The following is a 56,995-nucleotide window of genomic DNA, read 5'->3' as shown; positions in this document are numbered from 1 at the left end:
GTCGACGCCAGCAGCAGCGAGTGACCGTCGTTGTGCTGCAGGCCTTCTCCGGTCAGCGTGGTGCGGCCGGCGGTGGCGCCCAGTACGAAACCACGGGCCAGCTGGTCGGCCGCGGCCCACAGGCCGTCGCCGGTGCGCTGGAAACCGAACATCGAATAGAAGATGTACAGCGGGATCATCGGCTCGCCGTGTGTGGCGTACGAGGTGCCGACCGCGGTGAACGATGCGGTGGAACCGGCCTCGTTGATGCCCTCGTGCAGGATCTGCCCGGCGGTGCTCTCCTTGTAGGCGAGCATGAGTTCGGCGTCCACCGAGGTGTACAGCTGACCCAGCCGGTTGTAGATCTTCAGCGACGGGAACCAGGAGTCCATGCCGAAGGTACGGGCCTCGTCGGGGATGATCGGGACCAGGCGCTTGCCGATCTCCTTGTCCCGCAACAGTTCCTTGAGCAAGCGCACGAAAGCCATCGTGGTGGCGACGTTCTGCTTGCCCGAACCCTTGCGCACCGAGCGGTAGGGCTCGTCACCCGGTAGCTGCAGCGGGACGGCCTGGGTCCGGCGCTGCGGGACGAAACCACCGAGGCTGCGGCGGCGGTCCAGCAGGTACTGGATCTCGGGCGTGTCCATGCCGGGGTGGTAGTACGGCGGCAGATACGGATTCGCCTCGAGCTGCGCGTCGGTCACCGGGATGCGCTGGACGTCGCGGAAGGCCTTGAGGTCCTCCAGCGTCATCTTCTTCATCTGGTGGGTGGCGTTGCGCGCCTCGAAGTGCTTGCCGAGGCCGTAACCCTTGATCGTCTTGGCCAGGATCACCGTCGGCTGGCCCTGGTGGGCCATGGCGGCCGCGTAGGCGGCGTAGATCTTGCGGTAGTCGTGGCCGCCGCGCTTGAGGTTCCAGATCTGTTGGTCCGACAGGCCTTTCACCAGTTCCTTGGTCCGCGGGTCGCGGCCGAAGAAGTGCTCACGCACGTACGCGCCGTCGTTGGCCTTGTAGGTCTGGTAGTCGCCGTCGGGAGTGCTGTTCATCAGGTTCACCAGCGCGCCGTCGCGGTCGGCGCCGAGCAGGTTGTCCCACTCACGGCCCCAGATGACCTTGATGACGTTCCAGCCGGCGCCCCGGAAGAAGGACTCCAGCTCCTGGATGATCTTGCCGTTGCCGCGCACCGGGCCGTCGAGCCGCTGCAGGTTGCAGTTGATCACGAAGGTCAGGTTGTCCAAGGCCTCGTTGGCGGCGACCTGGATCAGGCCGCGCGATTCCGGCTCGTCCATCTCGCCGTCGCCCAGGAACGCCCACACGTGCTGGTCGGAGGTGTCCTTGATGCCACGGTCGTGCAGGTAGTGGTTGAACCGCGCCTGATAGATCGCGTTCATCGGGCCCAGACCCATGGACACGGTCGGGAATTCCCAGAAGTTCGGCATCAGCCGCGGGTGCGGATACGACGACAGGCCGTGGCCCAGGCCGCCGTGGCTGTACTCCTGCCGGAAGCCGTCGAGCTGGTCGGTGGACAGCCGGCCCTCGAGGTAGGCCCGGGCGTAGATGCCGGGGGAGGCGTGGCCCTGGATGAAGATCTGGTCGCCGCCGCCGGAGTGGTCCTTGCCGCGGAAGAAGTGGTTGAAACCCACCTCGTAGAGCGCCGCGGACGACGCGTAGGTCGAAATGTGTCCGCCCACACCGATTCCCGGACGCTGCGCGCGGTGCACCATGACCGCGGCGTTCCAGCGGATCCAGGCGCGGAAGCGGCGCTCGACCTCTTCGTCGCCGGGGAACCACGGCTCGTTCTCGGTGGGGATCGTGTTGACGTAGTCGGTGGAGGTCAGCGACGGGATCGCCACGTGGCGTTCCCCGGCGCGTTCCAGCAGGCGCAGCATCAGGTATCGGGCGCGGCCGGGGCCTTCCCGCTCGACCATCTCGTCGAAGGACTCCAGCCATTCACTGGTCTCCTCCGGGTCGATGTCCGGGAGATAGGAGGCCACCCCCTCACGGATGACGCGGACTCGCCCGCCGGCCGGCCGCGTCTGGTCCGGAACTGTGCCGCCGGCGCCGTTGGTGGTGGAACTCGATGTCGGGTGCATCAGGTCGGTCAAAATCAATGCTCCTCGTGCAGGGGGTGGACAAGCGGTGGCTCTAACAACCCCGGTCGGTCCCGCAGGTGAGGGGGCCGTCCGTCGCTCCCGGGTTCGGGACGCAACTCTCATCCTGTCCCATCTCGCATCCCAGGTCACCCTCGGAGTCGGCAACTCGGCAGTATCATCCGGAGCCCGGCTTCGGGCCCGGGTTCCGGCGTTCGTCAGCCATGGTGCGTCCCAGGTCACCATCGCTGTCGGCAATCCAGTACCGTGCGCTTGGCAGACCACGGCGCCGCAAGGCCCCGCCGTCGGGTCCGGCGCCGAGAACCAACGGTCGATCGTGTCGAAGTCGGAGGGGACAATGGGAGTACTGCGGAGCTCGCGCTGGGCGGGCCCGGCCTGTGCGGGACTGGCCGTGACCGTCGGTCTCGTCGTCGCGGGTTGCGCGCACTCGGTGGCGGGGACGGCGACCGTCGACCCCGCAGTGGCTGCCGCTTACCGGTCGGAGGCCGCCTCGTCGTCCGCGGCGGCGTCGTCGTCGAAAGCGGCCGCGGCAGCGGACAAGGCGGTGGCGGACAACTGCGATCCGTTCCGCGGCACCACCGGTCCGGCGGTGACCAAATTCAACGACTTCGTGTCCGCGCACGACAACAACGCACCCGACCAAGACGACAAGCGCGACGCCGCCGTCCAGACCCTGCAGGACGCCGCACGCACCGTCGAGACCCGCTACACCGATTCGGGTGCCGCGCTCACGCCGGACCTGCACCAGAAACTCGTGGACTATGTGAACGCCGCCCGCGCGCTCGCCGACGAATCCGGGAAGATGAATCACACCGCGCCGGTCGGGCCGCTGAACGACGCCAGTCAGCGAGTCAACGACGCGCTCAACGCAGTCCGCGCCGCCTGCCCACCCAAGTAGCCCAGGAACGGCCAGCCGCGACATTTCGGTAGATATTTGGGCGGATCGGCTTGCGCTGGAGCGCATAACCATGTTCGCTTGCACTACCTGTTGTCGGAGTTGAGGAGGACACCACCGTGGGCGCCGCGGCGGACGCGCAGAACATCGCAGAGAAGCTTGGCATCACGCACGGCATGGCTGTACAGGAGCTGGGCTGGGACGACGACACCGACGACGACCTGCGGGCAGTGATCGAGGAGGCCATCGGCTCCGAGATGCTCGACGAAGACACCGACGAGGTGGTCGACGTCGTGGTGCTGTGGTGGCGAGACGGCGACGGCGACTTGGTCGACGAGCTGATGGATGTCATCACCCCGCTAGCCGACGACGGCTTCGTGTGGGTGCTGACGCCGAAGACCGGGCAGCCGGGCCACGTGGACCCGAGCGAGATCGCCGAATCGGCGACTCCGGCCGGTCTCACGCAAACCTCCGCGGTCAATCTCGGTGGCTGGAGCGGCAGCAGGCTGGTTCAGCCGAAGACTCCGTCCAAGCAGCGCTGAGCGGGCACCCACCCGCCGGACAGAGCTGACAGCCGGCCCGGCTAGGGTTTCGGCGAGGGCCGGCATGCTCGGCCGCCATCGATTCCAGGAGGACCGCGCATGCCGCTCGACGTGGGTACAGTCGCGCCTGATTTCACGCTGAAGGACCAGAACAACCAGGAGGTCCGGCTCTCGGACTACCTGGGCCGCAAGAACGTTCTGCTGGTGTTCTATCCGCTCGCCTTCACCGGCATCTGCCAGGGTGAGCTGCACCGTGTCCGGGATTCCCTGGACCGGTTCCAGAACGACAACTCGGAGATTCTCGCGATCTCGGTCGGTCCGCCGCCCACCCACAAGATCTGGGCCGCCGAACACGGCTACACCTTCCCGCTGCTGTCCGACTTCTGGCCGCACGGCGCCGTCGCCCAGAACTACGGTGTCTTCAACGACCACAGCGGCATCCCCAACCGCGGCACCTTCGTCGTGGACAAGACCGGAATCATCCGCTTCGCCGAAATGAACGGCCCCGGCGAGCCCCGTGACCAGGCAGCTTGGGAGAAAGCCCTCGCTGCGTTAGATTCGTAACCCGTCGCCGCACAGCGACACCCGTCAGGTAGCCGCTCACCCGGCACCGACACCCGGACGTATAGCTCAGCGGTAGAGCTCTGGTTTTACACACCAGCGGTCGGGGGTTCGATCCCCTCTGCGTCCACAAGCTCTCGTTGCGCGAACACCCGGCCAAGCGGCCGCGCCGGCTCCAAGTCACTGTCCATGCACAGACGTCGGGCGCCGGTGTGTACTCGGTGGGTAGGATGAAGGTGTCGGGGGCTTTTCGTACGAGATCACCCGTGGTCTGGTCGTCGCCCGGCGAATGAAACAGGGGCCGCTACGCGGCCCCGGTCAGGAGCGTCGTGATGACGCGACAACACGAGCCGATCCGCCAGGAACGATCTTCACGCCTCGCCGGCCCGCGTGACACTCTCGATGACACCCAGAGCGAGGCCGCGTTGCGCCGCTGGGACGACGAGGGCGGACATCTCGAGGAGCTGAACCCGGCAAAGGCGTCATGCGCGGGATCCCCGGCCCGAGCGGGGGCTTGACATGACACAGAACCCGCCGCAGTACAGAGGCGCTGCCGCCGCCGACCGCGGTCTGGGCCGATTCCAGGCCGGCGCCGACGGTGGGCAACCATTCGACACGCCGACAAGAACACCGCGACTGCTGCTGCGCGAGGGTGACGAGGAATCCGGCGGCGTCGACGGTGCTTGGTGGCCCAGAACCGACAATCTCACCAGCGAACTGCACGACTTGGTCACCGTCCTCGCCCCGCGACTGGGTGCGACCACCCGGGTCAGCTTCGACTGGAATGCGCTGAGCCGGTCTCAACGCCGCATCGACGCTCCCGACGGGATCGAGGTCACCGGATCGCTTCCGGATCAGCCACCCCGGGTGATGTATGTCTTCGGCCCACATGATCGGCCGCTTCGATTGCTGGTGATCAGCCCCGCCATGACTGCAGACGTCGCCCACTCGCAGATGCGCACAGCCGTAGGCACCGGCGTCGACCAGCCGCAATGATGAACTATCCCACGGGCAGCGGCATGGCCGGCTATCGCCCTTTGCCCCTGCCTACCGCAATCCGATGGTGAGATTCTCGATCGCGACCACCTACTGTGTCGCCGCGGCACCGACAGCGGATGGAGCAGTCGTCGGCGCGGGTGTCAGGATCGCGCAGCGGGCGATGGGTTCCGCCCGAGCTGGCACAGGCCCTACTGATCTCCTGACGATTCCGGCCCAGTAGCGGTGACGCTGGAGTTCACTACGACATCGACACCCGCCGCACCACCGCGAGATGAGATCGCCATTCCCCGAACCGGGATCAACGCTGCCGGGTCAGTGAGTACAAGCTGCGGCGCCGCTTCACGGCTGCGGTTCGTCGCACCGCACGGCAGCCACAGGTCCCCCGCCCGCTGATCAACGGGCGGGGGTCATGCATCGATCAGATGAACGCTCTGTCATGCCACCGTGCGAGCGATCCACAGTCACTCGGACAGCGCGGGGCTGCCGCGCGGCGTCTGCCGCTATCGCACCCTGCTCGCCACGCGGGTGCCGACCGGTCGGACCCGGATCTGTGGCCCGACCGCCGTCAGGGTGTTCGCGTTGTGGAGCGTTAGGCCCCCACCGGCCGTGCAGGTCAATCCCGTTTTCGGGGCAAGCGTTGCTGACACCGGCCCCCGAGGACCTCGCGGACATCTGGCCTGGGGCGCGCCGAGCTTCTCCGGCATCTGACGAACGTCGTTCCACCCCAACTCGACTCGATCGACACCACAGCTACTCGTCGTAGGTGTGGGCCTCGAAGGTCCATGGTTCGCCCGGGTTCGAGCGGAAGGCTTGGGTGCCCGGGGGCATCGAGGCCAGCGTGGTGAAGGTTTCGTCTGCTGCCAGTAGGTGTTCTACGCAGGCGATTCCGGCGTTGCCGTTGGGGTCGTTCACGCCGTCCGCGACGGTCCAGTCGCCGTCGGCCCAGTGGGTGACGACCCGGACCGGCTCGGTACCGGCCATGATGGTCCGCTGGACGATCATTCCCAGGTGCTGGGGGAACACGCCCTCCGGATACGGCCAGGGGATGCCGCGTTGTACTTCGTGACCGCGCACGCTGGCCGGTCCGTACAGGTGGGCGTTGACGGTCGGATCGTTTGCGAGGACGAAGTCCACAACGGACCAGAAGTCCTGCAGCCGTGGATGGGTCAGGGCGGCTTCGCGCGACAAGAGTGTTCCGTGCATCGGGCCGCCGGAACCGTCGAGGCAGGCCTGGACCAATGTCGCGCCGGGCTCGGCGCTGTTCGTGGTCGGGCCGACCCGGCAGCCGAAGGTCACATGATCATCGAACTGGCTCTGGCCCCAGGTGCCGAGGATGACGTCGATCCAGGTTTCGTGCGGCTGGCCGATGTGGTGGTAGCTGTTCGCGTAATAGGCCGCATGGGTGCTGCCGTCCCGGCTGACGAAATTCCACGTCCAGTTGACCGGAACATCACAGCACTTGCAGTTATAGGTCCTGATCTGCCGTTCGGCCGGATCCATTGTCAAACTCACCGGGCTGACGCTACGCGGCGGGTCGGACATTCCGTGCCCTCCGGGCATGTGATTGTTGCTCGCGTGAATTATCCACGCCGCCAGGCGGTTCGATGGACAGGCCCAGACCCGAATCGGGTGGCCGACTTCTGACCCGGGTGTGTTCGGTTGCGCTGAAATAGAATTCGCCGGACCGTGCCGCGCGCCGACTTGATTCGGCCTGCTCTCGCCGAGGTCATGATCGCCATGACAGCTCTGCAACGCCGTGCCCGGCTAACCGGCCGACGAACTGCTCGTCCTGTTTCAGTTTTGACCCGCATTCGGTCGGGGCGCAGGTCATGTCGGCGGCGTGATCCACGGGAATGCCGGGGCGGCGGGGGAGGATGGCTGCGGTGCTGGACCGCGAATTGTGCCGATGTCGTCGGGAAGATTGCTGAGGAAGGTGGAGGACCGCAGTGCACAATTACCCCGGGACGGATGGTTTCCTCGGTACGCGCGCGTCGTGGGCGATGGACACCATGGTGCTCGTGATGGCGGTCGTCCTGGCCGTGCTCGCGTGGAGTGTGTATCAGGTCCGGGTGAAGCGGAAGTTCGGGCTGCACAAGCGGACTCAGGTCGCGCTCGCGGTCGGGTTGCTGATTTCGGTCGGACTGTTCGAAGTGGATGTGCGGTTCAACGGGTGGGAGGAGCGGGCCTCGGGGGTGGCCGGTGGGCGTCCGTCCGGGCTGGTGTGGACGGCGCTCGGGATTCAATTGGTGTTCGCGGTGTTCGCGGTCGTGCTGTGGCCGGTGGTTATCGTTCGCGCTGCCCGCGAGCTGGGGTCGCCGCCACTCCCGGGCGCGCACAGTGTGTGGCATCGGCGGTGGGCGCCGTTGGCCGCGATCGGCATGGCGCTGGCCGGCGCGACCAGCTGGGTGTTCTACTGGCTGGCCTTCGCCGCCTGAATCGGGTGGTGTGGGAGGGTGTTCAGTCCTTGCGGCCGGTGAGGGCGAGACTGGTGCCCAGGCCGATCATGATCAGGCCGCCGGTGCCGCCTACCGCGGCGAGGCGGCGGGGGGAGCGGGCCAGCCAGGTGCGGGCGGCGCCGGCGGCCAAAGCCCAGACGGAGTCGAAGATCAGGCCGAAGACCGGGATGCAGGCGCCGAGGAGCATCATCTGTTCGGGGATCCAGCCGGCTTCCAGGGTGACGAATTGGGGGAGCAGCGCGGCCAGGAAGACGATGGTTTTGGGGTTGGCGAAGCCGACCACCAGGCCGTCGCGGAGGGCGGCGACGGTGCGGTGGGTGGTGGGTGTCGTTTCGGCGGTGAGGGTGTCGGCGAGGTGTTGCCGGTGGCGGACGGCTCGGATGCCCAGATAGACGAGGTAGAGCGCGCCCAGGAGTTTGACGGCGGTGAATACGGTTGCCGAGGTGGTGACTATCGCTGCGAGGCCGAAGGCTACGGCGACGACCTGGAGGTAGACGCCGATCGCGTTGCCTACGACGGTGAGCAAGGCGGCTCGGCGGCCGACCGTGATCGCGCGGCTGACGGTGAACAGCACACTGGGGCCCGGGATGACGACCAGCAGCAATGCCAGGGCCGCGAAGCCGAACAGATGGGCAGAGGTCACCATGTGCCGACCATAACGTCGAGGCGTTCGACCGGGCGAGGGTTTTTCGTAGCGGCGGCCGATGGCGCGTCTGTGCGCCGGACTTCGGGAACGCGCGGTGACATGAGCTTGGTCGGACCGTCGTGATGGACTGACCCGATGCGGCTGAATCAGGTGACGATCGGCAGTACCGATCTCGAGCGGTCCGAGGGTTTCTACACGCTGTTGGGTTTGCGGTTGATCGTGCGGGACCGGCACTATCTGCGGTTCGAATGTCCGGACGGGGACAGTACGTTCTCGGTGGAGCTGGTCGAGGCCGTGGCCGCGAACGGGCAGGTCACCGTCTACTTCGAGACCGAGGCGCTCGACCACGAATGCCGGCGGCTCACGGCGGCCGGACTGGTGTTCGACCAGGAGCCGACGGATATGCCGTGGTTGTGGCGGGAGGCGCGGTTGCGGGATCCGGACGGGCACCCGTTGTGCCTGTTCCGGGCCGGGGAGAATCGGCGGAATCCGCCGTGGCGGGTGGGCACGGGCGGAGAGTGACCAGCGGGATTCGCCCACTGGACACAGGTGCGGGGTTTGGGCGATCAGGTCCGGCCCGGAATGGAACCTGTTACAGTCCGCAGACGGGAAGGGGAGTTCCGAATGTCGGTGGATCGTAAATTATGTTGTAGTGCAACGGTTTTGAATCGGATGCTGCGGGTGGTGGTGCCGATCGGGGTGCTGCTGGCGGCGACGGGGGCGGCGGCGTCACCCGCGGCGGCCACACCGAATACCGTCGATCCGTTCTATGCCCCGCCCGCGGACTACGCGGACGCGACGCCGGGCTCGATCCTGCGGATCCGGCCGATCCAGGCCAGCTACATGCAGTTGATTCCCATGCCGGTGCAGGCCTGGCAGTTGCTGTACCGGACGACCGGTGCCGACGGGCAGCCATACGCCGCGGTGACGACCGTGCTGCGCCCGGCGCACGCGACGCAGCCCACGGCGATCCTGTCGTTCCAGAACATGACCGACGCGATCGCGCCGCAGTGCATGCCGTCGCAGGATCTGCAGCAGGGCGCCGTGCCGTGGTTCGATCCGTCGAAGCCGGGACCGATCCAGCTCTCGACCATGGCCAACGAGACGCCGATGATCGCGGCCGCGCTGGCCCGGGGCTGGGCGGTGTCGGTGCCGGACACCGGCGGCATCGACAACCACTTCGAGAGCCCACACGAGCCGGGATACGTTGTGCTGGACGGTATTCGGGCGGCGGAGAACTTCGCCCCGGCCGGCCTGCCCGGGCCGGGCACGCGCGCCGTGCTGTGGGGCTATTCGGGCGGTGCGATCACCTCGGCCTGGGCCGCACAGGAGCAGCCGCACTACGCACCGGAACTGAACCTCGCGGGCGCGGCGCTCGGTGGTCCGGTCGGCGACATGGGGACCGGCATCCGCGCGGCCAACGGCACGCCCGTGGGCGGCGCGCTCGTGCCGGTCGCCATGATGGGGATGATGCAGGACTCCCCGGAGTTCACCGCGGCCCTGGACCGGTATCTCACCCCCGAGGGCCGGCAGCGGATCGCCGCCGCGACGAACAACTGCGCACCGCAGAACCTGTTGTCCAACATGGGTTTCGACGCGGGCCAGTTCCTCACCGCACCCCTGGACGATGTCTTGGCCGACCCGGTGATCAGCGCCGCCCTACGCGAACGAAACCTCGGCGGAGCGGCGCCGACCGTCCCGCTCTACGTCTACAACGCGATCGACGACGAAGGCAGCGCGATCACCGGCGTCGACCGGATGGTTTCGGCCTACTGCGACGCCGGCACCGCGGTGACCTACCGCCGGGAACAGACGGACTACCCGGTCTCCGGGCACACCGGCGAATGGTTCGCGGGCGCACCGGCGGCCCTGGCCTGGTTGCAGCAGCGGGCCGAGAACCCGGTCGAGCAGACCGGCTGCGATATCCGGTCCGTGCCCGCCACCATCGTCGACCCGGCAGCTCTGGACAGCCTCGCCACGGGCATCATCGGCGGACCGATTCGGGTCATGCTCGGCTACTGAACGCCGGGGTCCGGCCTGGGCGCACAACCTTCTGTCCGAAACCGCAAGAATTGCCGGCGCCGGGCGAACATTGTGCGTTCGGGCCGGATCACAGCGCGTCATACACCGCCCGAACCAGGTCGTAGGCCCGGCGGTCACCGGAGAGCCAGTCCCGGCGCAGGTTCGGGACGAAGGCGATCGCGACGCGGTGAGTGAGGTCGCCCAAGCCGAGGGCGCCGCCGGCGCCGGGGTGGCCGAAGGCGGTCGGCCGGGCGGCGGCGGGCAGCACGAAGTTCTGGGCGGGCAGCATGTAGCCGAGGCCGAACGCGCTCTCCTGCACCAGGACCGCGTCCGGGCCGCGGACCTGTTCGCGGACGGCTTCGCGCAGGATCGACGGCGGCAGCAGCGTGCCGGCCACGAGGTCGCGGTAGAAGCGGGCGAGGCCGCGGGCCGTGGTGACCAGGCCGGAGGCGGGCCAGCCGCCGGCCAGCACCTCGGGTTTGTTCGCGGACGCCATGGGATTGGTGGAACCGCGCATCAGCAGGGAGTCGGGATCCTGGTAGGCCTGAGCGAGTCGTAGGACGGCCGCGTCGGTGGCGGTCGAATCGGTCCAGGCGCGCTCGGCGGCGGGCGGGAAGCCGACGCGCGCGGCCCGGGCGATCACCTCGGGAGGCGCGCCGATCCACAGGTCGTCACCGAAACGGCGGCGGACGAACTCGCCGACCGTCGAATCGGTCCGGCGACGGACGAATTCGCCGACCAGCCAGCCGAAAGTCAGTGCGTGGTAACCGTGTTCGGTGCCCGGCTGCCACAGTGGCCGCTGCCGGGCCAGCAGCGCGGCCATGGCGGCGGGGTCGGCGGCCTGCTCTACGGTCGCGGGCTGTTCGAGGACGGGAAGTCCGGCGCTGTGGGTGAGCAGGTCGGCGAGGACGGTCGCCCCCTTGCCGGCGGCGCCGTACTCCGGCCACCAGTTCGTCACCGGGGCTTCCCAGTCCACGCCGGTTTCGTGCGCGACCGCCAGGGCCGCGGTGGCGGTGACGGCTTTGGTGCAGGAGAACGTGATCGCGGGGGTGTCGTGCACCCACGGGCGCCCGGTGCGGGCATCGGCGGCTCCGCCCCACAGATCGACCACGGCCCGGCCGTCGACGAAAACCGCCACGGCGGCGCCGACGTTCTGCCCGTTGGCGAAGTCCGCTTCGAAGACCTCGCGGACCGCCCGGAAAGCTCGGTCTACCTGGCCATGTACCCGCCCACTCATGGGAAAATTAGAACATGTTCTAGTCGCGGTCGCCAGTGCGTTTCCGATCAGAATCTGACGAATTCGGCCCAGTGACTGACCTGATCGGCCTTCGCTCTCGGCCACGGCCGCCGTCGAGAGTTCACTTTCAGCAGGTCGCGGACGCGGCCCGAATCCGCTGGAAGGACAAGACAAATGACCGAGTATGTGACGCTCGAACACGGACGGCTCGCCTGCGATGTCGTCGGCGACGGGCCGCTGGTGATCCTGTCGCACGGCATGGGCACCCTGCGCCAGGACTTCCGCCACCTGGTCGGGCCCCTGGCCGCGTCCGGCTACCGGGTGGTGAATGTGGACATGCGCGGGCACGGCGAATCGAGCCTGGACTGGCCCTCGTTGACCGGAAAGGCCGCGATCAGCCGCACCGATGTGGCACAGGACCTGCTGGGTGTGATCCGGCACTTCGGTGGCCCGGCGGTGATCGTCGGGCATTCGCTGTCCGGCGGCGCGGCGACCGTCGCCGCCGCCCAGGCCCCGGAAGCGGTAGCCGCGATCGTCGAGATCGACCCCTTCACCCGCACCCAGAGCCTCGACGTCGCCGCCCTGTTCACCGTTCGCCGGTATCGCCGCGGCATGGTCCGGCTCGCCTGCACGTCGATGCTGAACTCGTCGCGGTGGTGGCAGCGGTATCTGGACGTCGCCTATCCGACGAAGCCGGACGACCACGACAGCTACCTCGCCGGACTCGACCGCGTCCTGCGTCAGCCGGGTCGCTGGGCGGAGTTCATGAAGACCGGCAAGACCACACCCGCGGACGCGCACGCCCAGTTGCCGAATGTGGGATGTCCGGTACTGGTGATCATGGGTTCGGCCGACCCGGACTGGTCCGATCCCGCGGCCGAGGCCGACGCGATCGTGGCCGGGCTGCCGGCGGGGCTGGGCCGGGTCGTCGAGATCGAGAACGGGGGGCACTATCCGCACGCCCAGTTCCCGGATCGGGTTGCCGCCGCGATCCTTCCGTTCCTCGAGCGGCACGTGGTCCAAGCGCGGGCCGGGCACACCGCCTGATGGGTGAACCCGAGGTCCGTCACGGTCGACCGCTGATCGTGACGGACGGGTGCCGCGAATGCCATGATGGCGGAGTGTCCGAACCGCGTACCGTCGTCTTCGTCGCGTACCAGGGGATGCAGCTGGTCGAATTGGCCGGGCCGATGGACGTTTTCGGGTTCGTGAACGCACTCACCGGGCAGCCGGTGTACCGGCTCTTGACGGCTTCGCCGCAGGGCCGCTCGATCACGGTCGACGGGGGACTGACCATCGCGGTGCCACATTCGCTGCACGAGCTGGCCGTCTCGGCCGACGAGATCGACACTCTGGTGGTCGTCGGCGGCTGGATCTCGGGCCCGGTGTCCGCGGAGGTGGTTCGTGAGCTGCCGGCGCTGGCCCGCAAGTCCCGGCGGGTGACCTCGGTCTGCTCCGGTGCCCTGTTGCTCGCGGCCGCCGGTCTGCTCGACGGGTACCGCGCCACCACCCACTGGGGCACGACCGATCGGCTGGCGGCGACCTATCCGCGTGTCACCGTCGAACCGGACCGTATCTACGTGCGTGATCGCAACCGCTGGACCGCGGCCGGTGTGTCGGCCGGCATCGATCTCGCGCTGGCCCTGGTCGAGGACGATCACGGACGGGAGCTGGCCCAGGAGATCGCCCGGGCGTTCGTCGTCTTCACCCGCCGATCGGGTGGTCAGGCCCAATTCAGTGCCCAGATGCGCGCTCAGCCCGCCCGCACTCCCGCCATCCGCGCGGTCCAGCAGTGGCTGCCGGACCACCTCGACGGCGACCTGTCGGTGTCGGCGCTCGCCGAGCGGGCGGGTCTGAGCGAGCGCCACTTCGCGCGCGCGTTCCGCGCGGAAACCGGTACCACGCCGGCCGCGTTCGTCGAGGACCTGCGCGTCGAAGCGGCGCGCCGCCTACTGGAATCGACCGAACTCACGGTCACCGCCATCGCCCGGGCGGTGGGCTACCGGCACGGCGAAACCCTGCATCGCGTCTTCGCGCGCCGGCTGGTCACCACTCCGGAACGCTATCGGCAGCATTTCGCGGTCGGTACCGCGAACGCGCGCGGTACCGGCTGAGACCGAGGTTCTTTCAGAAGGTGAACTGGTCGCCGTACGCCGTGGTCTGCACCAGTCCGGACGGGGTACTGACCGTGGCGGTGGTGAACGGGACCGCCGACACCGGCGAAACACATTGCGCGACATTCAGTGCGGCGTTCCTGAAGTTGATGTGATACGGGAACTGGGTCTTGTCGTCCAGGGTGGCGGTCGCCGTGTTGACCGTGGTGACCTGGCCGGGTCCCAGGGTGGCCGTCAAAACCTCCGTGATGCCCAGGGTTCCGCCGACGGTGGGGCCGATGCTGAAGGTGGGTGTGTTGAAGGATTCGCTGGGCGGGCTGACGGAGGCGCTGGGCGGGACCGTCCCACTCGGCGGGGAGACCGAAACGCTCGGCGGGGTGAAGGAGATGCTCGGCGAGTTGACCGCCCCGTTGACAGCGCCGGCAACGCCCTGGTTGGGCTCGAGCCCGACGGTGACGCCACCGGCCACGCTGATTCCGCAGCCGAGGATGAACCCGGCGACGGCCTGACCGGAGGTGATCGGATCACCGTCCACGTTCACCGAGAAGGCGCCGGTCAGCTGTGCGGCGTGCGAGAAGGTCATGAAGTAGGTCGGCGTCCGGTCGCCGGGCCCGTCCACCCTGATGTCGTCTACCGAGGTGCTCAGATGAACACCGGAACCCTCCACGTCGGTGCCGGGTGGCTGAGCGTGGCTCGGTTCGGAACCAGAGGTCCACAGGCCGAGGACGGCGACACCTGCCGCGACCGTAACGGCCGCCCCGAGAGTGAACGAACGTCGCATGCCTGAAGCCTTTCGATTCGAGACGATCGGCAACTCGATGTGGAACAAGCCCGTACGGGTACAGCTTGGCATGCATAAACGGTCAAACCGGCCAGGTGGCGTCGCCGGCGGACGGCGTGTCCACCGGCGACGCGCCGCCGTGCCCGGGCGGCCGGATCCGTAGCGGCGCATTGGTGTGCGCGAAAGGCGTTGACCAGCTGAGATATTGGATTCGGGTGCCGGGTCGCTGGTCGGCGGTGCGGTCCGGCGAGGGTGAAAAGATCTTTTCCGGCGTCTTCGCGTCCACGCCGCCCGCGCCGGCGCCACTCGCCCGGTAGCCGCCGAAGCGCTCAGTGCCACATTCCTCGTGCAGGTCGGCCCGGCTACGATCCATGCGGCGCGCGCCTACGAAGCCATCCAGTTCGCCACGGCACTCGAAGCCGGCGAAGCCTCCGCCTGACCACACCCGAAAAGGACATCGCATGTGCTACGCCGTTCCCTGTCAGACCTGTTCGAAGACCACCTGGGCCGGTTGCGGCCAGCACATCGACGAAGTGAAGGCCGGCATACCCGCCGACCGCTGGTGCGCCGGGCACCCCACCGCGGGGCAGTCCACCGCGGGCGGGACCGGGATGCTCGGACGCCTGTTCGGCCGGGGCTGAACAGCCTGCCCCGGGTGCCGGGCACCGGTCGACGTGCCGGACTGCCGCCTCCCTGACGCGGTCCGATTGCCGACCTCGGGCGGAAAATATCGTCCGGTCCGATCAGTCCGGCCGGACGCGGGCGAGCAGCATTGTGGCGGGACCGAATCCGGCTCGCTGGTAGAACGACAGTGACGGTTCGGTCGGCGAGAGCACGATCCGGGCGCAACCCGATTCGTCGGCGTAGGCGACGAGTGCGGTCAGCAGCGCGGTGCCGATACCGCGATTGCGGTAGTCGGCGAGTACGAACGCGTTACCCAGATAGCCCCAGCGCGAAGCGGGCCGGCCGGGTTGCGGCATCCGCTCGAACAGGGTGAGGTTCACCATGCCGACGGCCTGGTCGCCGACCTCGGCCAGAAATATCGTCCGGCGCGACGACTCGGTGCCCAACCACCGATCGAACCGTTCGTCGAAGTCGTCGTCGGTGACCGGGCCGCCCGAATTCTCCTCTGTCCATCGCCGGCGCAGCAGCCGCAGCGTCGCCAGGTCGTCCGCGTCGGCGACCCGGACCGTCGACTCGGCGGGGAGGTTCGTGCCGCATGCGGCGGACACCGGCTCGTAGGTGCCCGGGCCGGCGGTGGTTCGTTCGGGGCGCATCCCGCCACTGTGCCGGTGGCAGGCCGGCGGGGCAACGGCACCGGGAGACTCAGCCGGCTCGCCGCCGGGAGTCCGCGTACCGGCGGCGCACCACCTGTTCGAGCAGGACCACCAGCACCTCCTTGACCGAATCACGCTGTCGGGCATCACATTCCAGCAGAAAGATCCCGGGGTCCAGGTCGAGTGCCTCGCGGACCTCGTCCAGGTCGAAGTGGTCGGCGGCGTCGAAGCGGTTGACCGCCACCACGAACGGGGTATCGCGCTGCTCGAAGTAGTCCAGCACCGGATAGCAGTCTTCCACCCGGCCCGTGTCGAGCAGGATCACTCCGCCGAGCGCGCCGTCGAGCAGGTCGTCCCAGAGGAAGTCGAACCGCGCTTGGCCGGGCGTGCCGAACAGGTACAGCAGCAGCGTGGGATCCAGGGTGATCCGGCCGAAGTCGAGCGCCACCGTCGTGGTGGTCTTGTCCGACCGCACGCCGGGGTCGTCGATGCCGACCGACACCTCGGTCATGGCGGCTTCGGTGGACAGTGGCTCGATCTCGGAGATCGAGCCGATGAACGTGGTCTTGCCGACGCCGAATCCGCCGCTGACCACGATCTTGACCGAGGAGGTTCGCAGATCTGTCACTGCCGCAGCGATTCTCGCAGTTCGGTGATCAGCGTCGGGGTCAGTAGCGCGCCGGCCCGGTCGGCCAGCACCGCCATCTGGTAGCCGATCAGGCCCACATCGCTGTCCCCGTCGGCGATCACGCCGACGCAGCTGCCGTCGGCGATGGCCGACACCAGCAGGAAGCCGCGCCGCATCTCGATCATGATCAGTTTGAGGCCGTCGAAATCGTAACTGCGCGAAGCGCTTCGGGACAGGCTGGCCAGACCGGACACCATGGCGGCGAGGCGGTCGCCGCCGTTCCGGTCCAGGCCGTCCGACATCGCCATCAGCAGGCCGTCGGAGGAGACCGCTACGGCATCGCGCACCCCGTCGGTGGTGCGGACGAAGTCGGCGAGCAACCAGTTGAAGGTGTGCGGATCGGTCTCGGGCAGTTGGATGGTCACCGGATGTCCTCCTGTGGGGTGGTCGGCGAAACGGAATCGCTGTCGATCCCGCGCTGATGGCCGGAACGGAAGCTCGACAACATGCCCCCGACCTGCTCGGGGGAGCGGTCCGGGCGCGACGGGGCCGGTGCGCGGGCCGGGCCGGCGGCCACGGCGGCGACCGGATCACGGGGTTTGCGCGCCCGTTTGACCAGGCCGTTGCGGGTGCGCTCGGGCTCGGTTCGGTGCGCCGGCGCACCGCCGGATGCCGAGACGCTCAGCTCCGAGACAGCCTGGGCCGCTGGGCCGAGCACGGCCGTGGCGGTGCCGCCTTGTACCGGGACAGTGCCCGACCGGGCGCCGATAGCACGCGGGCGCAACAGGTCCCGGGTCCGTCCGGCCGGCAGCGTCGGAAAGGGATCGCGGGGGAACGACGGGAGCTCGGCCGACGCGATGGGTTCGCTCGCCGGAACATTCTCCACCACAACGGAATTCGTGGGTGCGGGCGCCGGCTCCGGGGCGCGGGATATCGCGGCCCGGGGAGCTGCCGCCAGCGACTTCGGCACCACCGCGGCGGGATCCGCGAGCAGCTCGGCGGGCAGCAGGACCCGGGCCACCACACCGCTCAGCGGCGACCCGGCCAGCTCGACCTGGATCCCGAGGCGGCGGGCCAGCCGCCCGACCACGTAGTGGCCCAGGAAGCGGGTCGGGACGACGAGGAAGTCCGTCGTACCGCGCAACCGGGCATTGGCGGTGGCGAGCTGATCCGGGGACAGGCCGACACCATGGTCGACGACGGCCAGCAGATACTGCGCGCCGACCCGGCGGCCGAAGATCTCGACCTCGAGATCCGGTGGGGAGAAAGCCAATCCGTTCTCGATCAACTCGGCCAGCAGATGCGCCAGTTCGCCCACCACGGCGCCGGTGACCGGGACGTCGTCCACCCGGCGCAGCGCCACCCGCCGGTAGTCGTCCACCTCGGACAGGGCCGCCCGGACGACATCGGTCACCAGGACCGGCTCCGACCAGCGGCGCGGGCTCTTCTCGCCGACCAGCACCAGCAGGCTTTCGGCGTTGCGGCGCATGCGGGTCGCGAGATGGTCGAGGTCGAACATGCGCGACAGCGCCCGCGGATCGAGTTCGTCCTGCTCGAATTCGCTGATCAGCGACAGCTGGCGGCGCACCAGATTCTGGTTGCGGCGCCCCAGGTTGGCGAGGGACTCGACGGTGTTGCGGCGCAGCCGGGCCTGCTGGGACGCGAGCTCGAACGCGGTGTGCTGCACCCGGTCCAGCGCCCGCGCCACCGACTCGATCTCGACGGTGGCACCCGCCGGTGTACGGACCGGGGCCGGTGGGTCGGGTTCGGTGTCGTCGGCCGCCGCCCACGCGGCGATGACGGCCGGAAGCCGTTGCGCGGCCACATCCTCGGCTTCGCCCGCCAGCAGCGCCAGCGGCCGGGCGATGGATCGGGCGGTGACCAGCACCAATGCCAGTTCGCCGCCGAGCGCGAGCAGTGCGACCGCCAGATAGCCCGCGAGCTGCAGTTCGGCCCGCTGCAGCAGATCTCGGGCCCGGGTACGGATCTCGGTCCCGACCTGCTGTTGCAGGGCGCGCTGGTCGTCGACCAGCGCGGTCATCTCCGCCCACCAGGCGGCGGGGTCCACCTCGTGATCCAGCCGGCCCGCCGCCGAGTCCGTCACCAGCTGCTCGGCTTCGCCCGCGCGAGTGGCGTTCTCGGTGCCGAGGACCCGGTTCATCGCGTCGCGTTGCCGGGGTGTCGCCTCGAGTCCGAAGGTGTCCAGGGCGGCCAGCCGGTGGGCGCGGATGGCGAGGAACTCGGTGTACTCACCGGGCGTCAGCGCGCCGCGGCCGAAGATGCCGTTGAGGAAGCCGCGTTCCTGGGCGGTGGCCTCCTTCGCGTCACCGAGCGCGAACAGGGCGCGCAGCCCGTGCTGGAGGCTGGGGTCGGACGTGCTGTCCTGCCCGGGACGAACCCGGTTCAGCGCGTCGATCATCGAGGTGTAGTCCCCGAAGACCTGATCCTGCGGTGCTCGCCCGCCGTCGACCAGGATACGCAGGCTGCCCAGGGTACTCAGCCGGCCCGCGGCGGCTCGGACCTGCTCGGCACCCGGCACCTCGGCCCCGCCCAGGGCCGTGTCCAGCAGGTTCGCCGCGTGATCGACCGCGCCGCGCTGGGCGTTCACGTTGGGCCGCAGGGCGGGCCGGCCGCTGAGCAGGCCGTTGGTCAGTCCACGTTCGGACTGCAGTTCGTGCACGAGATCGGCGGTCTCCAGGGCGAGCGCCACCGCGCCGACGGTGTTCGAGGCATCCCGGTAGCGGCCGATCTCCCCGCTGACGATCACCGCGAGCAGGGCCAGGACGAGGACGACCGAGAGGGCCAGGATGCGGGCGAGGCGGCCGCGCACGGTTCGTGCTCGCCAGCGCGTGGCTCGGATCGGCACTCGAATTTCTCCTCGCGACTCGTTCCGGTATCCCGGTCGGCTTCGGACGAGAGCAACGTCGCACACATTCGAATACCGCGCAACTTCGGTGCGAAAATAGTATGAGCCGCACAGTAAATGCGATCGGGCGGTGAGCATTCGTCAGCGACGGGCTGCGTCCGGTGGAAATGAGAATCGTGTTCCGGTGCGTGCGGGGTGGATTCGAATCCGCTGGTGGAGACCGGGTCTGGGCCCGAGAGTTCCGCTCGCGGAGCCGGATCGCAGAACTGTGCTCGGCTCGGTGAGTTCGACCACATTCGGCGGAACAAGTATTCGACTGTGGCGCGGTGGTGAATTCTTGTCGCAGCGGCCGACTTCGGGCGGTTCGACGGTCTCGGCAGAATTTGTTCACATTCATTTTCAAGGCGGTTACGCCGTTGTCATACCTCGGGAATTCCGGCCGGAGCGTCGCGACGGGGGTTTCTCGTGGGCGGCCCATGCGCTCGGGTCCGTCGCGCCGGGGGTGCGGCACCGGCGAAAGCCGGATCCGTCCGCCGCGCACGGCGGTCCGATGCGAGATTCGTGTCGCAATTGTCGGGATTTCGAGACTCGGTGGCACCGCGCCGCTATAGTTCGGGACGGACTGCGCGGAGTTGTCGTGTATCACAAACGGCGACACGGGGTTTCGTTTCGCATGCAGAAATGTGTGCGATCGGTTCGCTGGGCCTTCACGAGCGCCCCGCAGCAACCTAGGCTCACTCGAGTCGGGGTGGGGAACGGTACGACCGGGTGATCGAGGCAGACGTGGGTGAGGTATATCTGGATTCGTTGTCGTTCGCTTTGGGTGGGTGTCGAACGAATCTCGACGAATCGGTGGCGGCCGACCGGCTGGTGTCGTCGGCCGAGGACCTGCGATACGCCGGATTCGAGTGGCACCACCGGTGCTCCGACGACGAGAGCCCCTACGACCTGGCCGGCAAGGCCGTCGCGCCGATCGCCGCCGCCGGGCAGCTCGCCGGCACCGCCGCGATCGTCTATGCGACGTGCCTGCCGCTCAACGCCAACGTCGGCGCCACCGCCGACTGGGAACGCACCCGGGACGTCAAGTACCTCATGGACTTTCCCGGCAGCCGCCTGCAGTCGGACTACGAGCTGGACGACGCGGTGGTGCTCGGCCTGGGCCAGCAGGCCTGCACCTCGATGCTCGGCTCGGTCCGGCTGGCCGCCGCGTTGTTGCGCGCCGAACCGGACTGGGACCGGGTGCTGTGCGTCTCGTCGGACCGATTCCCGCCCGGCGCGCGCTACGAACAGGCCTACAACCTGATCTCCGACGGCGCCGCGGCCTGCGTGGTCTCCCGGGTACCCAGCGGATTCAGATACCTGGCCGCACATCAGATCACCAACGGCGGCCTCGCCACCGCCGGTGACGACGAGACGGTCGGCACCTACTTCTCCTACACCCGGCGGCTGGTCGCCGAGACCCTGGACCGTGCCGGAATGCACGCCGCGGACCTGGACTGGGTGGTCACCCAGAACACCAACGAGCGCGCCTGGCGAATCCTGGCCCGGCTGCTGAACATCGACGCCGACCGGATCTGGTCGCCGTCGATCGCCGAAGTCGGGCACGTCATCTCGGCCGACAACGTGATCAACCTGGTCGCCCTGAACGAATCCGGCAAACTCGCGTCCGGACAGCGGATCGCGTTGGTGATGGCCGGATTCGGCCTGAACTGGCAATGCTTGATCCTGGAGGTCTGCTGATGGCCGCATTACGCGAGGCGCTGTCGCACGCCGCCGAGACGTCGCAGCGCCTGAGCCTGGTCTCGGAACGGACGTACCAGAACCCCTACACCGCGGTCGAGTGGCCCGAAACGGTGGACCCCGAACGCGATTGGTTCGGGGTGCCCGAGCACTCCAGCCTGTTCGGCACGCCCTACTGGGCGGAACTGAGCGAACCGCAGCGCTGCCGGCTGCTGTTCCACGAGGCAGCCAACTTCTACAGCCTCAACATCCACGGTGAGAAGAGCCTGATGAACGGCCTCGCCGCCCGGCTCTACCGCAAGGACCTGCTCGAGGTCACCGGCTATCTGCACCACTTCCTCGACGAGGAGAACAAGCACAGCATCTACTTCGGTGGCTTCTGCACCCGCTACGCGCGGATCTACCCCAGCCGCAACCTGCACTTCGGCGGCGATCTGCCCCGCGACGTCGCGGACTTCCTGTTCTTCGCCAAGACCATGATCTTCGAGGAGATCGTCGACGAGCTCAACCGCATCCAGGCCCGCGACGAGCGGCTGCACCCGCTGGCCCGGTTCATCAACGACAACCACCACCGGGAGGAGACCCGGCACCTGGTGTTCGGGCGGGAGGTCACCGCCGCGCTGTGGCATGCCGCCGCGCCCGGCTGGGACGACGACACGGTTGCGGGGGTGCGCGACGAACTGGCCACCTTCCTGACCACGTCGTGGCGCGAGTACTACAACCCGGACGTATACGCCGACAGTGGTTTCGCCGACCCCTGGCAGGTCGCCGACGACGCCTGGCAGGCACCCGAGCAGGCCGCGCGCCGCGCCGCGCTGACTGCCCGCTGCCTCGCCTATCTGCGAACCCACGACATCGTGACGAAGGAAGTTCAGCTGTGACCGATTCAGGATCAGCCATTCGCGCCGAACTGCGGGCCTGGGTGCTGAGCAAGGCACCCGATCTGCCCGCAGACGAATTGTCCGACACGACACCACTTTTCGAGCGCCGCTACATCCGCTCGATCCACGTGCCCGAGCTGCTGCTGTTGCTGGAGCGGCTGCGCGGCGCGTCCATCGACATCGACGACCTGCGCCCCACGGACTTTCGCGATATCGACACGCTCGTCACCCGCTTCGGCACCGCGGAGCGTGCGCGATGACCGCCTCCGGCACCCAACTCGACGCGCTGACCGCGGCCGGGCTGCGCTGGCACGAATCCGGGCAGGCGTCGCTGACCGGCCCGGTGCTGCGGTTGGCCACCGAGCTGGACCGGGCCTTCGCGATCCTCGGTGATCTGTGGCAGGCCGAGCCCGAACAGCATCCGGCGACCATTCCGGCCGCGCGGATGCACGAGCTCGGCTATCTGCGGTCGTTCCCGCATCAGGTGAGTTTCGCTGTCGCCCTCGATGGTTCGCCCGCGAACCTGGACGGGTTCCGGGCCGGGCCGATGGTGACCGCGGACGGGGTGACCGGTGCGCGGCTGGCACCGATCCAGGAGATCCTGACTCCCGCCGCCTGCTACCACATCTACGGCGCGCATCGCGGTGAACGGCTCGACGGACCGCGCTACCTCACCACCCGCAACACCTGCTTCCGGCGCGAGGACCACTACCGGCCGCTGCGGCGGCAGTGGTCCTTCACCATGCGCGAAATCGTCTGTCTGGGTAGTGAATCCAACGCGACCGCGTTCGCCGACCGGGCCCGCGTGGTGGTGTCGGAGTTCGCCGAGCACCTCGGGCTGCCGATCGGCTGGGAGCCGGCCACCGATCCGTTCTTCCGGCCCGAGACCGATCCGCGCTATCTGCTGCAGAAGATCCAGCCGCTCAAGATCGAGGGCCGCTACGGCGACCTCGCCATCGCCTCGGTGAACCGGCACTTCGAGCACTTCGGTGAACTCATGGACATCGAGGTCGGCGGGACACCGGCGCACAGCGCCTGCCTGGCCTTCGGCACCGAACGCTGGCTCTACGCGTTGCTCGACACGCACGGCACCGACGCGCAGGAGTGGCCGGACCTGACCCAGGCGGCACTCGACGTGCGTTCCCGGATGCTGGGCTGGTGAGCGTTGTGAACGCCACGCTCGTCACCGGCGCCGACGGATACATCGGCCGGCGCCTGGTGTCCGCCCTGCTGGAGACCACATCCGAGCCGCTGATCCTCGCGGTGCGGGCCGACGGTCCCGCGGAACTGGCGGCCAAACGGCAGGCCTGCGGCTGGGCGGACAGCCGGGTGACGGTTCGAGCCGTCGACCTGAGCACTCCCGACCCGTTCGCGGGGATCGATCCGGCCGGCATCGGCCGCATCGTGCACGCCGCGGCGAAGACCAGCTTCACCGTCGACCGGGACACCGCGCAGGCGGTGAACGTGGACGGCACCATCCGGGTCCGCGACTTCGCCGCCACCTGCCCGGATCTCACCCGGTTCGTCGCCCTGTCCACGCTGTACGCGGTCGGTGCCACCACCGGGACCGTGCTGGAACGTCCGGGCGACGGCGCGAGCTTCGTCAACCACTACGAATGGTCCAAGTGGGCGGCCGAACAGCAACTGCTGGCCCCGGGCGCGCCGCCGGTGGTGATCGCCCGGCTGCCCACCGTGATCGCCGACGACGACAGCGGCACGGTCACTCAGTACAACGCCTTCCACAACACGCTCAAGCTCTACTTCTACGGCCTGATGTCGCTGCTGCCCGGCGATGCGGCCACCGTATTGAGCCTGGCCACAGCGGAATTCGTGGTGGACGCGGTGCGCAGTCTGCTAAAGCCGGAGGTGCCGGCGGGTATCTACCACGTCAGCCCCGACGCCGCCGACTGCACCACCCTGGGTGCCGCCGTCGACCCGATCTACGCGGCCTTCTCCGCCGACCCGGGCTTCCGGAAGCGGCGGGTGCTGGAACCGGTCCTGGTGGGCCGGGACAGCTTCGCCGATCTGGTCGAGGCCGCGACGGTGATCCGCGGCGGCCCGATCGCCGACGCGCTGGGTTCGATCACGCCGTTCGCCGAACAGCTGTATCTGCCGAAGGTGTTCGACAACACCGGATTACGTGCCCGCTGGCCCGGCTACCGGGCACCGGACCCGATCGAGCTGATCGAGTCCGTCGGCCACTACCTGGCCGGAACTCGTTGGGGCAGAAGCCCGCTCACCGAGAGGAGGCTCGATGTCCCTGCCCGGTAACCGGATCACCGGCAACGGTACGTCGATCACCGAGAACGACCTGTGGCTGCTCAGCTTCTACCGCTCGTCCGAGATCAACGGCGCCCTGTTCTTCGGCCGCATCGCGCGCACCATCAGGGGGCCGTTGCAGATCGATGTCACCCACCACTTCTCCGACGAGGCCAACCACGCCAACTGGTGGACCCAGTGCATCGACGGCCTGGACCACCTGCCGATCAAGCTCGGCCGCAGCTACCAGGACCGATACCTCGACGCCATCGGTGTCCCGGCCAACCTCATGGAGGTCATGGCCATCACCCAGGTCTTCGAGAAGCGGGTCATCGCGCAGTACCGGCAGCACCTGCGAATGCCGGCCACCCATCCGGCGGTGCGCGAGACCATCGAGAAGATCATGATCGACGAGCGCTGGCACGTCGCCTACGTCAACCAGGCGCTCAAGGAGATGGGCGACAAGTACGGCGCGGACCGGATCTCCGAGACGCTGGCCCGGTTCGACGCCGCCGACAAGGACATCTACGCCGAGACCCTCGCCGAATACGGTGAACGCGCCGAGTTCCTGGCCGAACAATCCGAGATCCGGAGTCAGCGGTGAGCACCACCGCTGTGCTGGTGGTCACCGCCGCCGCGCCAGTCACGGCGGCGGATCTCAGTGCGGGCGAACGGGATCAGTTCGCCGGCCTGCCTACCGCCGCCCGGCGCCGCGAGTTCCTGCACTCGCGGCGTGCGCTCAAACTGGCCGCGGCGTGCGCGGGCCTGGGATCCGACACCGCGGCGCTCAGCTTCCCGCACCGTCGATTGTCGTTGAGCCACAGCGGTATCCGGTCGGCGGCCGCACTCACGGTCGGCGCGACCGACCGGATCGCCGGAGTCGGCATCGATCTCGAGGCACCCCGTGCGGTCGACCCGCGCACCGCCCGGTTCTTCCTGCGCCCCGGCGAGCTCGACGCCGCCACCGATCCCGCCGCGCACCTGCGGTTGTGGACGATCAAGGAGGCCCTGTTCAAGGCCGATCCCGCCAATGCCGGTGCGCTGCTGACCGATTACCGGCTCGACGATCCCGCCGCGCCCACCGGCACCGCTCACAAGCCCGGTAGCCCGGGGCTGCGCTTCTGCTACCGCTCGGACTTCCGGGCGGGCCTGTACACCACGGTGGCGGTGGCCCTCGCCGCAACCGAGCCGGCGCTCGCCACCGTCCACCCCAGGAGGAACACCGTCATGCTGCCCGAGATCACCTTCGACGATGTCGCGGAGCGGATCCATCAGTTGCTCCCGATCGTCCCGGGCACCCTGACCGAGCAGACCAAGGTCCGCGACCTGGTCGGCGACAGCTTCGCGCTGGTGGAGATGATCATCGACGTCCAGGAGGAATTCGACGTCATCTTCACCCAGAGCCAGCTCGGGACCGTGCAGACGCTGGGTGACCTGGTCACCCTGCTGCAGTCGGAGCGGGCCGGTGGGGACTCGGCTGCCGCGTCGGGATCGGCCGCCCCGGAACCGGATTCGGTGGCTGCCCAAGACGATTCGGCGCAGGAGTCGGCAGTGACGGGCGCAGCCGAATGCTGAACCGCACCGAACTACCGGGCGCCGTCGACGAACGGCTGTTCTTCGCCCAGGTCCGGGAGGACCCGCGGCTCGAGCTCGAGGCGCTGCGCGGGCACCTGGACGGCCCGATCGTGATCGTGTCCTCCGGCGGCTGTACCGCGCTGTCGCTGATCGCGGCCGGTGCCGTCGACGTCACCGCCGTCGACCTGAACCGGTCGCAGAACCACCTGGTGGAACTGAAGTCCGCGGCGCTGGCCGCGCTGGGGCCGCAGGACGCGGCCGCCATGCTGGGCGCCGTCGACGCCAATCCCGCGCTGCGGCAACGACAGTACGCGCAACTGCGCGAGGAGCTGTCGCTGGGCGCGCGCCGCTACTGGGACGCCCGCCCGAAGGCCCTCGCGCGCGGCGTACTCGGCTGCGGTGTCACCGAACGCGCCGCGCGCGCGGCACTTCCGCTGTTCCGGGCGACCGTGCACCGGCAGCGGCGAATGGAGGAGCTGCTGGCCCTGCCCGACGTGGCCAGTCAGCGCGAGTTCTACGACACTCGCTGGAACACCCGCGCCTGGCAACGCATGTTCGACCTGATGTTCAACCGCGCCACCATGAACCGCACCTACGACCCGGTGTTCTTCGCGCAGCTGGGCCAGGTGGCCTTCGCCGAGCACTTCCGCAAGGTGGTGGAGTACACGCTCACCGAACTTCCGGTGCGCGACAACTACTTCCTGCACTACCTGATCCGGGGCAGCTACCCGGCCGCCGAACCCGAGGGCCTGCCACCGTATCTGGTGGGCAAGCACCGGCCCGACGCGCTGCGACTGGTCGACGGCTCGTTCGCCGACCAGCTGCGCACCCTCCCCGACTCCAGCGTGGCGGGCTTCGCGCTGTCCAACATCTGTGAATGGCTGGACGCGGCCACCATCGACGACCTGTTCACCGAGATCGTGCGCACCGCGAAACCCGGTGCGCGGCTGGTCTTCCGCAACTTCCTGGGCTGGAACGAGGTTCCCGCGCAGTGGCAGGACGCGGTTCGCGAGGACCGCGCCTACGGCGAAACCCTCATGCGCACCGACCGTTCGCTGGTACAGCGCCGGTTCGCGGTGTGCACCGTCAAGACCGATTCTGCACCCATCGTGAAGGAGACGGAGTCCCGATGACCTCGACCGGTACCGAACTCGTCGTGCGCGAGGCGGCCGCCGCCGACGACCCGATCCTGGCCGACCTGGCCTCGGTCTGCCCGATGGACGGCGACATCTCGCTGTGCGTGGACCGCTACCCGTCGTTCTTCGCGCTGAGCCGGCTCGAGGGCGACCCGTGGCGGGTGGGCGTCGTGGACGGCCCGGACGGCACCCCGATCGCGTGTATCGGGGTGGCGCGCAAGCACGTCTACCTCGAGGGCGAGCCCACCTATGCCGCCTACATCGGGGACATGAAGGTGCACCCCGACTTCCGGCGCGACGGGATCGGCATCGGCCTGATGCGCTGGGCACACGAGGTGGCCACCGAATGGGTGGGCGCCGACGGCGTGAAGATCCTCACCGTGCTGGACGGCAACACGCCGGTGGAGCGGATGTTCACCACCCTGACCGGGAGCGGGACGCCGATGCGCCGGGCCGGCAGCCTGCGGTCGCTGAGTGTGCCGCTGCTGTTCCCGCGCCGGCAGCGCGATCAGCGGGTCGTGGTCGACCGCGCGGTGCGCGCGGACTTCCGGGAAATGGCCGCGCTGTGGCAGCAGATCGCGCCCCGCCGCAACGGCACCGCGGTGCTCGACCACGACGGGTTCGAGCAATGGCTCACCGTCGCACCGGGTTTGGCGCCCTCGGACTATCTCGTCGCGCGTCGGCGCCGCGACGACGCGATCGTGGGCTTCATGGGCCTGTGGGATCAGCACACCATGAAACAGATGCGGGTGGTGAAGTACTCGGCCGCGATGCGGCCACTGGTGCCGCTGTTCAACCTGTTCGCCGCGGTGACCGGCGTGGCGAAGCTGCCGGCTCCGGGCCGGGAACTGCGCTACCGCAACGCCGTTCACCTGTGCGTGCACCCCGGCGACACCGCCACACTGCGCGCGCTGCTGGTGGCGGGCAGCAATTGGCTGCGCGCCGAGGGCTATTCGATCTTCACCGTCGGGCTGGATCGCAACGATCCACTGCTGGCAGCGTTCTCGGGTCTGCTGGCTCAGCCGGCCGACGTCAACGTGACCATCGACCGGGTCGGCCCGGGCGAGCGGGTGGCGCTGTCGGCCGACCGGCCGCTGCACTTCGAGATCAGTAACGTCTGAGTCCAAGGGATCTGGCTGTGTTGGGAAATTCGTCCGGCCTCGCCGCCGTGGTGTTCTGGTTGTCGCTGGCGGGCTGGATGGCCGCCGAGACCTTCATCTTCGTGCAGGGCCGCAGCGTGTCGGCCGAGGGGAGCGACCAGGACCGGGGCAGCGTCTGGCCGTTGCTGGCCGCGGTCTACGGCTCGGTGGCACTGGCGCTCGCCGTCGCGATCCCGTTGCACGCGCTGCGCCTACCGGGCGCGGCCGTCTGGTTCTGGCTGGGCATCGTGGTGTTGTGGGCGGGCATCGGGTTCCGGATGTGGGCGGTCCGCACGCTGGGGTCCTTCTTCCAGCCGGTCGTGACGATCCAGACCGAGCACCGGCTGGTCACCTCCGGGCCGTACCGGCTGGTGCGGCACCCGTCGTACACGGGCGCGCTGCTGACCACCCTCGGTGTCGGCCTGGCGACCGCGAACCCGGTCTGCGTGGTCCTGGTGGTCGTGATCCCGGTGCTCGGGTATCTGCCGCGCATCGCGGTCGAGGAGCAGGCGCTGGCCGGCGCGCTGGGCGCGGAATACGCCGAGTACCAGCGGGTTTCGGCGCGACTGGTGCCGGGGGTCTGGTGACGCCGCGCCCGGCGGCGTGGCTGGCCGCGCCGCGCGCCGACGCCGGGATGCACCTGCTCGCCGACAACGGCGAGTGGATCCGGACCTCCTACCCCGACCTCGCCGCCGCCGCGCTGCGCGCGGCCGCCGGCCTGGCGGGTCTCGGCGTGGGCCGCGACGACGTCGTCTGCCTGGTCATGCCCACCGAGATCCGTTCGGTGACAGCCATCTACGCGGTGTGGGCGGCCGGGGCGACCATCGCGCCGCTGGCGCCGCCACTGTTCGACGCGCCCGACGCCTATGTCGAGCTGCTGCGCGGCATCCTGGTGCAGGCCCGGCCGAAGGTCGTGCTGACGATCGCGGCGTACGAATCCCTGGTCACGACCGCGGTCGAACGAGCCGGGATCGAGACGGTGATCAGCACCCCCGACGCACTGGAGCAGGCGCCGGCCGGCCCGCTACCCGCCGACCCCGAACAGTCGGCCGTGGCGCTGCTGCAGTTCACGTCCGGATCGACCGGCACGCCGCGCGGCGTGCGGGTCACCTGGGACAACCTGACCGCCAACTTCGGCGCGCTCGACGAGTTCGCCCGGATCGGTTTCCACGGCGGCTTCGCGTCCTGGCTGCCGTTGCACCACGATATGGGCCTGATCGGCGCCCTGCTGTTCCCGATCGGGCGGCAGTTGGACCTGTGGCTGATGCGGCCCGACCAGTTCGTCCGGGACCCGGCGCGCTGGCTGGAGTGCTTCACGCCGGGCAAGGCGCGGCACGCCGCGTGCCCCACGTTCGGCCTGGCCTACGTGGTGCGGCGAGTGAAACCGGCCCGGCTGGCCACCCTGGACCTCAGCGCTATGAGGGCCGTCGTGGTGGGCGCCGAGCACGTCGACCCCGAGGTACTGCACCGGTTCGACGAGTTCGTGCGATCGGCCGGGGTGACCGAGAACGTGGTGTACCCGGCGTACGGGCTGGCCGAGAACACGGTGGCGGTCACGACCCGCAGCTACGGACAGGAACAGCGGCTGGTCCGACTGGACCCGCAAGCGGTCCGATTCGGCGCGCCCGCACCGATTCTCGCCACGGCGGAACTCGACGATGTCGACGGCGCGGGCAATTGGCTCGCGGGGCACGGGATGCCGTCGCCGGACACCGGTATCGGCGTCGAGATCCGCGGCGAGGACGCAACGGCACTGCCGGACGGGCACATCGGGGAGATCGTCGTCTCCGGCAGCTCGGTGGCCGCCGGCTATCACGGCGGCGACTCCGACTGCGACACCTTCCGCGACGGGCGGCTGTGGACCGGCGACGCCGGCTTCGTCCACGGCGGCGACCTGTACGTGCTGGGCCGGATGGGCACCAGCCTGAAGGTCAACGGCCGCAGCGTCTATGCCGAGGACCTCGATACCCGGATCGCCGCGGAGACCGGCATCGCGCGCCGCAAACTCGCGACGGTGGCCGTCACCGAGGCCGGCCGGCCCGGTGTCGTGGTCTTCGCGGCCACCGCGCCCGGTACCTGGGCGCAGGACACATATCTGTTGCTGCGCAAGGAATTCGGCACCACCGTGGATGTCACCGTAGTCGCCGGACCGCCCGCGATGATCTTGCGCACCTCCAGCGGGAAGCCACGCCGACGCATGATGTGGCAGCAGTGGCAGGCCGGTGAACTGCCCGGCCGGCGCGTGGAACCGATCGAGGCGCACGCGTGAGCGAACGGTGTGCCGAACCGGTGCACTCGACGTGCCATGCGTACGCCGGAGGAAGCGAGGAACGGGCGTGAGTACCGCGACCGAGATCGAGGCAGTGACCGGGCGGACCCTCGGGTACCGCTGGGGCGAGTTCGTGGCCCGGCATGCCCGGGTGGTGCTCGGCATCTGGCTGCTAGTGCTGATCGCCTGTGCCGCAGGCTATTCCACGATCGCCACCTACCTGCCCCCGGCCGACATCTCGGTGTCGCACTCGGAGTCGGCGCGGGCGGCCGACCTGGTCCGGCAGCATTTCGGGTCGCTGGGCGGGGAGGTCGACCTGATCGTGTTCAGCTCGGCCGACCGCACGGTCGACGATCCCGGCTACCGGCAGGTGGTCGACGCCGCGATGGGCGCGGCGCGGAACGCGAACGGTGTCGCGGGTGTGCAGAGCCCGTTCGAGCTCGGTAATCCGCTCGCCACGCGGGCGATCGCGCCCGACCGGCACGCCGCCGTCGCGGTGCTCGAATTGCGTTCCGCCGACCCGCATCAGCGGGCCCGTGACGCGCTGTCGGTGCGGGATGCCTTGGCCGACAAGAGCGCCCAGGGTGTCGAGGTGGCGACCACCGGATACTCGCCCGCCACCGACGATCTGGCCGCCACCGAGAAGGCCGACACCGCGCGAGCGGAGGCGATCGGGCTCCCGATCGCGCTGGTCCTGCTGCTGGCCGCCTTCGGCTCGGTGGTGGCGGCGGGACTGCCGATGGTGGTGGCCGGGATCGGCCTGCTCACCACCTTCGGGGTGATCGCCGCGCTGATGCCGGTGATGAACTTCAGCGCACTGGTGGTCACGGTGGCCACCACGCTGGGAACCGGTGTGGCGCTGGACTATGCGCTGTTCGTGGTGAGCCGGTTCCGGGAGGAACTGGCGCGGGCCGGCATCGCCGACCGCTCCGACCGTGCCGGGGTGGCGCGGGCCGTCGGGGTCGCGGTGGCTACCGCCGGGCGCACGATCACGGTGTCCGGGCTGATCGTGATGATCACCCTGTCGTCGCTGCTGGTCGTTGATTCGCCGGTATTCCACGAGATTTCGGTCGGTATCTCGGCCACGGTGCTCTCGCTGCTGGTGGTGGCGCTGAGCGCGCTGCCGGCCCTGCTCGCGGTGCTCGGGCCGCGGGTCAACGCGTGGAGTCTGCCCAGCTGGGCAGTTCCGGTGGACGCGCGGCTGGGCTCGCGGGAGGTCAGCGGACGCTGGACGCGCTGGGGCCGGCACGTGATGCGGCGCCCGGTGCGCTACGCGGTGGTAGCCGTGGCGGTGCTGGGTGTGGCCTCGATTCCGTTGGGCGGCATGCACTACGGGCTCGATCTGGGTGGCAGTGCGCTGGCCGGCACCGAATCCGGGCGGGCGAACACCGTACTGTCGCAACAGTTCACACCGGGCCTGCAGGGGCCGGTGCAGATCGTGGTGACCGGACCCGTTGGGGGAGTGCAGGATTCGATGGGGCGCGAGGCCACCGACCGGTTCGTCGGCCGCTTCCGCGCCGACGAACGGGTCTGGGCGATCACCCCCGTGCAGGCCGACGGCCGGACGCTGGTGACCGTGATCCCCGCCGTCGCACCGGATTCGGCCGCCGCCACCGCGCTCGTGCGCGATCTGCGGGCCGCGGCTCCGGCCGACAGCACGGTCGGCGGCGCCACCGCGCAGTTCCTGGATCTGGCCACCGAGACGAAGGCGAAGACCGGCTGGGTGGTGGGCCTGGTGGTGCTGATGTCACTGGCGCTGCTGGCCTTGGCGTTCCGCAGTGTGGTGCTGCCGATCAAGGCGGTGCTGATCAACCTGCTGGTCACCGCCGCCTCGGTGGGTCTCGCGGTGGCGGTGTTCCAGTGGGGACACGGCGCGCGGCTGCTGCATTTCACGCCGGTCGGGTTCGTGCAGGTCTATCTGCCGGTCACGGTCTTCGTGGTGCTGTTCGGGCTGTCCATGGACTACGAGGTGTTCCTGCTCGGCCGGGTCCGGGAGGAATGGCTGAACCGGGCCGCGGCACCGGACGCCGCCGATGTCGATGCGGGCGAACGCAATCAGCAGGCGGTCGCGGCGGGTCTCGAGCACACCGCGCGCCCGATCACCGCCGCGGCGGCCGTCATGGTGGTCATCCTGCTCGCGCTGCTCACCGCGGATGTCTTGGAGCTGAAGCAGTTCGGGCTCGCCATCGCCACGGCGGTCGGGCTGGACGCGGTGCTGGTCCGGCTGGTGCTGGTGCCGGCGGTGATGCGCCTGCTGGGCCGGGCCAACTGGTGGCCCGGCAGCCGGATCAGCCGGGTAGCGTGACCGGGTCCAGGCAGCTCTGCGGCGTCTCCGACATCGAACACGCGACCGGCGCGAGCGTGGGCCGGTAGCCGGCGGGGACGCCGCCGGCCGCGGTGATCTCGGTGTAGGCGGCGACCGCGTCGGTGGGGCGGCGGGTCAGCGTTGGGTCGGTCGTGACGTCGACCGTGTACAGGCCGAATCGTGGTGCGTAACTGCCCCATTCGTAGTTGTCGGTGAGGCTCCAGTAGTTGTAGCCGGCGACCGGGATACCGTCGGCGACGGCGCGCTGGATCCAGTACACGCTGTCGCGCAGGGCGTCCGCGCGGGTGATGCCGTCGGCGCGGGGAGCGCCGTCGTGGGTCGGGATGCCACCCTCCACGATGTACAGCGGCTTGCCCGGGTAGCGCCTAGCGTAGAAGTCGAGTGCGTAGTAGATGCCCTCGGGCTGCAGCGGCATGTTCCACAGCTGCTGCAGGTCGTCGGGGGACACCGTCAGCAACTGCTGCGGGGTGAAGCCGTAGTAGTAGTCGATGCCGACGTAGTCCATCCGCGCGGCGACGGCGTCGGTGACGGTGGTGTTGATCAGGGGTTCGGCGCCGCCTGCCATGAACGGGACGTTGGTGGTGACCCAGGCGCCGGGCTGCACCTGGTGGATGTAGTCGTAGATGCCGTTGTGCACGGCGATGATCCCGTCCCGCATGGCCGGGACCGAGGCCGCGGGCACGCCGCCGTTGCGGGTCTCGTTCATGATGTAGCCGAACGGCTCGTTGACGGTGACCCACAGGGGATTACGGCTCGCGTAGCGGTCCACCACGACCCGAGCGTGCGCGAGCCAGTCATCGACCATCGCCGGGTTCGCCCAGCCGCCGTAGTCGGCCACCCAGCCCGGGTACACCCAGTGATCGAGGGTCAGCATCGGCTGCAGGCCGGCGGCGGCCATCGCGTCGAGAACGCGGTCGTAGAAGGCGAATCCGTTCTCGTCCCACTCGCCGGGGCGCGGCTGCACGCGCGCCCATTCGATGCTGATCCGGTACACCCCGACGCCGAGGCCGGCGGCGAGCGCGATGTCGTCGCGGTAGCGGCCGAAGAAGTCGACCGAGTCGCCGTACCGGTCGAAGGCCGGGTTGCGGTCGGCGTAGCGCAGCCAGTTGCTGTCGGGCGCGTGTCCCTCGCACTGGAAGCCGGCGCTGGCCACACCCCAGCGGAAGCCGGCCGGCAGCGGCGCGACGGTTTGCGGTGCCGGCGGCCGGGCGGTGGCGGGGCCGGCGGCGGCGACCGCGGCGGCGGCACCGGCCGCGAGGGTGAGGGCTTGTCTGCGGCTGAGCGGGCGCATGTGGTCTCCCGGCGTCGTAGGCGGGTGGTGAACTGAGCGGTAACCCGGCGGAGCACCGGGCGCGCCCCATTGTGGCCGAAAGCTGGTCAGGCGTCCATGAATTCGCGTCGCGTGGCGAGTCTGGGGTGGTCAGGCACCAGATTCGATCCGGAACGCCCGGCCACGACTTCGTGCAATTCGGACCCCGCGGGCCGGTCGGTTCGGATATCGTGCAGCGCGGAAGAGTTGGTCACGCCAGTTTCAGATCCGGCACTCGGGGTTGTGCCGGAGTGCGTCGTGTCGGCTCTGGAGTTGCCCGCGTCCGTCAGGCTCGGGCAAAGTACTCATCGTTCGGGTGAGCGCCCGGCACGTGGGTGCCCTGTCGTTTTTGTAGGCTTTTCAGTTCTGAGGTGTTATGAAGCACGGTGTTCGGACCGTCGGTTCTGTTGTCCGGATGGGTGTCGCGGTCCTGGGTGGAGCGGTCGTCCTCGCGGCGGTCGCCGCCTGTGGCGGGGGATCCTCGTCGTCGGACTCGACCACCACCACGTCGGCGGTGACCAGCTCGGCGGTCGCCTCCACCACCGCTGCGGCTACCTCGACTGCCGCGCTCGCCCCGTCTTCGGCTCCGGTCGCTCCGCCGCCGGCCGAGACCCAGGCCCCCGCCGAGGCCCCGGCGCCCGCGCAGGCGCCCGCCCCGCAGCAGGCCGCCCCGGCCCCCGCGCCGCAGCAGGCGCCCGCCCCCGCACCGGCCAAGCCCGCGCCGCCGGTGCTGGACGACCCCGGCTTCGCGCCGAAGGCCGGATACTGACCGAGTGACTCGCCGGCGACCGCCGTGTGCGGCCGCCGGCGACCTCGTCACGCTCAGTCAGCCGCAGTGAAGGAATTTCGATGACCCAGACCATTGCGGCGGATACCGCTGCGCCGTCGGCCCAGCCCGAGCTGGACTTCTCCGAGATCAACCGCCGTCGGCCCGGTCTGCCCTCGCTCACCGGAGCACGATGGTGGGCAGCGTGTTTCGCGTACCTGTTGCACGCCGTGGTGTTCCTGCCGGTCTATCCGTTCGACTATTCGGCCTTGTTCCGCAAGATCGACTTCTTCGTCCCGATGGGGCTCGGCGCCTGCGCGGTCAGCTTCTTCTTCGTGCTCTCCGGGTTCATCATCTATTGGTCTTTCCGGCCGGGTAACGACCTGCGCGGCTACATTCGCGGCTACTACCGGCGCCGCGTGCTCAAGATCTACCCGTCGGCCATCATCGGATTCGCGGCCTTCATCGCCGCGGCCGGCGGTATCCCGTGGTCGAAGCTGTACGTCTGGCTGCCGAACCTGTTCCTGGTGCACGCCTGGTCACCGGCCACCACGCTCGTCGGCGGGCTGAACGTGCCGTCCTGGTCGCTGTGCGCGGAAGTCATGTTCTACGCGACCTTCCCGCTGTGGTTCTTCGTGCTGCGGCGGATCCCGACCGAGCGGCTCGTGCTGGCGGCGGCGGTGATCTTCGTGCTCGTCATCGCGCTGCACACCTCCTACTACCTGTGGGTGGACGGCCCGAAGGGCATCGCGAACGAGTTCGCGCCCCGGCTCGTGCGGCCGGACAACGTTTCTCCGCACTTCGAGCCGCACGCCGACCAGCGGTGGTTCAACCTCGACCCGCACGTGATGCAGCCGCCGCTGTCGTACTACCTGAGCTACACCTTCCCGCTGACCCGGCTGCCCGAGTTCTGGTTCGGCATCGTCGCCGCACGGCTGGTGCTCGAAGGTCAGTGGAAGAACACCAAGATCTGGTGGCCGCTGCTCGCCCTCGCGCTGTCGTTCGCGGCGACCTTCTTCACCCCGGTGAACTACAAGATGGGCGCGCTGGTACTGCTGCCGACCACGGCGGTGATCGCCACCCTGGCGATGCGGGACCTGAACGGGATCAAGGGCATCACCACCAGCAGGCCACTGATCTGGCTGGGCAACATCTCGTTCGCGTTCTATCTGATCCAGTATCCGGTGATGGTGGCCATGACCCGGTTCGTGATCGGCGGTCACTCGTACGGCTTCTGGGGCTGGTTGTTCTTCGCGACACTCTGCGCGGTGATCTCGGTGGGGCTCGCCGGGGCGATCTACCACTGGATCGACCTGCCGATCATGAACAACTTCGCCAAGAGCAAGAAGAAACCCGTAGTGCGCGAACAGGTCCGGGCGGCCTGAGTTCTCTGTAGACGAATCCGGTTGCTGTGCAGCCGGATTCGTTTGCGTCAGCGCAGGTGCGGGCCCGCCAGCGCCAGCGTGGCGCCCTCGGTCGGCATCGGTCCCGGCGGCGGCGCCGGCGGTGTCGGCGCCGGGCCGAACAGATACAGGCTCACGGTGATCAGGCCCAGCACGACGATCGCCACAATCAGGGCCATGGCCAGCCAGCGCCAGGTGCGGGTGCTGCGCGACTCCTCGGGTGCGGCGACCGACACCGCGTGCAGCGGCGTCGCCGTGACCGGGCGGCGCACCGGCCGAGCGTAACCACCGGCAGCGCGCAGCGCCTGCGGCAGCGCCAAGGACAGTCCCGGCAGCCCGGCGCGGAGCAGATCGGCCTGGACCACACCCAGCAGATCCGCGCGGGAGCGGCCCGCGGCCAGCAGCTGAGACGCACCGGAGGACCGATCGGTGACCAGGCCGAGGACCACCAGGCCCACCGGCAGCGGGAGCAGCCCGTAATGGGTGCCCAGTTCACCGGCCACCTCCAGCGCGACGGCGCAGGTATCGGTCACCGGGACATGGCGGCAGTAACGCCCGGTCGCGGGCTCGGGATCCTCCGGGGTGGAATCGATCTCGTCGAAGGTGGCCGGGAAGACCCGGTCCCATTCGCCGGTGACATCGGTACCGGCGAGCGCGATCAGCAGCTCACGGGTGCCGACCGGCTCGGGCGCGGAGAACGCCCACGCCGCGCGCAGGGCCGCCCGGACATCGGGATGCAACGACATCCCCGCGAGCACGCCGCCGCGGGGCCGGTTGACGCTCGTCGACTGGCTCTCCACAGCTCGCCTCACCACCGGTCCCGCGGCCGCGCGGCCACCGGAGTACTTCGCACACCCACAGGCGTCCTTCGCGCGCTCACAGAATCAGTCTGCCCGATCGGCACCGCCGGCGGGAGACACGTTTTCCGAGAGCGAATCCGGGAAGCACGGGCGGTCGGCAACGGTTCGCCGTGAGGCTCGCGGGGCGATCGCCTCGGCCACCCGCCGGTAGCCCGCCACGGCGGGATACCGGCCGCCGGGGCGTTACCGGTCGGAGGTCCGACCGAGACGCTAGGCCGATGCGCTCATGGCGGCCTGCAACGCCGGCCGTTCGGTGCCGTCGGAACCGAAGGTCGGCGCCGGTGTGGTCAGAATCGAGAACGCCGCCTTCGTGGCCGCCAGCTGATCGCGCAGCCAGCACTTGACGTACACGGCGCTCATCGGCTGGCCGTGGTCGGCGACCGCCGCCGTGTCGATACCCACCGAGCGGCACAGCGCGATACTGCGCGGTACCGAGAAATCGGTGGTGACCACGGTGGCCGACCGCACCCCGAAGACGTGGTAGGCCCGGGCACACGACTGATAGGTGTCGAAGCCCGCATAGTCGACGACGAGTTTGGCGGCCGGCACACCGTGCGCGACCAGGTACCTGCGCATATTGTCGGGCTCGTCGTAGGCGCGCGTGCCGTAATCGCCGGTGAGGATCAGCGCCTTCACCTTCCCCGCGGCCAGCAACCGGGCCGCCAGGTCGAGCCGGCCCGCGAGATACCCCGACGGACGGCCGTCGGGCATGACCTGCGCGCCCATCACGATCCCGACCTCGGTCGCCGGTGCCGAATCGACCGTGTACTCCCGCCCGGCAGCCTGGAACCGGACGAACGCGATCGACCCGACTACTGCGGCGGCCACAACCGCCGCGAGCACCCCGCCCGACACCCGCACCCGCTTCGATCGCAGCACCCGCCCGATCCGGGCGAGTGTCGCTGCCCGCCGCGGTCTCGTGCCGATGACCTCGGTCTCTTGATCCCCCACCGGATCGCTCCCCATGCTCACAGCGGCCAGTCTGCCCGAAGGACAGGGATACGTCACCCGAGTAACGAGCACGCGGCGTCGGGCGGCGTGGGGGCGTTGGATGGTGGTGGGTTGTCCGAATCGCCGGTCGACCGCCGGATCGGTCGGCTTGCGGCGGCGGCGCCGACCGTGGCGGGACAATAGCCGGATGGGCGGCCGTGCCGATTCGCCGGCATCGGACCGGCGGGCCGCGGCGGCCGCCGGTCCCGACCCACGGAAGCGGCACGGTCGGCACTACACGCCGGCGCCGCTGGCGGTGTTCCTGGCCGAGCGGGTGCTGGAGCACGTGGTGCCGGGGGAGCGGATCCGGATTCTGGACCCCGCCTGCGGGGACGGGGAGCTATTGACGGCGGTGCGGGAGGTGGCGGCGCGCAGGTTCCCCGGCGTGCGCTGCGACCTGGTCGGTTACGACCTGGACCCGGCCGCGGTCCGGGCCGCGCGCGGCCGGGAACCCGACGCGCAATGGCATCACGGCGACTTCCTCGGCACCGCAACGTCATTGGCCGACTGTTCGTTCGACGCGGTGATCACCAACCCGCCGTACGTGCGCACCCAGCAGCTCGGGGCCGCCACCTCGCAACTGCTGCGCCGTCAGTTCGGTCTCCGCGGCCGGATCGACCTCACCCACCCGTTCGTGGCCGTGGTCCCGCGCCTGCTCCGGCCGGACGGTGTCCTCGGATTACTGTGCGCCAACCGGTTTCTCACCACCCGGGCCGGCGCCAACCTACGCGCGGTGCTGAGCGGGGACCTGACGCCGGTCGAACTGTACGACCTGGGGGACACCCGCCTGTTCGAGGCAGCGGTCCTGCCCGCAGTGACCGTCGCGGTTCGCTCCGGCTGCCCGGCTGTCCCGGGCGCCGGCGGCCGATCCCACCGCAGCCCGTGCCGTTACGTGTCGGTCTACGAGGTGACGGATGCCGAATCGGTCTGTGGCACAGACCTGTTCGCGGCGCTGCTCGGGGCCGAGGACGCGGTGGTGCGGCACAACGGACGCGTCGTGGAGGTGCGAGTCGGTGTGCTGCACGCGGGCGATATCGCTCCATCGCGGGCAGCCGGAAGCGGGCCGTGGGCGGGAGACACGGCCGCGCTGGGGGCGAGCGAGGTCGGCAGGCGAGATGCCCGCGACGCCGCTCGGCCGGGTGGCGTGGAATCTGCCCCGCCGTGGCGGTTGTCGCAGCCGGAGGTCGATGCCTGGTTGCGGCGGATCGCGGACGGGACCTGGCGGACTTTCGGGGAGGTGGCGCGGATTCGGGTGGGGATCAAGACGACCGCGGATCGGGTGTTCATTTCCGATCGGTGGGCGGAGAGCCGGCCGCGGCCGGAGCCGGAGTTGCTGTTCGATCTGCTGACGCACCATGACCTGGATCCGTGGCGGGTGCGGCGGGAGCGGCCGCGGCAGGTGCTGTACCCCTACGACGTGACCCGGTCGCGCCGTACTCCGATCGATCTACGCGAATTCCCTGGGGCGGCAGCGTATCTGGCGCAGCATCGGGCAGAGTTGGGTGCGCGCCGGTATCTCACCGAGAGCGGGCGGGAGTGGTTCGAGATCTGGGTGCCGCAGCGTCCGCAGCTGTGGCGGGCGCCGAAACTGGTGTTCCCGGATATCAGTGTGACCCCGCGCTTCGCGCTCGATCGCAGTGGCGCGATCGTCAACGGTGACTGCTACTGGATCTCACTGGGCGATCTGCCGGACGTCGGCGCGGTCGACGCGGGGGAGCTGGCCTGCTTGCTCATGGCGGTGGCGAATTCGGCGCTGGGCCTGCGCTTCTACGACGCGGTGTGCGGCAACCGGCTGTATTCGGGCCGGCGACGGTGGATCACCCAGTACGTGGCGCGGCTGCCGATCCCCGACCCGGCCGGCCCGGCCGCGCGGTCGCTGGCGCGCTGGGTGCGTGCCGCGGTGGAGGCGGGGACCGGCCCGGACCAGGTGGAACTGGACCAGCGGGTAGCGGCGGCGTTCCGGACCGCGATCCGCTGACCTGCAGCTCAGGCGATCTTCAGTTCCGACATCTCGTGTTCGATCGCATTGGCCGCGAAATCGATTCCGCCGGCCCGTAACTCGTGCACTCGGCGGTGGAGGGCCTCGACCCCGCCGGGCTCGGCCGCGATATCCGCGACACTGATTCGTCCTGGACCGGGGTGTGAACCGGATTCCCCGCGCGCCATGTCAAACCTCCTGCCGAACCCGCACGCGCACAGCCGATTCGGTGCCGGCACCGGGATCCGGGCAGCGGCTCCGCGGCAGGCGCGGCGCTCACGATGCTAGCAAGGCACCGGCCCGGTCCACCGGCCTTCTCCGTCACACCTGTTCAGCACTCCGATGCTGCTCCATCAAGTGCAGGTAAGCGGTGCCGTTGATCTTGATGTGCTCGCGCTCCTCGGCGCTGAGCTCGCGCCGGACCTTGCCGGGTACGCCGGCCACCAGCGAGCCGGGCGGGATCACCGCACCCTCCGGGATCAGGGCGTTCGCGGCGATCAGGCAGCCGTCACCGATGACCGCCCGGTTCAGCACCGTGGCGCCCATGCCGACGAGTACGTCGTCGCCGACCGTGCAGCCGTGCAGAATCGCGTTGTGGCCCACCGAAACTCCGGTTCCGACCGTGAGCGGGGTGCCGGGATCGGCGTGCAGCACACACCCGTCCTGGATATTGCTGTCCGCGCCGACGGTGATCTGGTCCATGTCGCCGCGCAGTACCGCGCCGTACCAGACGCCCACCCGCGCGCCGAGCCGCACCCGCCCGATCACCGTCGCCGTCGGCGCCACCCAGGCGCTGTCGTCGACCTGCGGCGCCTGCTCACCCAACCGAATCATCATGGTGCCGAACTTACGTGATACCGCCCGGCGTGATCGGAGTGGCGGGTGACGTGACGAGTCGCCCACCCGATGGATCGTTCAGGCCGCCGCCGGCGAGGCGGCCCGGAAGTGGGCGCGGTGCGCGGCCGGCGGCAGGCCCAGCGCCCGGTGGAAATGGTGACGCAGGTTGACCGCGGTGCCCAGCCCGCTGGATCGGGCGATCCGGTCCATCGGCTCGTCGGTGGTCTCCAACAGCAGCCGGGCCCGGTCGAGGCGCTGCTGCAGCAGCCACCGCTGCGGGCTCGTGCCGGTCCGCTCCCGGAACCGGCGGGTGAAGGTGCGACGGGACATCAACGCCGAACGTGCCCAGCCGTCCAAGTCGATCGGGGTGTCGATGCGCGTGCGCGCCCACACCATCGCGGTCTCGATCGGGTCGGAGTCGCTGTCCTCGGGGACCGCGAGCGGAATGTACTGGGCCTGGGAGCCGCCGCGGTGCGGGGCCAGGACCAGCGTGCGGGCCAGGCGGGTGGCCAGGCGGCTGCCGTGATCGCTGCGGACCAGGTGCAGGCAGCAGTCCAGGGCGGCCGCCACACCGGCCGAGGACACGATGTCGCCGAGATCGGTCCAGAGCCGGTCGGCGCGCACGGTGAGCTGCGGGTACGCGGCCGCCAGGGCGGGCGCCGCACTCCAGTGGGTGGTGAGTTCCCGGCCGTCGGCCAGGCCGGTGGCGGCCAGCGCCCACGCGCCCTGGCACAGCGCGACCAGCCGGGCACCGCGACCGTGCGCTTCGCACAGTCCGTCCCGAAGTGGTTGCGACAGTGGCAGATCCGGCCGCCAGCTGGGAATCACGACGGTGTCGGCGGTGGCGAGCAGTTCGGCGCCGTGCTCGATCATCAGGCCGTAATCGCCCGGGGTGCGCAGGACTCCGGGCCGTTCGGCACACGTCTGCACCTCGTAGGGCATGGAATCGGCTGCGCCGGTGCCGATTCCGCCGAAGGTCAGTCCCGCCACCGACAGGTGGAAGGGACTGACCCCGTCGAAGGCCAGTACGGCCACCCGGTGCCGATCCCCTGCTGTCGTGACCCGATCCGTCATGGCCCGATCTTAGCGATATGCGGCCTTCGGGCCACTGTCGGTGCCGGACGCGGTGGGACAGACTGATCTTCATGACGAACACGCTGCACACCACGCTCGAACTGGTCCACGTCGGCGGCCCCACCGTCCGGTTCACCTACGGCGGCCTGACCTGGCTGGTGGACCCCACCTTCGACCAGCCCGGTGAATACCGTTCCGGCGCACTCACTTTGCGCAAGCTGACCGGCCCGGCCGTGTCGGCGGCCGAGATCGGGCCGATCGACGTGGCCCTGCTCTCGCACGACCAGCACCCCGACAACCTCGACCCGACCGGCCGACAGGTGCTCGCGACCGCCGGGACCGTGCTGTCCACGCCCGAAGCCGCCGGCCGGATCGACGGGGTGCGCGGCATGACGGTCTGGGAGGACGTGCGGATCGGCGAGGTCACCGTCACCGCCGTACCCGCCCTGCACGGTCCCGAAGGCGCCGAGGAACTCTCGGGAACCGTCACCGGTTTCGTGCTGCGGGCCCCGGGCGAGCCGGTGGTCTACGTGTCCGGCGACAACGCCTCGGTCGACCTGGTCGAACAGATCGTGGCGCGGATCGGGCGCATCGACATCGCCCTGCTCAACGTGGGCGCCGCCAATGTGGGTCGCTTCGGCGACATCGACGTCACCCTCAACGCCCGCACCGCCGCCCGCGCCGCGCAGATCCTGGGCGACGCCGCGATCGTCTCGGTCCACGCCGAAGGCTGGGCGCACTTCACCGAGACGCTGGACCGGCTGCGGATGGTGTTCGACGACGCCGGAATCGGTGCGCGCCTGCACATCCCGGTGCCGGGCGAAGTGACGGCAATCGGTGCCTAGGCGGTGCGGCGACCAGCCTCGGTTCGCTCCGCACCGGTGCCCGGGCCGGCAGTCGGGGTGGGTCCCGCCGAACGGCGCGACCGCTACCGAGGCGCAGGTGCCCGGGCCGGCAGTCGAAGTTGGTTCCGCCGCCGGCCGCTCGGCGCCGGTGCGCCGGTCGCCGCGAATCGCAAGGCGGTGGCCGGCATGCGGTCTCGGTGGGCCGTGACCACGATCGCGGTGCGACCGGGGCGGCGGCAGTCGCGAAACGCCGGTTATGGGTGCCGGACGGGCGCCCCGGGCGGCGTCAGGATGGTTGTATGAGAATCGGGGTTCCGAGCGAGGTCAAGGAGCAGGAACAGCGGGTCGCGCTGACCCCGGCGGGGGCCGGTGAGCTCGGGCGGCACGGGCACGAGGTCGCGGTGCAGGCCGGGGCGGGGGTGGGATCGGGGTTCAGCGACGCCGACTACGTCGCCGCCGGGGCCCACATCCTGGACTCCGCGGAGGCGGTCTGGGATCGGGCCGAACTCGTGCTGAAGGTGAAAGAGCCGATCGCCGTGGAATATCCGCAGCTGCGGGCGGGCCAGGTGCTGTTCACGTTCCTGCACCTGGCCGCGTCGGCGGCCTGCACCGCGGCGATCCTGCGCTCCGGCATCACCGCCATCGCCTACGAGACGGTCCGCGGACCCGACGGCGGGCTGCCGCTGCTGGCGCCGATGAGCGAGGTGGCGGGCCGGCTCAGCGCCCAGGTCGGTGCCCAGCATCTGACCGCGCCCGCCGGTGGTGCGGGCGTCCTGCTCGGCGGCGTGCCCGGGGTGCGGCCCGCCGACGTCGTCGTGCTCGGCGGCGGGGTCGCGGGAACCCACGCCGCGCTGATCGCGGCCGGGATGGGGGCGCGGGTGCGGGTGCTGGACAAGAACCTGACCCGGCTGCGGGAACTGGACGCCCGCTTCGGCGGGCGGGTGGACACCATCGGTTCCAACACCGCCGAAGTCGAGCGGGCCGTGCTGGCGGCGGATCTGGTGATCGGCTCGGTGCTGGTGCCGGGCGCCCGCGCACCCCGGCTGGTGACCGACGATCTGGTGGCCCGGATGCGGCCGGGCTCGGTGCTGGTCGACATCGCCATCGACCAGGGCGGCTGCTTCGAGAGTTCCCGGCCCACCACGCACGCGAATCCGACCTTCCGCGTGGCGAATTCGCTGTTCTACTGCGTGGCGAACATGCCGGCCGCGGTCCCGCACACCGCGACCGTGGCGCTCACCAACGCCACCCTGCCCTACGTGACGACGATCGCGAACCTGGGCTGGCAGCAGGCCTGCCGCGACGACCCCGGGCTGGCCGCCGGCCTGACCGCTACCGCCGGCGAGCTACTGTCCGAACAGGTCGCCGAGGCCCACGGGCTGCCGACCGCGGCCCTCGGCTGAACCTCACAGATACCACTCGGGGCCCTCGTCCAACGGAATGTCGTGCAGCTTGTCCGGATTCCGGACGATCGACACTGCGGTGATCCGGCCCGCGTCGATGGTGAACGAGATGACGCCCGGGTCCACGCCGTCGAACACGAAGTAGCCCGCTCGCCCGTTGACCATGACCGTGCGGCCCCAGCCGCCGCGATCCAGGTCGTGCCAGGCGATGAACATACGGGCGACCGCCTCGGCGCCGTGCACCGGCTTGCGGACCGCGCTCACCTTGCCGCCGCCGTCGGCGGTGAGAACGACCTGGTCGTCGAGCAGTTCCAGCAGTCCCGCGACATTGCCGGACTGCCAGGCCTGCGCGAACGCGGACACCACTTTCCGATGCTCGTCCCGGTTCGCGGGGAAGCGCGGTGTGCCCGCGGTGACGTGCTTGCGGGCGCGAGAAGTCAACTGCCGCACCGCGGCCGGGGTGCGGCCCACCACCTCCGCCACCTCGGGGCCGGTCATGCCGAACACGTCCTGCAGGACGAACGCGGTGCGCTCGGACGGGGACAGCGACTCCATCACCACCAGCAGCGCGGTGGTGACCTCCTCGGACTGTCCGGCGCGCTCGGCCGGTTCGTCCCAGCTGGTGATCTCGGGTTCGGGCAGCCATTCCCCGACGTACTGTTCCCGCCGGGCCCGCGCGGAACCCAGCTGGTCGAGGGCCAGCCGGCCGGTGACCGTGCTCAGCCAGGCGCGCAGGTTGTCGATCCGGTCACCGTCGGATTTGGTGGCGTGCCAGCGTTGCAGGCGCAGCCAGGCCTCCTGCACGACGTCGTCGGCGTCGGTGAGACTGCCCAGCGTGCTGTAGGCCAGCCGGCGCAGGTACGGCCGATGCTCCTCGAACTGCCGCGCCAGTTCGAGCTGTTCCATATCGTGGTCGTCCACGCGCCGTCCCTTCCGCTCCACGTCGCCGTCACTCCGCCACGCCGGGCGCGCCCGATGCAGTCGGCCGCGAACCCGCGCCCTACCGCCGTCGCCGCGGTGTATGCAACACCGGAGACCCTATCGCCGCCGCTGGCATGCGGATGACGCCCACGCGCGGGGGCCGCAGTCTGCGCCGGGTCCACGCATTTAAGCTCGTGCGATGCGCAGGACTACCGCACGGGCGGTCGGATTGGTGACCGGGTACGCGGCGGACCGGGCGTTCGGCGATCCGCGCCGCGGGCATCCGGTAGCCGGATTCGGGACGGTCGCGGCCCGGCTGGAGACGGTGTCCTATCGCGATTCCCGGGCCGCGGGGGCCGGGCACGTACTGGTGCTGACCGGGGGTGCCGTGGCGGCCGGGGTTCTGGCCGAGCGCGTGGTCGCGGGGCGATGGTTGCCGACGGTGCTGGTCACCGCGTTCGCGACCTGGACCGTGCTGGGCGGCACCACGCTGGGACGGACCGGGGGTGCGCTGGCCGACCGTCTCGAAGCCGGTGACCTGGCGGGGGCGCGGGAACTGTTGCCGTCGCTGTGCGGCCGCGACCCCAGCGTGCTGGACGCCGACGGATCCGCCCGGGCCGCACTGGAATCCGTTGCCGAGAACACCTCCGACGCCACCGTCGCACCACTGTTCTGGGGTGCGGTCGCGGGGGTACCGGGGCTGCTCGGGTACCGGGCGGTCAACACCCTCGACGCGATGATCGGCTACCGGAACCCGCGCTACCGCCGCTTCGGCTGGGCGGCCGCGCGCATCGACGACGTGGCCAACCTCGTGCCCGCCCGGATCGCCGGTCTGCTGACCGTGCTGTGCGCGCCCCTCGCGGGACCCGGCGGACCCGGCACGAGCGGTGGTCGTGCGGCGGCCGTGCGGGCGTGGCGGGCCGACGCCGCACAACATCCGAGCCCGAATGCCGGTGTGGCAGAGGCGACCATGGCCGGTGCGCTGGGTGTCCAGCTGGGTGGGCGCACCGAGTACCGGCACGGGGTCGAGATGCGCCCGCCCCTCGGCAGCGGACCCACACCGCGGGTGCCGGACCTGCGGCGGGCGGTGCGGTTGTCGACCGCGGTGCAGACCGCCGCGGCGGTGACCGCCGCGGCGATCGCGCTGGTCGGTACTCGCCGAGCGCCCGGCAGGAGCCCTGGGTAGCCGAAGGTGCGGATCGCATCGGACAAGATCAGCCATCGCCGCCGCCCACTCGGAACCGACCGGATGTCAACGGGATTCGGCTCGGGAGTGGAACACCGCGGCAACCGAACGAGCGGCGGTCGGGTCGGCGAGGACCAGCACTTCGTCACCGCCGCGTAGCCGGGTGGTGGAGCTGACGGTGACCAGACGGCCCTCGCGGATCACCACGCTCACCCACAGGTCGGGGGAGGGCAGGGCCGCGACGGTGGTGCCGTCCGCGGCGGAGCCGGGGGCAACGGTGAAGCGGTGCAAGCCTTCCGGTTCGACCTCGAACCGGGCGTTCATCGTCCACGGGCGCGGGTTCACCGTCTCCAGCGGCACACCCAGCCGCGCGGCCAGCCACGGCAGGGTGCCGCCCTGCACGATCACCGAGAACGCGACCACCACGAAGATCACCTCGTACGCGCGCTGGGCGTCCGGCACGTCGGCGGCAATGATGAAGGTGCCCAACAGAATCGGCACCGCACCCTTGAGGCCCGTCCACAGCAGCAAGACCCGGTCACCCCAACGCATGCGCATCCGGCAGGTCACCAGCCCGACCAGGATCGGCCGAATCACGAAGGCCAGCAGGATCGCCAGTACCAGCCCGATCCACAACGCGTGACCGGCCATCACGCCGTCGGGACCGGTGAGCTGAATCGTCAAGCCCAGCATGACGAATGCCACGATCTCGCCGAGATTCGCCAGCGCGGAATGGAAGCGCTCGATCTCGTTGCGATAGGGGGCGCGCTGCCCGCCGATGATGATGCCCGCGATCAGCACCGCCAGGAACCCGGAACCGTGCGCGAGTGTGGCGAGCGCGTAGATCGCGGGCACACACATCAGCACCCGCACCGAGTACAAACCGGCGGCGGGCAAGGTGATTCGGCGCATGAACCACAGCAGGCCCAGCCCACCCGCCACACCGACCACGGTGCCGACCGCGATCTGGGTGACGAAAGTGACCGCGGCGGAGGAGAATGCGCCGAAATCGAGCTGCCCGGCGCCGAGCAGCACCACCAGCAGCGCGATCCCGACCGGATCGTTGGTACCCGACTCTCCCCGCAGGATCGCGCCGCTGCGACCACCGATCCGGCGCCGGCCCAGCACCGAGAACACCACGGCCGGGTCGGTCGGCGACAGTGCGGTGCCCAGCAGCAACGAGATTCGCAGATCCAGCCCGCACAGCAGGTGCGCGGCGGCCGCGACGGCGAGCGCGGTGACCAGGGTGCCCGCGATCCCGATCCAGGTGATCGCCGCGGCATTGGCGCGGAAATCCCGCCAGCCGATCTGCATTCCGCCCTCGAACAGGATCACCACCAGCGCGACTGTGACCACCCGTTCGATCACCACGATCGGCACATGGCCCAGGGCCGGGAAGACGTCGGAGAAGATCGCGGCCCCGACCAGGAACAGGGCCGGTGCGGGAATCGGGAGCCACTCGCCCAGCCGGTTGGACATGACCGCCGCGACCCCCACCACCGCGACGAGCAACAGAACCAGCGCGAAATCGACGATGTCGGTCATGGCGACGCCACCGTCGGCGGGCAGGTCCCGGTGGCGAGGGTCGTGGCAGCGGGACCGGCTAGGCGGATGGTGTCACCCATGGGACGTCCTCTCGACGGTGGCCCGGCGACCGGGCACGGCGACATGCTCGGACCGGGTGCGCACCCGAAAGACATCACGGTGGATCCGTCGGTATCGCCACGGTTTTCGGTGCGGCGACAGTGCTCACCCCGATCAGCCCAACCCTATCGGGCCGACTCAGGTTTCAGGCGGGTGTTGCGAGGGTACGAGGCCTATTCGATATTGAACGGCCCGCTCGATCAGCGGCGGGTGCCGCCGTAGCGGTCCGCGAGCCGGCGATCGTTGGTCTGTGCGGAATCGGCCGGGGACGGCTGCGCGGCCGTCTCGCCGGCGGCCGCCGGATCCGCCGTCGGGGGGGATCCGGCGGCCTCCTCGGCTCGTTCGCGGCGGCGTTCGCGCAGTTCCGCGCGCACGAAATAGGCCAGACCGAGCGGGGCCATCACCCCGAACGCGATCCACTGCAGGCCGTAGGACAGGTACGGGCCCTGATCCAGCTGTGGCAGCGGCTGCGGGGTGAAACCGCCCGGCTGGTTGTCGTCGAGCTGCAGATAGCCGCCCTTGTCACCGGCCGGGATCGCGGTGATCGGTGATTCCAGCACGGTCGACAGCTGGCCGATATCGAGCGAATACACCTGGCGGTAGCCGTCCTGGGTCATCGGCTCCTTGCCGGGAATCGAGCCCTCGGAGCGCCGGATCCGGGCCTGCAGATGCTGCGGCCCGGTCGGCGGTTCGGCGATCTGCGGCAGGTGCGCGCCGTCGGGGGCAGCGACCAGGCCGCGATCGACGAGGACCGTGCGGCCGTCGGTGAGCCGGAAGGTGGCCAGCACCCCATACGCCGGCTTGTCCGCGAGGCGCTGCAACCGCTCGAGCACCGTCGACCCGGGCACGTAACTGCCGTTGGCGGTCACCCGCCGCCATTCGACATCCGCGGTGCCGGGGCCCGGCAGCAAGGTCGTCACGTCGACCGGTGTGGCGTTCACCGAGGCCGCGATCAGGTCGTTGCGGTGCGAGGTGCGGTTGTTCTTGCCGAGCTGCCAGGGGGCCAGGATGCTGAAGCACAGGTACGCGAACGCCACCACCACCAGCGCCAGGATCACCCAGCCCGGCCGGAACAGGAACGACAGCCGCCGCACGACGCTCATGCGGACCGCCCCGCGGGTGCGTCCACCCGATCCCGCACCCAGTCCAGCAGGCCCGGCATCGCAGCCTCGACCTGCGCTCGGACCAGCTCGAAGTCGCCGATGTTGCCGTAATACGGGTCCGGGACGTCGGGGCCGTCGGCGTCGGGATCGAACGACCGCAGCAGCCGGCGTCGGTCGGACGGGACGCCCAGCCGGGCCAGCTCCCGCTCGTGCGAGCGGTCCAGCGCGACCAGCAGGTCGGCGGACAGATGCTCGGGCCCGAGCGTGGCGGCCGTGTGCCCGACCGGGTAGCCGTGCCGCCGCAACGTGGTGGTGGTCCGCGGGTCCGCCTCGTCGCCCACGTGCCAGGACCCGGTTCCGGCGCTGGTGACCCGGACCCGGTCGGTGAGCCCGGCATCGCGCACCGCGGCCACGAGAATCTTCTCGGCCATCGGCGACCGGCAGATGTTCCCGGTACAGACAAACGTCACGTGCAGCTCACCCACGACAGCCATTCTGGCAGGCGGCCCGCGCGGTGTGCCCACGGCAGCCACCGGCAGCACTGTCTCGTCACTGGACAACCGGGACCAGGCCGGCCTCGACCGTGGGATCTGCGGCGTCGTGAGCGACGCCGTACCGGTGACGGACTACCCCGACCGAGGTGTGCGGGGCCGGGCCGGCGGTCCGTAGGGTTGCAGTCGTGCCCGAGGACCCCACAGCGAACCATGCGGTGCCGACCGGCGACGGGACGTCGCCGGCTGCCGAGGCGTGCGCTGAGGTCGCGGCGGAGAGGTTCGGTTCCGGAGTCGAGATACCCGATCGGGAGCTGTTGCGGCATCACGGTGACGCCGATACCGGGCCCGGCATGGTGGACTTCGCGGTGAACGTGCAGGGGACCGCGCCGCCGGAGTGGTTGCGGGAACGGCTGGCGGCGCGGCTCGCGGACCTCGGGCGGTATCCGGATCCGGCCGACGAGCAGGCCGCACGTGCGGCGGTCGCGGCCCGGCACGGGCGCTCGGCGGCCGAGGTCCTGTTGCTGTCGGGGGCTGCCGAGGGGTTCGCGATGTTGCCGCGGCTGCGGCCGCGGCTGGCCGCCGTCGTGCATCCGTCGTTCACCGAGCCGGAACTGGCGTTGCGGGAAGCCGGGGTGCCGGTCGCCCGGGTCGTGCTCGAGCCGCCGTACACCCTCGACCCGGCGCTGGTGCCCGAGGCGGCCGATCTGGTGGTGCTGGGCAACCCGACCAACCCGACCTCGGTGCTGCATCCGGCGGCCGTGATCACCGCGCTGCGCCGGCCCGGCCGGCTCGTGGTGGTCGACGAGGCGTTCGCCGACGCGATCGCCGGTGAACCGGAGTCGCTGGCGGGCGAACGGCACACCGATGTGCTCGTGCTGCGCAGCCTGACCAAGACCTGGGCGCTGGCCGGCCTGCGGTGCGGGTATTTCCTCGGCGACCCGGCCGTACTGGCCCGGCTCGACCACGGGCGCGCGCACTGGCCGCTGGGGACGCTGCAACTCGAAGCCGTCACCGCCACCGCCGGCCCGGAGGCGGTGGCCGAATCGAGTGCCCGGGCCGAGCGGATCGCCGCGGACCGGGCCGCGATGATCCCGCGCCTGCGGAGCCTCGGCATCGAGGTGCACGAGCCGGCCGCCGGTCCGTTCCTGCTGATCCGGGTGCCCGACGCGGAGCTGCTGCGGAAACGCTTGGCCGAGTACGGGATTGCCGTCCGGCGCGGCGACACGTTCCCGGGGCTGGCCAGTGGTCACCTGCGGGTGGCGGTGCGCGGTGCGGCGGAAGTGGATCGCCTGGTGGAGGCGTTGGTACAGCTGGGATTCGAGCAGCGTTAGGCCGCGGCCGGGTGCTCCCACCGGGCCGTGATGCGCGCACCGGCTTCGGGTCCGGTTCCCCTCGTCTTGGTGCCCTGTTCCACCTGGGACGCGGCGATGGCGGTCAGTGTCTGCTCGGCGGATTCCCGCTCCGGCCGCTCGGCGGTCCGAGGTCGATGTCGTGCCGGATCCGCGGCGGATGGCGGGACCGCCGCAGTAGTACCGGCTGGGAGTTGTCGGGGGTGCGCGGGGATGATGGCCGGAGACGTGGACACGAGGAGGATGCGGTGGAGCAGGGGAGTGCGGTGGCGCTGGCCGAGGTGATCGGGGTGCTGGAGGCGGCGTATCCGCCCCGGCTGGCGGAGAAGTGGGACTCCGTCGGGCTGGTGTGCGGGGATCCGGCCGAGCCGGTCACCCGGGTGCTGTTCGCGGTGGACGCGACCGCCGCCGTCGTGGACGAGGCGATCGCTTGGGGGGCACAGGCTCTGGTGGTGCACCACCCACTGCTGCTGCGCGGGGTGGACACAGTGGCGGCGAGCACACCGAAAGGTGCGTTGCTGCACAAGCTGATTCGGCACGGATGCGCACTGTTCACCGCACACACCAACGCCGATTCGGCGGATCCGGGGGTGTCGGACGCACTGGCGGCCGCGATCGGGCTGACCGTTACCGGTCCGATCGCGCCGAAACCGGCAGTGGCGGTGGACGAATGGACCGTCCGGGTGCCGCGCGCGGACACCGAGCGGGTGCTCGCGGCCCTGTTCGCGGCGGGCGCGGGCGGAGTCGGCAACTATCGCGAATGCTGTTGGCAGGTACCGGGTTCCGGGCAGTTCCGGCCGGTGGAAGGTGCCGATCCGGCGATCGGCACGCTGGGGGAGCTGGAGCACGTCGCCGAAGACCAGGTCGAGGTCGTGGCGGCGCCTTCGGCGCGGGCGGCGGTGCTGGCCGCGCTGCGTGCCGCGCACCCCTACGAGGAGCCGTCCTACCACGTCACCGAATGCGCCCCGCTGCCAACGGGTCTCGGCATCGGCCGGGTGGGCGCCCTCGCCGAGCCGGAAACTCTGCGCACCTTCACCGCCCGCGTCAAAGCCGGTCTGCCGGAGACGGTCTGGGGTGTGCGCGCGGCGGGTGACCCGGACCGCCCGATCCGGACCGTCGCCGTGTGCGGCGGCTCCGGCGACACCTACCTCGACACCGTCACCCGCCTGGGCGTCGACGCCTACCTGACCGCCGATCTGCGACACCACCCCGCCGACGAACACCTGCGAGCCGGAGGTCCGGCCCTGATCGACGCCGCCCACTGGGCGACCGAATTCCCTTGGTGCGCACAGGCCGCCGGGATCGTCGAGGGGGCGCTGCCGGGTGTATCCGTGCGGGTGAGCGGACTACGGACCGACCCTTGGACGGTGGCGTAGCCGGATCGGCGCGCGCGGTCGGTGCGGTGTAGCGGTTCGGGCGAACGAGCAGCTCGGTCGACGGTCGCGTAGGCGCCGGTGCCCGGGGTGCGCACTGCGGTCCGGCGCTACGTCGGGCCGGTCACCGCGAGTCGAACCGCCGCCGCGCGGGCTGGACTACCGTGGGGCGACGACGAACTCTGCTTGTGGTGTGCGGCAGCGGAATTCGCGCTGTGACTCCAGGCAGGACAGGAGCCGGGTGTGCTCGGCGGGCGGCATCAGGACGCCGAAACCGTCCTCCAGCATGGCCATCGACGGGGTGTCGGCGTTCGCCGCGTAGGCAACGAAATTGCCGGCCACCAGCGGGTCGCCGGGCTGTCGTTCGCCGATGGTGAGGGCCGGGCCGCCGGGCTGGAAGAGGTAGCGCAGCCGGGCGGTGCGGTGCCGGGGCGCGGTGAGCAGCGCGAGGCTGTTCGGGGGCGGGGTGCGCAGGGTGTCGGCCAGTGCGGCGGCGTGCGCGGCGGCCACCGTGACCCGCAGTTCGGCTGTGTTGGCCGCCGCCTCGACCGCGGGGACGGACACCGTCTGCAGCCCGGACAGCATCGTCGTCGCGGTGTGGGAGTTCAGTTCGAGCACCGGTGGCCGGCGCCGGTCCAGGGCCACCGGGTGCGGGAACACGCCGGTCGCGGCACCGAGCATGGTCAGGACGCGGCCCGCGCCGAAGCGGGCGACGGCGGCGGTCTCGTCCCACAGCGTCGGGACCACCACCAGCGGAGCCCAGCCGTCCGCGGCCGGCGGCGCCAGGTCGGGCGCGTCGAGGTAGAGGAAGCCGGTGATGCCCAGCCCCCACCCGGGGCTGCGCAATACGGTGCGGCCACCCGGGCCGATGCTGCGCCCGGCGGCGGCTTCACGCTGGACCTCCCGCAGCAGCCAGAACACGAAATCCGGTGTGGCGTTCGGATCCTCGCCAGGCTCGGGTGCGAAATGGAACGCCAGCTCGCGCTGCCCGTGCCGGCGCAGCCCCTCGCTGACCACCACGGTGACCGGGCGCCCGTCGGGACCGGCCGGTCCGGGTTGGATCCGTGCCGACAACTCGCCGGGCACCACGTCGACCGTCCGAACCGACACCATGGTCACCACCCCTCACGCCTAGAGAACCTCCCCGGTTCTATCACGCCGCTCCCCAGTACGGACCAGGCGTATTCGGCCATCAGGACGGTGCGAAGATCCCAGCCGAATTGTGCGTCGACCCGATGGGCGGGGGCATCAGGTGAAGGCCGACTCGAGGCACCCGGCCAGAGCGCACGATGTTCGGCAGTCGACGGCAAAATTTGCCGCTTCGGCCTGACCATTGTGCGCGCAGACCGGAGCTGCCGTGGGATCGGTCGTCGACAACCTCGTGCCGGGCCGTCCCGCGCAGCGCTGTCAGGATCGCGCGCGGATCTCCGGTTCGTGGGTGACCGGGAAGGCGACCGAATTGGCGATGAAGCACTTGGCGTGCGCGGCGTCGTGCAAGGCGGCGGCGTCCGCCGTGCGGGCCGGGTCGGTGATCGTGACCCGGGGATGCAGGACGACGGTGTGGAAGCGTTCCGCGCCCATTGTGCCGGTGGCGGCGTCGCGGTACTCCGTGACCACGATGCCGGCCTCGGTGCACAGGTGCAGGTACCAGAGCATGTGGCATTGGGCGAGGGAGGCGACCAGGAGTTGTTCGGGGTCCCAGCGGCTGCCGTCGCCGCGGCCGATGACCGGGTCCGCTGAGCCCGGCAGGTCCGGTTGGCCGGCGGCGCGCACCAGGTGGTTACGGGAGTATTCGCGGTAGCCGGTGGTCGCGCCCGACCAGGTGACCTCGACTTCGTAGTGGTGTTCGGCCATGATGGAGAGCCTGCCACGCAACGACATTCACCCGCATCCGGATTTCCCGACCCGGGCGGTGGTGGGGCCGGGGCGCGGCGGGGCGCTCGCGGAGTACGGTTGACCGTCGGTCTCGGTCGCACGACCGGTCGCCCGAAGCAGAAGTCCACAGTGTCCGCCATCGCGCCCAGGAGTCAGGCCCCCGTTGAACGTCGAACAACCGATCCAGGCCAAGCTGCTCGAACTCGCCGCTGTCGACACCGAGTTGACGCGGATCGCGCATCGCCGCAAGGTGCTGCCCGAACAGCAGGAAGTCGACCGGCTGCAGGCCGAGCGCGGCGCCCGCCGGGACGCGGCCGCGCGCGTCGAGATCGTGATCGACGACATCGATCGGGACATCCGCAAGCTGGAGACCGAGGTCGACAACGTCCGCAAGCGGGAGGACCGCGACCGGGGGCTGCTCGAGTCGGGTAGCGTCGGCGCCAAGCAGCTCTCCGAGCTGGAACACGAACTGGGCACCCTCGGCCGCCGCCGCGGCGTGCTCGAGGACGAACTGCTCGAGGTGATGGAACGCCGCGAGGCGGCGGTCGCCGACCACCAGCACGCCGGTGCGAACCTGTCGCACGCCGAAGCCGAACTCGCGGAGGCCGAGCGCCGTCGCGGCGAGGCGATGGCCGACCTGGAGGTGGCCGCCGAACGTTGCGCCCGTGACCGCGAACAGTTGGTCGGTGGACTGCCCGGCGAACTGCTCGCTCTCTACGAGAAGCAGCGCGCCGACAGCGGTGTCGGCGCGGCACTGCTGCAGGCCCGCCGGTGTGGTGGCTGCCGGATCGAGCTGGACCGCGGCGAGATCTCCCGCATCGCCCAGACCGCCGCCGACGTCGTGGTCCGTTGCCCCGAGTGCGGCGCGATCCTGGTGCGCACCAAGCAGTCCGGGCTGTGACCGGCACGGTGATCGTCGAGGCCGACGGCGGCTCGCGGGGCAACCCCGGAGTCGCCGGTTACGGCGCGGTGGTGTGGGACGCCGACCGCACCGTGGTGCTCGCCGAGCGCCGGGAAGCGATCGGCATCGCCACCAACAATGTCGCCGAATACCGCGGTCTCATAGCGGGTTTGGCGGCGGCCGCCGAACTCGGTGCCGACACGGTGCGAGTCCGGATGGACTCGAAACTGGTGGTGGAGCAGATGTCCGGGCGCTGGCAGGTCAAGCACCCGGACATGATTCCGCTGGCCGCCCGGGCCCGGCAGCTCGCCGCCGGCTTCGACCACGTCGACTACACCTGGATTCCGCGCGCCGAGAACTCGTACGCCGACCGCCTGGCCAACCAGGCCATGGACGGTGAGCCGACGCTCGCCGAGGTGCGGGACGCGATCGCGTTGGATGCCGGTGCCGCGCAAGCGGATTCGCGGACCGGCGGGGCACCGGACTCGCCGGCCCCGGGCGGTGCGACGCGGCCGGGGGAACCTCGTTTCGGCGGTTCGCCTGCGCAGCAAGGAGTTACGGGCTCGCGGTCCGGTTCGGTACAGCCCGGCCAGGGGACCTCTGACCAGGCGGCGCACGGACAGGCTGCGAACGGGCCTGCGACTTCCGGGCAGGCGACGGACGGGCCCACGGCCACTGGACGCGCGGCTACTGGACCCACGGGCACTGGACCCACGGCTTCCGGGCCTGCGGCGAATGGGCCTGCGGCGGTCGGGCAGGCGGCGCATGGGCCCGGGTTGACTTGGGCGGTCGGGCGGCCGACTCGGCTGCTTCTGTTGCGGCACGGGCAGACCGAGCTGTCGATTCAGCGGCGGTACTCGGGCCGGGGCAATCCGCCGTTGACCGCGCTGGGGCGAGAGCAGGCGGAGCGGGCCGCGAAACACCTTGCGGCGAAAGGCGGGATCGCCGCTGTGGTGTCCTCGCCGCTGGGCCGGGCCCGCGAGACCGCGGCGGCGGTCGGTGCGGCGCTCGGCGTACCGGTGCGGGTCATGGACCGGCTCACCGAAACCGACTTCGGGGAGTGGGAGGGCCTGACCTTCACCGAAGCGGCGCAACGTGATCCGGAGCTGCACTCGCGCTGGCTCACCGACCCGTCGCTACCGGCGCCCGGCGGCGAGAGTTTCGACCAGGTGCGGGAACGGGTCGAGGCGGCGCGGGCGGACCTGACGGCGCTCTACCCGGGCGAGAACGTGGTGGTGGTCAGCCACGTCACCCCGATCAAGACCCTGCTGCAGCTCGCATTGGGTGTCGGCCCGTCCCTGCTGTACCGCCTGCACCTGGATCTGGCGTCGCTGTCGATCGCCGAGTTCTACCCCGACGGTGGAGCTTCGGTCCGCCTGGTCAACGAGACCTCGTATCTCTGACCCGCTCGCGCTCTGCCGTCGAAGGATCGGTCATCCACCACCCGAATTCGGGCAGGGATATCGAGCGCGATCCCCGGCACGGCGTCGACCACAGCACGAAAAGTGGTCGTTTACCCCCGGTTTCCGGGGATAAACGACCACTGTCTGCACGCCGTCGGCATTCTGGCCGGGCGCTGAAGGCGACGCGGCAAGGCACTTATGGCGCCCGGCCGCATCGCTGTCTCGAATCAGGCTGTGACGGTGGACTGTTCGCGCTGGAGTTCCAGGGCGATGTCGACCAGCTGGTCCTCCTGGCCGCCGACCAGCTTGCGGCGACCGGCGCGGACCAGCATCTCCGCGGCCGAGACGCCATAGCGCTCGGCCTGACGCTCGGCGTGGCGGAGGAAGCTCGAGTACACCCCGGCGTAGCCCATCATCAGGGACTGACGGTCGAGCAGGCATTCGGCCGGCATGACCGGGCGGACAACATCTTCGGCGGCGTCGGCGATCTTGAAGAAGTCGATTCCGGTCTTGATGTTCAGCTTGTCGCAGACACCGACGAACGCCTCGACCGGCGTGTTACCCGCACCGGCACCGAAACGCCGTGCGCTGCCGGCGATCTGCTTCGCCCCGGCACGCACGGCGTACACGGAGTTCGCGACGGCCAGGTCGAGGTTCTCGTGGCCGTGGAAACCGACCTGCGCGTCGTCACCGAGCTCGGCGACCACCGCCGCGATCCGGTCGGAGACACCCTCGAGGACCAGCGCGCCGGCGGAGTCGACGACATACACGCACTGGCAGCCGGCGTCGGCCATGATCCGGGCCTGCTTGGCCAGCGCTTCGGGGGGCTGGGTGTGCGACAT

At 70.1% G+C, this 56,995-nt stretch carries 55 protein-coding genes and 1 tRNA gene (1 of these 56 cut by a window edge); 33 read left to right on the top strand and 23 right to left on the bottom strand.

The genetic code is table 11. The annotated features are described in order from the left end of the window. Positions 1-2,084, bottom strand: the 5' portion of a protein-coding gene (gene aceE, locus EBN03_RS25605) for a pyruvate dehydrogenase (acetyl-transferring), homodimeric type (protein WP_407671237.1). It extends 793 nt beyond the left edge of the window; the window shows 2,084 of its 2,877 coding nt (coding positions 1-2,084); the start codon lies at positions 2,082-2,084; its stop codon lies beyond the left edge, outside the window. A 343-nt stretch (positions 2,085-2,427) separates the two neighbouring features. Here aceE and EBN03_RS25600 point away from each other — a divergent pair, with 343 nt between their 5' ends. From EBN03_RS25600 to EBN03_RS25580, 5 genes are all read left to right on the top strand, one after another. Next, positions 2,428-2,988 carry a hypothetical protein gene (locus EBN03_RS25600; protein ID WP_233608634.1) on the top strand — a complete coding sequence of 187 codons (561 nt, stop codon included), beginning with the start codon at positions 2,428-2,430 and terminating at the stop codon, positions 2,986-2,988. Positions 2,989-3,104: 116 nt separating this feature from the next. After that, positions 3,105-3,527 carry a DUF3052 domain-containing protein gene (locus EBN03_RS25595; RefSeq protein ID WP_122190693.1) on the top strand — a complete coding sequence of 141 codons (423 nt, stop codon included), beginning with the start codon at positions 3,105-3,107 and terminating at the stop codon, positions 3,525-3,527. Between the two features lie 99 nt (positions 3,528-3,626). Then, positions 3,627-4,091, top strand: coding sequence for a peroxiredoxin (locus tag EBN03_RS25590; protein ID WP_122190692.1), 465 nt, complete (start codon positions 3,627-3,629; stop codon positions 4,089-4,091). Between the two features lie 55 nt (positions 4,092-4,146). Next, positions 4,147-4,218, top strand: a tRNA-Val gene (locus tag EBN03_RS25585). Positions 4,219-4,607: 389 nt separating this feature from the next. Then, a complete protein-coding gene (locus tag EBN03_RS25580) occupies positions 4,608-5,084 on the top strand; it encodes a DUF5994 family protein (RefSeq protein ID WP_199742961.1) in 477 nt (158 codons plus the stop codon). A 753-nt stretch (positions 5,085-5,837) separates the two neighbouring features. On the opposite strand, the gene EBN03_RS25575 is transcribed toward EBN03_RS25580, so the two are convergent. Further along, positions 5,838-6,599, bottom strand: coding sequence for a hypothetical protein (locus tag EBN03_RS25575; protein WP_147471698.1), 762 nt, complete (start codon positions 6,597-6,599; stop codon positions 5,838-5,840). 434 nt (positions 6,600-7,033) lie between these two features. On the opposite strand from EBN03_RS25575, the gene EBN03_RS25570 reads away from it, so the two are divergent. Continuing rightward, positions 7,034-7,522: a DUF420 domain-containing protein gene (locus tag EBN03_RS25570; RefSeq protein WP_147471697.1), complete on the top strand. Its 489-nt coding sequence runs from the start codon at positions 7,034-7,036 to the stop codon at positions 7,520-7,522. Positions 7,523-7,544: 22 nt separating this feature from the next. On the opposite strand, the gene EBN03_RS25565 is transcribed toward EBN03_RS25570, so the two are convergent. Next, the gene (locus EBN03_RS25565) at positions 7,545-8,189 is read right to left on the bottom strand and encodes a LysE family translocator (RefSeq protein WP_122190689.1); all 645 of its coding nucleotides are present in this window, start codon (positions 8,187-8,189) and stop codon (positions 7,545-7,547) included. Positions 8,190-8,324: 135 nt separating this feature from the next. Between EBN03_RS25565 and EBN03_RS25560 the strand changes: the two genes are divergently transcribed. Next, positions 8,325-8,711, top strand: a complete 387-nt coding sequence (locus EBN03_RS25560) for a VOC family protein (protein WP_122190688.1) — start codon at positions 8,325-8,327, stop codon at positions 8,709-8,711. Between the two features lie 150 nt (positions 8,712-8,861). Then, a complete protein-coding gene (locus EBN03_RS25555) occupies positions 8,862-10,211 on the top strand; it encodes a lipase family protein (RefSeq protein WP_122190687.1) in 1,350 nt (449 codons plus the stop codon). 88 nt (positions 10,212-10,299) lie between these two features. Here EBN03_RS25555 and EBN03_RS25550 read toward each other — a convergent pair whose 3' ends face one another. Further along, positions 10,300-11,448, bottom strand: coding sequence for a serine hydrolase domain-containing protein (locus EBN03_RS25550; protein WP_122190686.1), 1,149 nt, complete (start codon positions 11,446-11,448; stop codon positions 10,300-10,302). Positions 11,449-11,622: 174 nt separating this feature from the next. Between EBN03_RS25550 and EBN03_RS25545 the strand changes: the two genes are divergently transcribed. Next, a complete protein-coding gene (locus tag EBN03_RS25545) occupies positions 11,623-12,495 on the top strand; it encodes an alpha/beta fold hydrolase (RefSeq protein ID WP_122190685.1) in 873 nt (290 codons plus the stop codon). Positions 12,496-12,569: 74 nt separating this feature from the next. Then, positions 12,570-13,562 (top strand): GlxA family transcriptional regulator, encoded by a 993-nt coding sequence (locus EBN03_RS25540; protein ID WP_122190684.1) that lies wholly within the window; start codon positions 12,570-12,572, stop codon positions 13,560-13,562. Positions 13,563-13,575: 13 nt separating this feature from the next. On the opposite strand, the gene EBN03_RS25535 is transcribed toward EBN03_RS25540, so the two are convergent. Both EBN03_RS25535 and EBN03_RS34315 read right to left on the bottom strand, forming a co-directional pair. Continuing rightward, positions 13,576-14,343: an MspA family porin gene (locus EBN03_RS25535; RefSeq protein WP_158675740.1), complete on the bottom strand. Its 768-nt coding sequence runs from the start codon at positions 14,341-14,343 to the stop codon at positions 13,576-13,578. Between the two features lie 82 nt (positions 14,344-14,425). Further along, complete coding sequence (locus tag EBN03_RS34315) at positions 14,426-14,788, bottom strand: hypothetical protein (RefSeq protein WP_158675739.1); 363 nt, start codon at positions 14,786-14,788, stop codon at positions 14,426-14,428. A gap of 16 nt (positions 14,789-14,804) precedes the next feature. On the opposite strand from EBN03_RS34315, the gene EBN03_RS25525 reads away from it, so the two are divergent. Continuing rightward, the gene (locus EBN03_RS25525; protein ID WP_122190682.1) at positions 14,805-14,984 is read left to right on the top strand and encodes a hypothetical protein; all 180 of its coding nucleotides are present in this window, start codon (positions 14,805-14,807) and stop codon (positions 14,982-14,984) included. Between the two features lie 102 nt (positions 14,985-15,086). Here the strand turns inward: EBN03_RS25525 and EBN03_RS25520 are convergent, their stop codons facing one another. Genes EBN03_RS25520 through EBN03_RS25505 form a run of 4 tightly spaced genes read right to left on the bottom strand, consistent with a single transcriptional unit; the run spans position 15,087 to position 19,114 of the window. Beyond that, positions 15,087-15,620 (bottom strand): GNAT family N-acetyltransferase, encoded by a 534-nt coding sequence (locus EBN03_RS25520; RefSeq protein WP_122190681.1) that lies wholly within the window; start codon positions 15,618-15,620, stop codon positions 15,087-15,089. 49 nt (positions 15,621-15,669) lie between these two features. Further along, positions 15,670-16,248 carry a GTP-binding protein gene (locus EBN03_RS25515; protein WP_233608633.1) on the bottom strand — a complete coding sequence of 193 codons (579 nt, stop codon included), beginning with the start codon at positions 16,246-16,248 and terminating at the stop codon, positions 15,670-15,672. Continuing rightward, positions 16,245-16,673 (bottom strand): roadblock/LC7 domain-containing protein, encoded by a 429-nt coding sequence (locus EBN03_RS25510; RefSeq protein ID WP_122190680.1) that lies wholly within the window; start codon positions 16,671-16,673, stop codon positions 16,245-16,247. The genes EBN03_RS25515 and EBN03_RS25510 overlap by 4 nt, the downstream gene beginning before the upstream one ends. Further along, positions 16,670-19,114 carry a sensor histidine kinase gene (locus EBN03_RS25505; RefSeq protein WP_233608632.1) on the bottom strand — a complete coding sequence of 815 codons (2,445 nt, stop codon included), beginning with the start codon at positions 19,112-19,114 and terminating at the stop codon, positions 16,670-16,672. Before EBN03_RS25505 ends, EBN03_RS25510 begins: the two co-directional genes overlap by 4 nt. 768 nt (positions 19,115-19,882) lie before the next feature. Between EBN03_RS25505 and EBN03_RS25500 the strand changes: the two genes are divergently transcribed. The 12 genes from EBN03_RS25500 (at position 19,883) to EBN03_RS25450 (ending at position 32,418) form a co-directional block, all read left to right on the top strand. Beyond that, positions 19,883-20,854: a 3-oxoacyl-[acyl-carrier-protein] synthase III C-terminal domain-containing protein gene (locus EBN03_RS25500; RefSeq protein WP_122190678.1), complete on the top strand. Its 972-nt coding sequence runs from the start codon at positions 19,883-19,885 to the stop codon at positions 20,852-20,854. After that, a complete protein-coding gene (locus tag EBN03_RS25495) occupies positions 20,830-21,735 on the top strand; it encodes a diiron oxygenase (RefSeq protein WP_122190677.1) in 906 nt (301 codons plus the stop codon). The genes EBN03_RS25500 and EBN03_RS25495 overlap by 25 nt, the downstream gene beginning before the upstream one ends. Next, complete coding sequence (locus EBN03_RS25490; RefSeq protein WP_122190676.1) at positions 21,732-21,995, top strand: hypothetical protein; 264 nt, start codon at positions 21,732-21,734, stop codon at positions 21,993-21,995. Before EBN03_RS25495 ends, EBN03_RS25490 begins: the two co-directional genes overlap by 4 nt. Further along, positions 21,992-22,897 (top strand): class-II aminoacyl-tRNA synthetase family protein, encoded by a 906-nt coding sequence (locus EBN03_RS34310; protein WP_158675738.1) that lies wholly within the window; start codon positions 21,992-21,994, stop codon positions 22,895-22,897. Before EBN03_RS25490 ends, EBN03_RS34310 begins: the two co-directional genes overlap by 4 nt. Further along, on the top strand, positions 22,894-24,006 hold the full coding sequence (locus EBN03_RS25485; RefSeq protein WP_158675737.1) for an SDR family oxidoreductase: 1,113 nt from the start codon (positions 22,894-22,896) through the stop codon (positions 24,004-24,006). Before EBN03_RS34310 ends, EBN03_RS25485 begins: the two co-directional genes overlap by 4 nt. Then, positions 23,990-24,598 (top strand): ferritin-like domain-containing protein, encoded by a 609-nt coding sequence (locus EBN03_RS25480; RefSeq protein WP_122190674.1) that lies wholly within the window; start codon positions 23,990-23,992, stop codon positions 24,596-24,598. Before EBN03_RS25485 ends, EBN03_RS25480 begins: the two co-directional genes overlap by 17 nt. Then, a complete protein-coding gene (locus tag EBN03_RS25475) occupies positions 24,595-25,569 on the top strand; it encodes a 4'-phosphopantetheinyl transferase superfamily protein (RefSeq protein WP_122190673.1) in 975 nt (324 codons plus the stop codon). Before EBN03_RS25480 ends, EBN03_RS25475 begins: the two co-directional genes overlap by 4 nt. Next, positions 25,563-26,702, top strand: a complete 1,140-nt coding sequence (locus tag EBN03_RS25470; RefSeq protein WP_122190672.1) for a DUF3419 family protein — start codon at positions 25,563-25,565, stop codon at positions 26,700-26,702. The genes EBN03_RS25475 and EBN03_RS25470 overlap by 7 nt, the downstream gene beginning before the upstream one ends. Continuing rightward, the gene (locus EBN03_RS25465) at positions 26,699-27,826 is read left to right on the top strand and encodes a GNAT family N-acetyltransferase (RefSeq protein WP_122190671.1); all 1,128 of its coding nucleotides are present in this window, start codon (positions 26,699-26,701) and stop codon (positions 27,824-27,826) included. The genes EBN03_RS25470 and EBN03_RS25465 overlap by 4 nt, the downstream gene beginning before the upstream one ends. A gap of 17 nt (positions 27,827-27,843) precedes the next feature. Beyond that, entirely contained in the window at positions 27,844-28,431 is a 588-nt protein-coding gene (locus EBN03_RS25460; protein ID WP_122190670.1) for a methyltransferase family protein, read from the top strand. Continuing rightward, entirely contained in the window at positions 28,428-30,113 is a 1,686-nt protein-coding gene (locus EBN03_RS25455; RefSeq protein WP_122190669.1) for an AMP-binding protein, read from the top strand. Before EBN03_RS25460 ends, EBN03_RS25455 begins: the two co-directional genes overlap by 4 nt. A gap of 67 nt (positions 30,114-30,180) precedes the next feature. After that, on the top strand, positions 30,181-32,418 hold the full coding sequence (locus tag EBN03_RS25450; protein WP_233608631.1) for an MMPL family transporter: 2,238 nt from the start codon (positions 30,181-30,183) through the stop codon (positions 32,416-32,418). Here EBN03_RS25450 and EBN03_RS25445 read toward each other — a convergent pair. Next, entirely contained in the window at positions 32,402-33,730 is a 1,329-nt protein-coding gene (locus tag EBN03_RS25445) for a family 1 glycosylhydrolase (protein WP_122190668.1), read from the bottom strand. The genes EBN03_RS25450 and EBN03_RS25445 overlap by 17 nt on opposite strands. A 394-nt stretch (positions 33,731-34,124) precedes the next feature. Between EBN03_RS25445 and EBN03_RS25440 the strand changes: the two genes are divergently transcribed. Then, positions 34,125-34,517 (top strand): hypothetical protein, encoded by a 393-nt coding sequence (locus tag EBN03_RS25440; protein WP_147471696.1) that lies wholly within the window; start codon positions 34,125-34,127, stop codon positions 34,515-34,517. An 80-nt stretch (positions 34,518-34,597) separates the two neighbouring features. Continuing rightward, on the top strand, positions 34,598-35,899 hold the full coding sequence (locus EBN03_RS25435) for an acyltransferase family protein (protein WP_122190666.1): 1,302 nt from the start codon (positions 34,598-34,600) through the stop codon (positions 35,897-35,899). Positions 35,900-35,946: 47 nt separating this feature from the next. Here the strand turns inward: EBN03_RS25435 and EBN03_RS25430 are convergent, their stop codons facing one another. Beyond that, positions 35,947-36,717 (bottom strand): hypothetical protein, encoded by a 771-nt coding sequence (locus tag EBN03_RS25430; RefSeq protein WP_122190665.1) that lies wholly within the window; start codon positions 36,715-36,717, stop codon positions 35,947-35,949. A gap of 270 nt (positions 36,718-36,987) precedes the next feature. Beyond that, positions 36,988-37,743 carry a SanA/YdcF family protein gene (locus EBN03_RS25425; protein ID WP_122190664.1) on the bottom strand — a complete coding sequence of 252 codons (756 nt, stop codon included), beginning with the start codon at positions 37,741-37,743 and terminating at the stop codon, positions 36,988-36,990. A 172-nt stretch (positions 37,744-37,915) separates the two neighbouring features. Here EBN03_RS25425 and EBN03_RS25420 point away from each other — a divergent pair, with 172 nt between their 5' ends. Beyond that, on the top strand, positions 37,916-39,745 hold the full coding sequence (locus EBN03_RS25420) for an Eco57I restriction-modification methylase domain-containing protein (RefSeq protein WP_122190663.1): 1,830 nt from the start codon (positions 37,916-37,918) through the stop codon (positions 39,743-39,745). Between the two features lie 8 nt (positions 39,746-39,753). Here EBN03_RS25420 and EBN03_RS25415 read toward each other — a convergent pair whose 3' ends face one another. From EBN03_RS25415 to EBN03_RS25405, 3 genes are all read right to left on the bottom strand, one after another. Beyond that, positions 39,754-39,933, bottom strand: coding sequence for a hypothetical protein (locus EBN03_RS25415; protein WP_122190662.1), 180 nt, complete (start codon positions 39,931-39,933; stop codon positions 39,754-39,756). 133 nt (positions 39,934-40,066) lie between these two features. Continuing rightward, positions 40,067-40,582, bottom strand: a complete 516-nt coding sequence (locus EBN03_RS25410) for a gamma carbonic anhydrase family protein (RefSeq protein ID WP_122190661.1) — start codon at positions 40,580-40,582, stop codon at positions 40,067-40,069. Positions 40,583-40,660: 78 nt separating this feature from the next. Next, positions 40,661-41,656, bottom strand: a complete 996-nt coding sequence (locus EBN03_RS25405) for a GlxA family transcriptional regulator (RefSeq protein WP_122190660.1) — start codon at positions 41,654-41,656, stop codon at positions 40,661-40,663. 71 nt (positions 41,657-41,727) lie between these two features. Here EBN03_RS25405 and EBN03_RS25400 point away from each other — a divergent pair, with 71 nt between their 5' ends. After that, positions 41,728-42,501: an MBL fold metallo-hydrolase gene (locus EBN03_RS25400; protein WP_122190659.1), complete on the top strand. Its 774-nt coding sequence runs from the start codon at positions 41,728-41,730 to the stop codon at positions 42,499-42,501. A 299-nt stretch (positions 42,502-42,800) separates the two neighbouring features. Further along, a complete protein-coding gene (gene ald / locus EBN03_RS25395) occupies positions 42,801-43,904 on the top strand; it encodes an alanine dehydrogenase (RefSeq protein ID WP_122190658.1) in 1,104 nt (367 codons plus the stop codon). A gap of 3 nt (positions 43,905-43,907) precedes the next feature. On the opposite strand, the gene sigJ is transcribed toward ald, so the two are convergent. Further along, entirely contained in the window at positions 43,908-44,825 is a 918-nt protein-coding gene (sigJ, locus tag EBN03_RS25390) for an RNA polymerase sigma factor SigJ (RefSeq protein WP_233608630.1), read from the bottom strand. Positions 44,826-45,024: 199 nt separating this feature from the next. Here sigJ and EBN03_RS25385 point away from each other — a divergent pair, with 199 nt between their 5' ends. Next, positions 45,025-46,011, top strand: coding sequence for a cobalamin biosynthesis protein (locus EBN03_RS25385; protein WP_122190657.1), 987 nt, complete (start codon positions 45,025-45,027; stop codon positions 46,009-46,011). 66 nt (positions 46,012-46,077) lie between these two features. On the opposite strand, the gene EBN03_RS25380 is transcribed toward EBN03_RS25385, so the two are convergent. From EBN03_RS25380 to EBN03_RS25370, 3 genes are all read right to left on the bottom strand, one after another. After that, on the bottom strand, positions 46,078-47,556 hold the full coding sequence (locus EBN03_RS25380) for a cation:proton antiporter domain-containing protein (protein WP_122190656.1): 1,479 nt from the start codon (positions 47,554-47,556) through the stop codon (positions 46,078-46,080). A gap of 299 nt (positions 47,557-47,855) precedes the next feature. Continuing rightward, complete coding sequence (locus EBN03_RS25375) at positions 47,856-48,749, bottom strand: SURF1 family cytochrome oxidase biogenesis protein (RefSeq protein ID WP_199742963.1); 894 nt, start codon at positions 48,747-48,749, stop codon at positions 47,856-47,858. Between the two features lie 5 nt (positions 48,750-48,754). Continuing rightward, entirely contained in the window at positions 48,755-49,252 is a 498-nt protein-coding gene (locus EBN03_RS25370) for a low molecular weight protein-tyrosine-phosphatase (RefSeq protein WP_122190654.1), read from the bottom strand. A 296-nt stretch (positions 49,253-49,548) separates the two neighbouring features. Here EBN03_RS25370 and cobC point away from each other — a divergent pair, with 296 nt between their 5' ends. After that, positions 49,549-50,583, top strand: a complete 1,035-nt coding sequence (gene cobC, locus EBN03_RS25365) for an Rv2231c family pyridoxal phosphate-dependent protein CobC (RefSeq protein WP_122190776.1) — start codon at positions 49,549-49,551, stop codon at positions 50,581-50,583. Between the two features lie 266 nt (positions 50,584-50,849). After that, the gene (locus tag EBN03_RS25360) at positions 50,850-51,977 is read left to right on the top strand and encodes a Nif3-like dinuclear metal center hexameric protein (RefSeq protein WP_233608629.1); all 1,128 of its coding nucleotides are present in this window, start codon (positions 50,850-50,852) and stop codon (positions 51,975-51,977) included. A 156-nt stretch (positions 51,978-52,133) separates the two neighbouring features. Here EBN03_RS25360 and EBN03_RS25355 read toward each other — a convergent pair whose 3' ends face one another. Continuing rightward, positions 52,134-53,087 (bottom strand): hypothetical protein, encoded by a 954-nt coding sequence (locus tag EBN03_RS25355; protein ID WP_147471694.1) that lies wholly within the window; start codon positions 53,085-53,087, stop codon positions 52,134-52,136. A 294-nt stretch (positions 53,088-53,381) separates the two neighbouring features. Continuing rightward, positions 53,382-53,828 carry an OsmC family protein gene (locus EBN03_RS25350; protein WP_122190651.1) on the bottom strand — a complete coding sequence of 149 codons (447 nt, stop codon included), beginning with the start codon at positions 53,826-53,828 and terminating at the stop codon, positions 53,382-53,384. A gap of 184 nt (positions 53,829-54,012) precedes the next feature. Between EBN03_RS25350 and EBN03_RS25345 the strand changes: the two genes are divergently transcribed. Beyond that, positions 54,013-54,750: a zinc ribbon domain-containing protein gene (locus tag EBN03_RS25345; RefSeq protein WP_122190650.1), complete on the top strand. Its 738-nt coding sequence runs from the start codon at positions 54,013-54,015 to the stop codon at positions 54,748-54,750. Then, on the top strand, positions 54,747-56,153 hold the full coding sequence (locus tag EBN03_RS25340) for a bifunctional RNase H/acid phosphatase (protein WP_122190649.1): 1,407 nt from the start codon (positions 54,747-54,749) through the stop codon (positions 56,151-56,153). The genes EBN03_RS25345 and EBN03_RS25340 overlap by 4 nt, the downstream gene beginning before the upstream one ends. A gap of 227 nt (positions 56,154-56,380) precedes the next feature. Here EBN03_RS25340 and dmpG read toward each other — a convergent pair. Beyond that, a partial coding sequence (dmpG, locus tag EBN03_RS25335; RefSeq protein ID WP_122190648.1) for a 4-hydroxy-2-oxovalerate aldolase occupies positions 56,381-56,995 on the bottom strand: 615 nt, incomplete at its 5' end.

This window comes from Nocardia stercoris, assembly GCF_003696265.1.
GTDB classification, from domain to species: Bacteria; Actinomycetota; Actinomycetes; order Mycobacteriales; family Mycobacteriaceae; genus Nocardia; species Nocardia stercoris.
This window is presented reverse-complemented; position numbering and strand designations above follow the sequence as displayed.

What these genes read in the sequence shown, in the direction of transcription:
- EBN03_RS25600 (WP_233608634.1), top strand. Translation starts at nt 2,428, where the DNA reads ATGGGAGTACTGCGGAGCTCGCGCTGGGCGGGCCCGGCCTGTGCGGGA.
- EBN03_RS25590 (WP_122190692.1), top strand. Translation starts at nt 3,627, where the DNA reads ATGCCGCTCGACGTGGGTACAGTCGCGCCTGATTTCACGCTGAAGGAC.
- EBN03_RS25580 (WP_199742961.1), top strand. Translation starts at nt 4,608, where the DNA reads ATGACACAGAACCCGCCGCAGTACAGAGGCGCTGCCGCCGCCGACCGC.
- EBN03_RS25565 (WP_122190689.1), bottom strand. Translation starts at nt 8,189, where the DNA reads ATGGTGACCTCTGCCCATCTGTTCGGCTTCGCGGCCCTGGCATTGCTG.
- EBN03_RS25560 (WP_122190688.1), top strand. Translation starts at nt 8,325, where the DNA reads ATGCGGCTGAATCAGGTGACGATCGGCAGTACCGATCTCGAGCGGTCC.
- EBN03_RS25555 (WP_122190687.1), top strand. Translation starts at nt 8,862, where the DNA reads ATGCTGCGGGTGGTGGTGCCGATCGGGGTGCTGCTGGCGGCGACGGGG.
- EBN03_RS25550 (WP_122190686.1), bottom strand. Translation starts at nt 11,448, where the DNA reads ATGAGTGGGCGGGTACATGGCCAGGTAGACCGAGCTTTCCGGGCGGTC.
- EBN03_RS25545 (WP_122190685.1), top strand. Translation starts at nt 11,623, where the DNA reads ATGACCGAGTATGTGACGCTCGAACACGGACGGCTCGCCTGCGATGTC.
- EBN03_RS25535 (WP_158675740.1), bottom strand. Translation starts at nt 14,343, where the DNA reads ATGCGACGTTCGTTCACTCTCGGGGCGGCCGTTACGGTCGCGGCAGGT.
- EBN03_RS25525 (WP_122190682.1), top strand. Translation starts at nt 14,805, where the DNA reads ATGTGCTACGCCGTTCCCTGTCAGACCTGTTCGAAGACCACCTGGGCC.
- EBN03_RS25520 (WP_122190681.1), bottom strand. Translation starts at nt 15,620, where the DNA reads ATGCGCCCCGAACGAACCACCGCCGGCCCGGGCACCTACGAGCCGGTG.
- EBN03_RS25495 (WP_122190677.1), top strand. Translation starts at nt 20,830, where the DNA reads ATGCTTGATCCTGGAGGTCTGCTGATGGCCGCATTACGCGAGGCGCTG.
- EBN03_RS34310 (WP_158675738.1), top strand. Translation starts at nt 21,992, where the DNA reads ATGACCGCCTCCGGCACCCAACTCGACGCGCTGACCGCGGCCGGGCTG.
- EBN03_RS25480 (WP_122190674.1), top strand. Translation starts at nt 23,990, where the DNA reads ATGTCCCTGCCCGGTAACCGGATCACCGGCAACGGTACGTCGATCACC.
- EBN03_RS25470 (WP_122190672.1), top strand. Translation starts at nt 25,563, where the DNA reads ATGCTGAACCGCACCGAACTACCGGGCGCCGTCGACGAACGGCTGTTC.
- EBN03_RS25465 (WP_122190671.1), top strand. Translation starts at nt 26,699, where the DNA reads ATGACCTCGACCGGTACCGAACTCGTCGTGCGCGAGGCGGCCGCCGCC.
- EBN03_RS25445 (WP_122190668.1), bottom strand. Translation starts at nt 33,730, where the DNA reads ATGCGCCCGCTCAGCCGCAGACAAGCCCTCACCCTCGCGGCCGGTGCC.
- EBN03_RS25440 (WP_147471696.1), top strand. Translation starts at nt 34,125, where the DNA reads ATGAAGCACGGTGTTCGGACCGTCGGTTCTGTTGTCCGGATGGGTGTC.
- EBN03_RS25435 (WP_122190666.1), top strand. Translation starts at nt 34,598, where the DNA reads ATGACCCAGACCATTGCGGCGGATACCGCTGCGCCGTCGGCCCAGCCC.
- EBN03_RS25425 (WP_122190664.1), bottom strand. Translation starts at nt 37,743, where the DNA reads ATGGGGAGCGATCCGGTGGGGGATCAAGAGACCGAGGTCATCGGCACG.
- EBN03_RS25420 (WP_122190663.1), top strand. Translation starts at nt 37,916, where the DNA reads ATGGGCGGCCGTGCCGATTCGCCGGCATCGGACCGGCGGGCCGCGGCG.
- EBN03_RS25415 (WP_122190662.1), bottom strand. Translation starts at nt 39,933, where the DNA reads ATGGCGCGCGGGGAATCCGGTTCACACCCCGGTCCAGGACGAATCAGT.
- EBN03_RS25410 (WP_122190661.1), bottom strand. Translation starts at nt 40,582, where the DNA reads ATGATGATTCGGTTGGGTGAGCAGGCGCCGCAGGTCGACGACAGCGCC.
- EBN03_RS25405 (WP_122190660.1), bottom strand. Translation starts at nt 41,656, where the DNA reads ATGACGGATCGGGTCACGACAGCAGGGGATCGGCACCGGGTGGCCGTA.
- EBN03_RS25400 (WP_122190659.1), top strand. Translation starts at nt 41,728, where the DNA reads ATGACGAACACGCTGCACACCACGCTCGAACTGGTCCACGTCGGCGGC.
- ald (WP_122190658.1), top strand. Translation starts at nt 42,801, where the DNA reads ATGAGAATCGGGGTTCCGAGCGAGGTCAAGGAGCAGGAACAGCGGGTC.
- EBN03_RS25385 (WP_122190657.1), top strand. Translation starts at nt 45,025, where the DNA reads ATGCGCAGGACTACCGCACGGGCGGTCGGATTGGTGACCGGGTACGCG.
- EBN03_RS25380 (WP_122190656.1), bottom strand. Translation starts at nt 47,556, where the DNA reads ATGACCGACATCGTCGATTTCGCGCTGGTTCTGTTGCTCGTCGCGGTG.
- EBN03_RS25370 (WP_122190654.1), bottom strand. Translation starts at nt 49,252, where the DNA reads ATGGCTGTCGTGGGTGAGCTGCACGTGACGTTTGTCTGTACCGGGAAC.
- EBN03_RS25355 (WP_147471694.1), bottom strand. Translation starts at nt 53,087, where the DNA reads ATGGTGTCGGTTCGGACGGTCGACGTGGTGCCCGGCGAGTTGTCGGCA.
- EBN03_RS25350 (WP_122190651.1), bottom strand. Translation starts at nt 53,828, where the DNA reads ATGGCCGAACACCACTACGAAGTCGAGGTCACCTGGTCGGGCGCGACC.